At 70.4% G+C, this 55,203-nt stretch carries 55 protein-coding genes and 1 tRNA gene (2 of these 56 cut by a window edge); 29 read left to right on the top strand and 27 right to left on the bottom strand.

Annotated features, from left to right (window positions below; genetic code table 11):
• The 4 genes in view from KLK06_RS20180 to KLK06_RS20165 are tightly spaced (at most 15 nt apart) and all read left to right on the top strand, a layout consistent with a single transcriptional unit that may run on beyond the window.
• A protein-coding gene (locus KLK06_RS20180; protein ID WP_214637079.1) for an NAD-dependent succinate-semialdehyde dehydrogenase crosses the window boundary here: on the top strand, positions 1 to 756 show its 3' portion. It extends 711 nt beyond the left edge of the window; the window shows 756 of its 1,467 coding nt (coding positions 712–1,467); the start codon falls outside the window, past its left edge; the stop codon is at positions 754 to 756.
• Between the two features lie 15 nt (positions 757 to 771).
• Positions 772 to 1,641, top strand: coding sequence for a fumarylacetoacetate hydrolase family protein (locus KLK06_RS20175; protein ID WP_250905729.1), 870 nt, complete (start codon positions 772 to 774; stop codon positions 1,639 to 1,641).
• Positions 1,638 to 2,822: a CaiB/BaiF CoA-transferase family protein gene (locus tag KLK06_RS20170; protein ID WP_214637078.1), complete on the top strand. Its 1,185-nt coding sequence runs from the start codon at positions 1,638 to 1,640 to the stop codon at positions 2,820 to 2,822. Before KLK06_RS20175 ends, KLK06_RS20170 begins: the two co-directional genes overlap by 4 nt.
• A complete protein-coding gene (locus KLK06_RS20165) occupies positions 2,819 to 4,270 on the top strand; it encodes a carboxyl transferase domain-containing protein (RefSeq protein ID WP_214637077.1) in 1,452 nt (483 codons plus the stop codon). The genes KLK06_RS20170 and KLK06_RS20165 overlap by 4 nt, the downstream gene beginning before the upstream one ends.
• 4 nt (positions 4,271 to 4,274) lie before the next feature.
• Here the strand turns inward: KLK06_RS20165 and egtE are convergent, their stop codons facing one another.
• The 7 genes from egtE to KLK06_RS20130 all read right to left on the bottom strand — a co-directional run bounded on the left by egtE (position 4,275) and on the right by KLK06_RS20130 (position 10,688).
• Positions 4,275 to 5,393, bottom strand: coding sequence for an ergothioneine biosynthesis PLP-dependent enzyme EgtE (gene egtE, locus KLK06_RS20160; protein WP_214637076.1), 1,119 nt, complete (start codon positions 5,391 to 5,393; stop codon positions 4,275 to 4,277).
• Positions 5,390 to 6,358 carry an L-histidine N(alpha)-methyltransferase gene (gene egtD, locus KLK06_RS20155; RefSeq protein WP_214637075.1) on the bottom strand — a complete coding sequence of 323 codons (969 nt, stop codon included), beginning with the start codon at positions 6,356 to 6,358 and terminating at the stop codon, positions 5,390 to 5,392. The genes egtE and egtD overlap by 4 nt, the downstream gene beginning before the upstream one ends.
• A gap of 18 nt (positions 6,359 to 6,376) precedes the next feature.
• Positions 6,377 to 7,084 carry an ergothioneine biosynthesis protein EgtC gene (gene egtC, locus KLK06_RS20150; protein WP_214637074.1) on the bottom strand — a complete coding sequence of 236 codons (708 nt, stop codon included), beginning with the start codon at positions 7,082 to 7,084 and terminating at the stop codon, positions 6,377 to 6,379.
• Positions 7,084 to 8,376, bottom strand: a complete 1,293-nt coding sequence (gene egtB / locus KLK06_RS20145) for an ergothioneine biosynthesis protein EgtB (RefSeq protein ID WP_214637073.1) — start codon at positions 8,374 to 8,376, stop codon at positions 7,084 to 7,086. The genes egtC and egtB overlap by 1 nt, the downstream gene beginning before the upstream one ends.
• On the bottom strand, positions 8,373 to 9,578 hold the full coding sequence (gene egtA, locus KLK06_RS20140; RefSeq protein ID WP_214637072.1) for an ergothioneine biosynthesis glutamate--cysteine ligase EgtA: 1,206 nt from the start codon (positions 9,576 to 9,578) through the stop codon (positions 8,373 to 8,375). The genes egtB and egtA overlap by 4 nt, the downstream gene beginning before the upstream one ends.
• A 163-nt stretch (positions 9,579 to 9,741) precedes the next feature.
• On the bottom strand, positions 9,742 to 9,981 hold the full coding sequence (locus KLK06_RS20135; protein ID WP_214637071.1) for an anti-sigma factor: 240 nt from the start codon (positions 9,979 to 9,981) through the stop codon (positions 9,742 to 9,744).
• Positions 9,982 to 10,049: 68 nt separating this feature from the next.
• Positions 10,050 to 10,688, bottom strand: a complete 639-nt coding sequence (locus KLK06_RS20130; protein ID WP_308168349.1) for an RNA polymerase sigma factor — start codon at positions 10,686 to 10,688, stop codon at positions 10,050 to 10,052.
• Between the two features lie 158 nt (positions 10,689 to 10,846).
• Here KLK06_RS20130 and KLK06_RS20125 point away from each other — a divergent pair, with 158 nt between their 5' ends.
• Positions 10,847 to 11,380: an NUDIX hydrolase gene (locus KLK06_RS20125; RefSeq protein WP_214637069.1), complete on the top strand. Its 534-nt coding sequence runs from the start codon at positions 10,847 to 10,849 to the stop codon at positions 11,378 to 11,380.
• Positions 11,381 to 11,408: 28 nt separating this feature from the next.
• Here the strand turns inward: KLK06_RS20125 and KLK06_RS20120 are convergent, their stop codons facing one another.
• Entirely contained in the window at positions 11,409 to 11,993 is a 585-nt protein-coding gene (locus KLK06_RS20120) for a TetR/AcrR family transcriptional regulator (RefSeq protein WP_214637452.1), read from the bottom strand.
• Positions 11,994 to 12,099: 106 nt separating this feature from the next.
• On the opposite strand from KLK06_RS20120, the gene KLK06_RS20115 reads away from it, so the two are divergent.
• Both KLK06_RS20115 and KLK06_RS20110 read left to right on the top strand, forming a co-directional pair.
• On the top strand, positions 12,100 to 13,299 hold the full coding sequence (locus KLK06_RS20115) for a cytochrome P450 (protein WP_214637068.1): 1,200 nt from the start codon (positions 12,100 to 12,102) through the stop codon (positions 13,297 to 13,299).
• Positions 13,300 to 13,301: 2 nt separating this feature from the next.
• Positions 13,302 to 13,496, top strand: coding sequence for a ferredoxin (locus KLK06_RS20110; protein ID WP_214637067.1), 195 nt, complete (start codon positions 13,302 to 13,304; stop codon positions 13,494 to 13,496).
• 323 nt (positions 13,497 to 13,819) lie between these two features.
• Here the strand turns inward: KLK06_RS20110 and KLK06_RS20105 are convergent, their stop codons facing one another.
• Positions 13,820 to 14,458 (bottom strand): hypothetical protein, encoded by a 639-nt coding sequence (locus KLK06_RS20105; RefSeq protein ID WP_214637066.1) that lies wholly within the window; start codon positions 14,456 to 14,458, stop codon positions 13,820 to 13,822.
• A 71-nt stretch (positions 14,459 to 14,529) separates the two neighbouring features.
• Between KLK06_RS20105 and KLK06_RS20100 the strand changes: the two genes are divergently transcribed.
• Together KLK06_RS20100 and KLK06_RS20095 are read left to right on the top strand one after the other, a co-directional pair.
• Entirely contained in the window at positions 14,530 to 14,823 is a 294-nt protein-coding gene (locus KLK06_RS20100) for a hypothetical protein (RefSeq protein WP_214637065.1), read from the top strand.
• A gap of 233 nt (positions 14,824 to 15,056) precedes the next feature.
• Positions 15,057 to 15,743 carry a hypothetical protein gene (locus KLK06_RS20095; RefSeq protein WP_214637064.1) on the top strand — a complete coding sequence of 229 codons (687 nt, stop codon included), beginning with the start codon at positions 15,057 to 15,059 and terminating at the stop codon, positions 15,741 to 15,743.
• A gap of 15 nt (positions 15,744 to 15,758) precedes the next feature.
• On the opposite strand, the gene KLK06_RS20090 is transcribed toward KLK06_RS20095, so the two are convergent.
• Positions 15,759 to 15,832, bottom strand: a tRNA-Lys gene (locus tag KLK06_RS20090).
• A gap of 100 nt (positions 15,833 to 15,932) precedes the next feature.
• Here KLK06_RS20090 and KLK06_RS20085 point away from each other — a divergent pair.
• Positions 15,933 to 16,772: a MoxR family ATPase gene (locus KLK06_RS20085; protein ID WP_214637063.1), complete on the top strand. Its 840-nt coding sequence runs from the start codon at positions 15,933 to 15,935 to the stop codon at positions 16,770 to 16,772.
• Positions 16,765 to 18,117, top strand: coding sequence for a VWA domain-containing protein (locus tag KLK06_RS20080; protein ID WP_214637062.1), 1,353 nt, complete (start codon positions 16,765 to 16,767; stop codon positions 18,115 to 18,117). The genes KLK06_RS20085 and KLK06_RS20080 overlap by 8 nt, the downstream gene beginning before the upstream one ends.
• A 5-nt stretch (positions 18,118 to 18,122) precedes the next feature.
• Here KLK06_RS20080 and KLK06_RS59980 read toward each other — a convergent pair whose 3' ends face one another.
• Complete coding sequence (locus KLK06_RS59980) at positions 18,123 to 18,887, bottom strand: nuclease-related domain-containing protein (RefSeq protein ID WP_214637061.1); 765 nt, start codon at positions 18,885 to 18,887, stop codon at positions 18,123 to 18,125.
• Between the two features lie 171 nt (positions 18,888 to 19,058).
• Here KLK06_RS59980 and KLK06_RS20070 point away from each other — a divergent pair, with 171 nt between their 5' ends.
• Positions 19,059 to 19,649: a TetR/AcrR family transcriptional regulator gene (locus KLK06_RS20070; protein ID WP_214637060.1), complete on the top strand. Its 591-nt coding sequence runs from the start codon at positions 19,059 to 19,061 to the stop codon at positions 19,647 to 19,649.
• On the opposite strand, the gene KLK06_RS20065 is transcribed toward KLK06_RS20070, so the two are convergent.
• Genes KLK06_RS20065 through KLK06_RS20055 form a run of 3 tightly spaced genes read right to left on the bottom strand, consistent with a single transcriptional unit; the run spans position 19,608 to position 23,028 of the window.
• Positions 19,608 to 20,672 carry an acyl-CoA dehydrogenase family protein gene (locus KLK06_RS20065; RefSeq protein ID WP_214637059.1) on the bottom strand — a complete coding sequence of 355 codons (1,065 nt, stop codon included), beginning with the start codon at positions 20,670 to 20,672 and terminating at the stop codon, positions 19,608 to 19,610. The genes KLK06_RS20070 and KLK06_RS20065 overlap by 42 nt on opposite strands.
• A complete protein-coding gene (locus tag KLK06_RS20060; RefSeq protein ID WP_214637058.1) occupies positions 20,669 to 21,829 on the bottom strand; it encodes an acyl-CoA dehydrogenase family protein in 1,161 nt (386 codons plus the stop codon). The genes KLK06_RS20065 and KLK06_RS20060 overlap by 4 nt, the downstream gene beginning before the upstream one ends.
• The gene (locus KLK06_RS20055; RefSeq protein WP_214637057.1) at positions 21,826 to 23,028 is read right to left on the bottom strand and encodes an acyl-CoA dehydrogenase family protein; all 1,203 of its coding nucleotides are present in this window, start codon (positions 23,026 to 23,028) and stop codon (positions 21,826 to 21,828) included. The genes KLK06_RS20060 and KLK06_RS20055 overlap by 4 nt, the downstream gene beginning before the upstream one ends.
• Positions 23,029 to 23,135: 107 nt before the next feature.
• On the opposite strand from KLK06_RS20055, the gene KLK06_RS20050 reads away from it, so the two are divergent.
• Entirely contained in the window at positions 23,136 to 23,714 is a 579-nt protein-coding gene (locus KLK06_RS20050; protein WP_214637056.1) for a GNAT family N-acetyltransferase, read from the top strand.
• Between the two features lie 13 nt (positions 23,715 to 23,727).
• Complete coding sequence (locus tag KLK06_RS20045) at positions 23,728 to 26,613, top strand: hypothetical protein (RefSeq protein ID WP_214637055.1); 2,886 nt, start codon at positions 23,728 to 23,730, stop codon at positions 26,611 to 26,613.
• 178 nt (positions 26,614 to 26,791) lie between these two features.
• On the opposite strand, the gene KLK06_RS20040 is transcribed toward KLK06_RS20045, so the two are convergent.
• Positions 26,792 to 27,187, bottom strand: coding sequence for a TetR family transcriptional regulator C-terminal domain-containing protein (locus tag KLK06_RS20040; RefSeq protein WP_308168347.1), 396 nt, complete (start codon positions 27,185 to 27,187; stop codon positions 26,792 to 26,794).
• Between the two features lie 568 nt (positions 27,188 to 27,755).
• On the opposite strand from KLK06_RS20040, the gene KLK06_RS20035 reads away from it, so the two are divergent.
• Positions 27,756 to 29,255 carry an FAD-dependent monooxygenase gene (locus KLK06_RS20035; RefSeq protein WP_214637054.1) on the top strand — a complete coding sequence of 500 codons (1,500 nt, stop codon included), beginning with the start codon at positions 27,756 to 27,758 and terminating at the stop codon, positions 29,253 to 29,255.
• Here KLK06_RS20035 and KLK06_RS20030 read toward each other — a convergent pair.
• The 4 genes from KLK06_RS20030 to KLK06_RS62370 form a co-directional block, all read right to left on the bottom strand.
• Positions 29,164 to 30,048 (bottom strand): hypothetical protein, encoded by an 885-nt coding sequence (locus tag KLK06_RS20030; protein ID WP_214637053.1) that lies wholly within the window; start codon positions 30,046 to 30,048, stop codon positions 29,164 to 29,166. The genes KLK06_RS20035 and KLK06_RS20030 overlap by 92 nt on opposite strands.
• Before the next feature lie 201 nt (positions 30,049 to 30,249).
• Positions 30,250 to 30,624, bottom strand: a complete 375-nt coding sequence (locus tag KLK06_RS20025; RefSeq protein WP_214637052.1) for a VOC family protein — start codon at positions 30,622 to 30,624, stop codon at positions 30,250 to 30,252.
• Positions 30,625 to 30,669: 45 nt separating this feature from the next.
• The gene (secA2, locus tag KLK06_RS20020) at positions 30,670 to 32,850 is read right to left on the bottom strand and encodes an accessory Sec system translocase SecA2 (protein ID WP_308168345.1); all 2,181 of its coding nucleotides are present in this window, start codon (positions 32,848 to 32,850) and stop codon (positions 30,670 to 30,672) included.
• Positions 32,851 to 33,017: 167 nt separating this feature from the next.
• The gene (locus KLK06_RS62370; protein ID WP_308168344.1) at positions 33,018 to 33,695 is read right to left on the bottom strand and encodes an EamA family transporter; all 678 of its coding nucleotides are present in this window, start codon (positions 33,693 to 33,695) and stop codon (positions 33,018 to 33,020) included.
• A 238-nt stretch (positions 33,696 to 33,933) separates the two neighbouring features.
• Between KLK06_RS62370 and KLK06_RS62365 the strand changes: the two genes are divergently transcribed.
• The gene (locus tag KLK06_RS62365) at positions 33,934 to 34,146 is read left to right on the top strand and encodes a hypothetical protein (protein ID WP_214637050.1); all 213 of its coding nucleotides are present in this window, start codon (positions 33,934 to 33,936) and stop codon (positions 34,144 to 34,146) included.
• Between the two features lie 342 nt (positions 34,147 to 34,488).
• Here KLK06_RS62365 and KLK06_RS20005 read toward each other — a convergent pair whose 3' ends face one another.
• Complete coding sequence (locus KLK06_RS20005; RefSeq protein ID WP_214637049.1) at positions 34,489 to 35,301, bottom strand: SAM-dependent methyltransferase; 813 nt, start codon at positions 35,299 to 35,301, stop codon at positions 34,489 to 34,491.
• Positions 35,302 to 35,356: 55 nt separating this feature from the next.
• Complete coding sequence (locus KLK06_RS20000) at positions 35,357 to 36,406, bottom strand: acyltransferase (protein ID WP_214637048.1); 1,050 nt, start codon at positions 36,404 to 36,406, stop codon at positions 35,357 to 35,359.
• A gap of 150 nt (positions 36,407 to 36,556) precedes the next feature.
• On the opposite strand from KLK06_RS20000, the gene KLK06_RS19995 reads away from it, so the two are divergent.
• Positions 36,557 to 36,901, top strand: coding sequence for a PRC-barrel domain containing protein (locus KLK06_RS19995; RefSeq protein WP_214637047.1), 345 nt, complete (start codon positions 36,557 to 36,559; stop codon positions 36,899 to 36,901).
• A gap of 62 nt (positions 36,902 to 36,963) precedes the next feature.
• Here the strand turns inward: KLK06_RS19995 and KLK06_RS19990 are convergent, their stop codons facing one another.
• Positions 36,964 to 37,560, bottom strand: coding sequence for a nucleotidyltransferase (locus KLK06_RS19990; RefSeq protein WP_214637046.1), 597 nt, complete (start codon positions 37,558 to 37,560; stop codon positions 36,964 to 36,966).
• Positions 37,561 to 37,640: 80 nt separating this feature from the next.
• Here KLK06_RS19990 and KLK06_RS19985 point away from each other — a divergent pair, with 80 nt between their 5' ends.
• The 3 genes from KLK06_RS19985 (at position 37,641) to KLK06_RS19975 (ending at position 40,281) form a co-directional block, all read left to right on the top strand.
• Complete coding sequence (locus KLK06_RS19985; RefSeq protein WP_214637045.1) at positions 37,641 to 38,126, top strand: DUF1360 domain-containing protein; 486 nt, start codon at positions 37,641 to 37,643, stop codon at positions 38,124 to 38,126.
• A gap of 84 nt (positions 38,127 to 38,210) precedes the next feature.
• The gene (locus KLK06_RS19980; protein ID WP_214637044.1) at positions 38,211 to 38,360 is read left to right on the top strand and encodes a GPGG-motif small membrane protein; all 150 of its coding nucleotides are present in this window, start codon (positions 38,211 to 38,213) and stop codon (positions 38,358 to 38,360) included.
• Between the two features lie 136 nt (positions 38,361 to 38,496).
• Positions 38,497 to 40,281 (top strand): SpoIIE family protein phosphatase, encoded by a 1,785-nt coding sequence (locus KLK06_RS19975; protein ID WP_214637043.1) that lies wholly within the window; start codon positions 38,497 to 38,499, stop codon positions 40,279 to 40,281.
• Between the two features lie 4 nt (positions 40,282 to 40,285).
• Here the strand turns inward: KLK06_RS19975 and KLK06_RS19970 are convergent, their stop codons facing one another.
• Together KLK06_RS19970 and KLK06_RS19965 are read right to left on the bottom strand one after the other, a co-directional pair.
• Positions 40,286 to 41,011 (bottom strand): metallophosphoesterase, encoded by a 726-nt coding sequence (locus KLK06_RS19970; RefSeq protein ID WP_214637042.1) that lies wholly within the window; start codon positions 41,009 to 41,011, stop codon positions 40,286 to 40,288.
• Positions 41,004 to 41,252, bottom strand: coding sequence for a BON domain-containing protein (locus KLK06_RS19965; RefSeq protein WP_214637041.1), 249 nt, complete (start codon positions 41,250 to 41,252; stop codon positions 41,004 to 41,006). The genes KLK06_RS19970 and KLK06_RS19965 overlap by 8 nt, the downstream gene beginning before the upstream one ends.
• Before the next feature lie 72 nt (positions 41,253 to 41,324).
• On the opposite strand from KLK06_RS19965, the gene KLK06_RS19960 reads away from it, so the two are divergent.
• From KLK06_RS19960 to KLK06_RS19950, 3 genes are all read left to right on the top strand, one after another.
• Positions 41,325 to 41,585 (top strand): hypothetical protein, encoded by a 261-nt coding sequence (locus KLK06_RS19960; RefSeq protein ID WP_214637040.1) that lies wholly within the window; start codon positions 41,325 to 41,327, stop codon positions 41,583 to 41,585.
• 32 nt (positions 41,586 to 41,617) lie between these two features.
• A complete protein-coding gene (locus tag KLK06_RS19955) occupies positions 41,618 to 42,646 on the top strand; it encodes an SDR family oxidoreductase (RefSeq protein ID WP_214637039.1) in 1,029 nt (342 codons plus the stop codon).
• A gap of 72 nt (positions 42,647 to 42,718) precedes the next feature.
• On the top strand, positions 42,719 to 44,545 hold the full coding sequence (locus KLK06_RS19950) for a transketolase (protein ID WP_214637038.1): 1,827 nt from the start codon (positions 42,719 to 42,721) through the stop codon (positions 44,543 to 44,545).
• Between the two features lie 10 nt (positions 44,546 to 44,555).
• Here the strand turns inward: KLK06_RS19950 and KLK06_RS19945 are convergent, their stop codons facing one another.
• Positions 44,556 to 44,942 carry a ChaB family protein gene (locus KLK06_RS19945; RefSeq protein ID WP_214637037.1) on the bottom strand — a complete coding sequence of 129 codons (387 nt, stop codon included), beginning with the start codon at positions 44,940 to 44,942 and terminating at the stop codon, positions 44,556 to 44,558.
• A 77-nt stretch (positions 44,943 to 45,019) separates the two neighbouring features.
• The gene (locus KLK06_RS19940; protein ID WP_214637036.1) at positions 45,020 to 45,304 is read right to left on the bottom strand and encodes a hypothetical protein; all 285 of its coding nucleotides are present in this window, start codon (positions 45,302 to 45,304) and stop codon (positions 45,020 to 45,022) included.
• Positions 45,305 to 45,468: 164 nt separating this feature from the next.
• Here KLK06_RS19940 and KLK06_RS19935 point away from each other — a divergent pair, with 164 nt between their 5' ends.
• Both KLK06_RS19935 and KLK06_RS19930 read left to right on the top strand, forming a co-directional pair.
• Positions 45,469 to 46,023 carry a GNAT family N-acetyltransferase gene (locus tag KLK06_RS19935; RefSeq protein WP_214637035.1) on the top strand — a complete coding sequence of 185 codons (555 nt, stop codon included), beginning with the start codon at positions 45,469 to 45,471 and terminating at the stop codon, positions 46,021 to 46,023.
• Positions 46,024 to 46,115: 92 nt separating this feature from the next.
• Positions 46,116 to 47,927 carry a hemerythrin domain-containing protein gene (locus KLK06_RS19930; protein WP_250905781.1) on the top strand — a complete coding sequence of 604 codons (1,812 nt, stop codon included), beginning with the start codon at positions 46,116 to 46,118 and terminating at the stop codon, positions 47,925 to 47,927.
• A gap of 7 nt (positions 47,928 to 47,934) precedes the next feature.
• Here KLK06_RS19930 and KLK06_RS19925 read toward each other — a convergent pair whose 3' ends face one another.
• A complete protein-coding gene (locus KLK06_RS19925; RefSeq protein WP_214637033.1) occupies positions 47,935 to 50,676 on the bottom strand; it encodes a LuxR family transcriptional regulator in 2,742 nt (913 codons plus the stop codon).
• 194 nt (positions 50,677 to 50,870) lie between these two features.
• On the opposite strand from KLK06_RS19925, the gene KLK06_RS19920 reads away from it, so the two are divergent.
• The 4 genes from KLK06_RS19920 to KLK06_RS19905 all read left to right on the top strand — a co-directional run.
• The gene (locus tag KLK06_RS19920; RefSeq protein ID WP_214637032.1) at positions 50,871 to 51,872 is read left to right on the top strand and encodes a hypothetical protein; all 1,002 of its coding nucleotides are present in this window, start codon (positions 50,871 to 50,873) and stop codon (positions 51,870 to 51,872) included.
• Positions 51,872 to 53,440 carry a clostripain-related cysteine peptidase gene (locus KLK06_RS19915; RefSeq protein ID WP_214637031.1) on the top strand — a complete coding sequence of 523 codons (1,569 nt, stop codon included), beginning with the start codon at positions 51,872 to 51,874 and terminating at the stop codon, positions 53,438 to 53,440. Before KLK06_RS19920 ends, KLK06_RS19915 begins: the two co-directional genes overlap by 1 nt.
• Positions 53,441 to 53,514: 74 nt before the next feature.
• Complete coding sequence (locus KLK06_RS19910; protein ID WP_214637030.1) at positions 53,515 to 54,615, top strand: winged helix DNA-binding domain-containing protein; 1,101 nt, start codon at positions 53,515 to 53,517, stop codon at positions 54,613 to 54,615.
• A 57-nt stretch (positions 54,616 to 54,672) separates the two neighbouring features.
• Positions 54,673 to 55,203 carry the 5' portion of a sugar kinase gene (locus tag KLK06_RS19905; RefSeq protein WP_214637029.1) on the top strand. 414 nt of this gene lie beyond the right edge of the window, so 531 of the gene's 945 nt are visible here — the first part of the coding sequence; its start codon is at positions 54,673 to 54,675; its stop codon lies beyond the right edge, outside the window.

Here is a 55,203-nt window from a genome sequence, read left to right as displayed (position 1 = left end):
TCCTTCACCGGGTCGACCGAGGTGGGCAAGCTCCTGCTGGCCCAATGCTCGGCCCACGTCATGAGGACCTCGATGGAACTGGGCGGAAACGCTCCTTTCATCGTGTGCGCGGACGCCGATCTCGACGCCGCGGTCGAGGGTGCGTTGCTGGCCAAGATGCGCAACATCGGCCAGGCCTGTACGGCGGCCAACCGCTTCATCATCGCGGAGTCGCTCGCCCCCGAGTTCACCAGCAGGCTCGCGGACCGCATGGGAGCGATGACGGTCGCCGCCGGCTGGCAGGACGGCGCCGAGGTCGGGCCGCTCATCGATGACGCGGCGGTCGCGAAGTTCGAGCGGCTGGTGGCCGACGCTCTCGACCGTGGCGCCACGATCGAGGTGGGCGGCGGACCGGCGAAGGGCCGGTTCGTGGAGCCCACCGTCCTGAGCGATGTCGCGCCGGGGACGGCGCTGCTCGACGAGGAGATCTTCGGACCGCTCGCCCCGATCACCACCTTCCGCGAGGAGGCGGCGGCGGTGGCCGCGGCCAATGGCACGCCCTACGGACTGGTGAGCTACGTCTACACGCGTGACCTGGAGCGTGCGCTGCGCATGGTCGGAGACCTGGCCAGCGGCATGGTCGGGGTCAACCTCGGCGTCGTGTCGAACGCGGCCGCGCCCTTCGGCGGCGTCAAGCAGTCCGGGCTCGGTCGCGAGGGCGGCCTCGAAGGCATCACGGAATACCTCGACACCACCTACGCGGCGCTGCCGGTCTGACGAAGGAGACAACACATGTCCATGCGCATCGTGGGACTGCACCACACCGATGGATCGGTCCTCGTGGGGACCCTGGCGGACAACGGTCTCGAGGTCGGCGTCCTCGCGCCTCTGGAGGAGTTCTGGGCCGATCCCCGGCGCTGGTTGACCGGCTCGGCGGAAGTGGTGGCCACGCTGCCGCTGGACGATGTCGAGCTCGTACCTCCGGTGCTGCCGGGCGCGCGGGTCATCTGTATCGGGCTGAACTACCTCAAGCACGTCGCGGAGGGTTCCTACGCGAGCGAGGGTGTGCCGCAGTACCCCACTCTGTTCGCGCGGTGGCCGAGCTCGCTCACCGTCGGCGGGGCGGGCATCCCGGTGCCGTCCGACGAGGACGGGGTGGACTGGGAGGGTGAGGTGGTGGCCTGGGTCGGTGAGACCCTGGTCGACGCCACCCCCGAGGACGCCTTGGCGGCCGTGGTCGGCTACTCCGCGTTCAACGACGTGACCTCGCGCCGGGCGCAGAAGTTCACCTCCCAGTGGACGCTGGGCAAGAACGGGGATCGTTCCGGTCCGCTCGGGCCGCTCGTACCGGCTGCCGACGTGGGCGACCTGCGTGACGGGCTCAAGGTGGAGACGCGGGTCAACGGCACCGTGGTGCAGCAGGGCAGTACCGACGAGATGGTCTACACGGTCGGCGACACGCTCTCGCTCATCAGCCGGACCTTCACCCTTCACCCGGGCGACCTGCTCGCCACCGGAACCCCGTCGGGGGTCGGCTACTCCCGGACGCCGCCGTGGCTCCTGCGAGCCGGCGACGAGGTGGAGGTCGAGGTCGAGCGGCTCGGCGTGCTGCGGAACCCGATCGTGGCCAACCAGGAGCGCCACGATGCGCTGAACGCATGAGCGCCGCCCTCGGGCCCCTCGACGGTGTGCTCGTGGTCGACCTGTCGCGTGCCCTGGCGGGGCCGCACGCGACGATGATGCTGGGCGATCTCGGTGCCCGGGTGGTCAAGGTCGAGGCACCGGGCCACGGAGACGACACCCGAGGCTGGGGGCCACCCTTCGTCGGGGACGAGGGGGAACGAGAGTCGACGTACTTCCTGTCGGCCAACCGGAACAAGGAGTCCGTCTGCCTGGACCTCAAGGACGACGCCGACCGCGAGGTCCTGCTCGCCCTGGTACGACGGGCGGACGTGCTGGTGGAGAACTTCCGGACCGGAGTCATGGAACGGCTCGGGCTGGGCGCCGACGTGCTACGGGAGCTCAACCCGCGGCTCGTGCAGCTGTCGATCACCGGCTTCGGCCACGACGGTCCCGAAGGCGGCCGGCCGGGTTATGACCAGATCGCCCAGGGTGAGGGTGGCCTGATGTCCCTGACCGGATCGGCGCCGGATGACCCGCAGCGGTTCGGGACGCCGATCTGCGATCTGCTCGCCGGCATGTACGGCGCCTACGGTGTCCTGGCGGCGCTGCGCCAGCGGGAGTCGACCGGCCGCGGCCAGGTCGTCCGCACCTCGCTGCTGGCCGCGGCTGTCGGCGTCCACGCCTTTCAGGGGACCCGCTGGACGGTCGCCGGCGAGGTCGGCCGGGCGTCGGGCAATCACCACGCCTCCATCTCCCCCTACGGGCTCTTCCGGTGCGCCGACGGAGCGGTGCAGATCGCCGTGGGGAGTGAGGGGCTGTGGCGGAAGTTCTGCGCGGGCTTCGGCCTCGACCCCGCGGAGCCGGGCATGGCCACGAACGCCCAACGCGTCGCGTCACGTGATCAGGTCATCGAGCTGGTCGAACGGGCCTTCGCGAACTGGAGCGCCGGTGACCTGCTCGACCGGCTGCACGAGCTGGCCATCCCGGCGGGCAAGGTGCGCGCCCTGGACGAGGTCTACACCTGGGATCAGACCCTGAGCCAGGGCCTGGCCATCGACGTCACGCACGAGACCCTGGGGCCGCTCACGCTGCCCGGGCCGCCGCTGCGCTTCTTCGAACTGTCCGGGCAGGAGCGCACCCGGACCTCGCACCGGCCGCCGCCCGTCCTCGACCAGCACGGGGAGTCGGTGCGGCGCTGGGTCGGCGACGTGGTCCGGTGACGCATCGGCCGGGTGCCCTCGAGGTGATCGAGGCGAACGTCGACCCGGGCTCCTGGCAGTCGTGGGACGTGCCCGTCGTACCCGTCGACCGGGATCCCGAGTACGAGAAGGCACTGTTCAAGGCCCGGGAACGTTCCGGAACGGACGAGGCCGTCGTCACCGGCCGAGCCAGGATCGGGGGTCACGACGTGGCACTCGTCGTGAGCGAGTTCCGCTTCCTCGGCGGGTCGATCGGTCGTGACGCGGCCGAGCGCATCGTGACGGCCGTGCGCCGCGCGACGGCCGAGCGGTTGCCCCTCATCGCCGCGCCCTCCTCCGGCGGCACCCGGATGCAGGAAGGCACCCCGGCCTTCGTCACGATGGTGGACATCTCCCGGGCCGTCGTCGAGCACAAGGCGGCCGGCCTGCCGTACCTGGTGTATCTGCGACACCCCACCACCGGAGGGGTGTTCGCGTCGTGGGGGTCGCTCGGGCACGTCACCGTGGCGGAGCCGGGCGCCTTGGTCGGCTTCCTGGGGCCCTCGGTCTACGAGGCACTCAACGGGCGGCCGTTTCCCGACGGTGTCCAAGTGGCCGAGAATCTGGTCGCCAAGGGCGTCATCGACGCGGTCGTGACCGCCGACCAGCTCGCCGACGTCGCCCCGAGGGCACTCACCCTGCTGGCCGGGCCACTGGTCAGAGCTACGGACGTCACCCTCGACACCGCCGTGGTGGCGCTGGCGAGGGATCCCTGGGACTCCATTCGGCTCAGCCGGCACCCTGACCGGCCAGGAGTCCGTGAGCTGTTGCGCGTCGGGGCCGGCGATGTCGTCGCCTTGTCGGGGACGGGCGCGGGTGAGCCCGGCCAGGGCATGGTGTGTGCCCTGGCGTCCTTCCAGGGGGTCGCGTGCGTCGTGATCGGTCAGGACCGGCGCGCTCAGGCTCGCGAAGGCCCGCTCGGCCCCGGTGACCTGCGTGCCGCGCGCCGCGGCATGCGTCTCGCCCAGCAGTTGGGGCGCCCGCTGGTCTGCGTCGTCGACACCCCCGGAGCCGAGCTCTCGGCAGAGGCGGAGGAGCGGGCTCTCGCCGGCGAGATCGCCCGCTGCCTGGCCGACCTCGTCCAGCTCACCGTGCCATCCGTGTCGGTACTCCTGGGAGAGGGCTGCGGTGGCGGCGCCCTCGCCCTTCTCCCCAGCCGAGCGCGCATCGCCGCCGAGCACGCGTGGCTCGCGCCCCTGCCACCAGAGGGCGCGAGCGTGATCCTGCACGGCAGCACCCGGCTGGCGGCCGACATGGCACGCAGGCAGCGTGTCGGCTCCCACGAGCTGCTGACGGACGGGGTGGTGCAGGCAGTCGTGCCCGAACCCGTTCCCGCGCACGAGAACCCCGAGGACTTCTGCCGGAGAGTGTCCGCGGCGATCGGGGCGCAGCTGCTCCAGCAGCTCACCGCACACCGTCAGCGGAGCTGAGGCGTCAGCGGGCGAGGACGCGGGCCAGGGTGTGCAAGGTCTCCATAGATGTGCCGAGCGGTGGGGAGACGCGAAGCACGGGCTCGCGCAGGTCCAACGGTGCCCGGCTGGTCGGCACGACGCTGACCAGCAGGGATGCCTCCGCCGCCCGGGCGGCGGCGTGCTCGGCCGTGTCGCTCGGCGGGGGCCTGAGCGTGACGAGGGCGGACGGCTCGTCGAGCGGTTCGGCCACGCGCCAGCCCCCGGCCCCGTCGAGCAGGCCGCGTGCCGTACGACCGAGGTCGGCCAGAGCCGCTTGCACCGTGGACGGGCCGAGCGCGTGCTGCTCGAGTACGGCCACGCCGAGCCCGACCCGGGCCGCGATCGCTCCCTCCGAGCTCTCATACCGCACCGCGCCGGGCAGTGGCAGCGGTAACGGTTCGTTCCAGAGGTGCCCCCCGAGGGTGGGGGCCGCGGCGTCCATGGCGGGGGTGAGGTCGGGCACGATCAGGAAGCCGACGCCGCGCGGCCCGGCCAGCCACTTGCGCGAGGTCCCCACGTACGCGCTCGCGCCCGCCCCGCGCACCTCCACGTGCCCGAGCGACTGGCAGACGTCCAGCACGAGAGGGATCCCCGCCGCGCGGCACCGCGCCCCGATCTCCGCCGCCGGTTGCACGACGCCGCGGTGGGAGCCGATGTGGGAGAGGATCATCAGGGCCAGCCCGGCCCGCAGGCCGTCCAGCTCGAGGCGGCCGTCGTCGTCCACGGGCAGTTCGAGGAGCTTCCAGTCCCGCTGTTCGGCGAGGCGGCGCAGCAGCATCAGCGTGCTGCCGTACTCGGTGCGTGTGTAGCCGACGCTGCTGCCCGGTGCGAGCCGCCAGCCGCCCAGCAGCGCCGCCATCGCCGCTGTCCCGCTCTCCAGGAAGGCCACGTCCGCCGGACCGGCGCCGACCAGCTCGGCCAGAGCCGACTTCGCCGCGGTCAGGTCCGGGACGGCCGCGTAGCCGCCGCGCTGCCGTTCCAGCCGTAGCTGCGCCACGACCGCGTCGAGCACCCGGTCGCTGGGCACGTTGCACCCGGCCGCGTCGAGATGCCCGGGCGGCACCTCGCTGCGCCCAGCCCGCCACAGGGTGCCAACGCTCACGCCTCGGCCAGGATCAGGGTGAAGTCCCCAGCCGGGTCCGTATAGCGACGACGCACCTCGAACCCCGCGTCCGCGAGCTCCGCCCGCAGTCCCTCCGGCCGGAACTTGGCGCTGATCTCGGTCCGCACCTCCTCCCCCGCCACGAAGTCGGCGACCAGCCCCAGCCCGCCGATCCGCACCCGCATGTCCCGGCTTGCCCGCAGCCGCATCTCGATCCACTCGTGCCGCTCGTCGTACAGCGCCACGTGCTCGAACGCCTCCGGGTCGAAGTCCGCGTCCAGCTCCCGGTTGATCACCCGCAGCACGTTCCTGTTGAAGGCGGCCGTCACCCCGGCCGCATCGTCGTAGGCCGCGACCAGCCGCCTGGTGTCCTTCACCAGGTCCGCCCCGAGCAGGAACGTGTCCCCGGGCCGGAGCGTGGCCCGCAGGTCTTTCAAGAACACCGCGCGGGCGGCAGGTTCGAGGTTCCCGATCGTGCCGCCGAGGAAGGCCACCATCCGCCGCCCGGTACGCGGCAGCAACGCCAGATGGCGCTCGAAGTCGGCGCACACCGCCCGCACCCGCAGCCCGGGGAAGCGCCCGGCCAGCCGGTGCGCCGCCGCCGACAGGGTGACCGCGTCGACGTCCACCGGCGTGTAGACGCGCGCGGCGAGCGCCTCGAGCAGCAGGACGGTCTTCTCGCTGGTACCCGAGCCCAGCTCGACCAGCGTGTCCGCACCGCTGGCGGCGGCCAGGTCCGCGGCCCGCGCGCGCAGGATGGCGAGCTCGCGCCGGGTCGGGTAGTACTCGGGCAACCGGGTGATGCGGGAGAACAACTCGCTGCCCGCCGCGTCGTAGAACCACTTGGGCGGCAGCCACTTGGGGACAGCCGTCAACCCGGTCCTGACGTCGTGTTCGAGTGCCTGGCGTAGATAGCCGCGGTCAAGATGGTTGATCACATGCACGGTGGACTGGCTGACGGGCATGAGGCCTCCCCGAGTGGATTACAACGGCTGGACGTGTACGTCGTCGCGGGTGACGGTCAGCAGGCTGCGCTCGGGTACCGCCTGCCATCCGGGCAGGTCGTCGAGCGGCTCGCTGGCCACGAGCACGCCGTCGTGAAGTCGGTGATGGAAGAGGGTGTCGCCCCAGACGGTGGCGGCGATCGACGCGCCGTCGCAGGCGAGCAGGTTCAGGCGGGCGCCGGGGTCCTTCTCCCCGGCGTGGACGACCACCTCGGCGAGCGCCTCGCCCAGGCCGAGCCCGGAGTGCCCGCGCTGGAACACGGCGGCGGCGACCCAGGCGGCGTCACACGCGCTCTCGGCGTCGTCGGCCAGGTCCCTGACCGCGTCCCGCGCGACGCGGCCGTTGTGGCTGAGCAGCCACCGCCCGTCGGTGAACGGCGGGGTGGCGCTCTCCTCGATCGGCATGCCGACGGTGGCCGAGCGCACGGCCGCCAGCAGGCAGGTCGAGCGGGCGATCCGCGCAAGCCCGGGCAGGTTGGCGTCGGTCCAGATGGGCACGGAACGGCGATAACGCACCGGGTCCGCACGACTCTGTTCGTACCAGCCCATGCCGTACCCGTCGGCGTTGATCATGCCGTGGCGCTGCCGCCGCGGCGCGTACGACTGTTTCAACAGGCCATGTTCCGGCTCGTGAATGAGCCGGGTGAGCGAGCGGGCGGCGCCCAGCCAGGCCGCGTGCCTGCACATCAGGCCGGCTCCGAACGGGCACAGCGGAAGCCGGTGAAGATCTGCCGGCGGATCGGGTAGTCCCAGTTCCTGAACGTGGTCCGCACCGCCGCCGGATCGGCCGCCCAGGAGCCGCCGCGCAGCACCCGGTACTCCTGGCCGAAGAACACCTCGCTGTACTCCTTGTACGGAAAAGTGCGGAAACCGGGATAGGGCTGGAACCAGGAGGCCGTCCACTCCCAGACGTCACCCACCATCTGCTCGGCCCCGTAGGCGCCGGCCCCGGCCGGGTAGGCGCCCAGCGGCGCGGGATGGGCGGCGCGGTGCCCGAGGTTCGCCCGGTCGGGGCCTGGGGCGTCCTCACCCCATGGGTACCTGTGCGCTTTCTCGGCCCGAGGGTCCCAGCCGCAGGCCTTCTCCCATTCGGCCTCGGTAGGGAGCCGTTTGCCCGCCCAGCGGGCGTAGGCGTCGGCCTCGTACCAGCTCACGTGCTGGACCGGCTCGTCCATCGGGACCGGCTCGGTACGGCCGAAGCGGGTACGCCACCAGGCGCCGCCGTCCCTGGCCCAGAACAGCGGGGCGAAGACCCCGCTCCGCTGCCTCCACTGCCAGCCCTCCGCCGACCACCAGCGCGCGTCCTCATAGCCGCCGTCCTCGATGAACGCCTGGTAGGCGCGGTTGCCCACGGGCAGCCGGTCGATCCAGTACGCGGGCAGGTCCACCCGGTGGGCCGGCCGTTCGTTGTCGTAAGCCCAGGGCAGGGTGTCGGTGCCCATGAGGAAGGAGCCCGCGGGCACGAAGACCTCTTCCGGCCCCTCGCTCCGGCCCCGTGGAAGATCGCCGTCGCGCACCAGCCCGGGTTGCCCGGACAGTTGCAGGGTGGCGAGCATGGTCTCGTCGTGCTGATGCTCGTGCTGGATCACCAGGCCGAACACGAAGCCGTCGCGGTGCAGCGGGGCCGGTCCGTCCAGGTCGATCGCGTCGAGGACGTCGAGCACCCGCCCGCGTACGCCCTCGATGTAGCGGCGGGCCTCGGCCGGACCCAGGAAGGGCAGGCTGGGGCGGTCCTTGCGCGGTGTCTTGAACGCGTCGTAGATGTCGTCGATCTCGGGCCGGAGCGGGTCGATGCCGCCGGCCTCGCGCAGCACCCAGAGCTCCTCGTAGTTGCCCACGTGCGCCAGGTCCCACACCAGTGGCGACATCAGCTGGGAGTGCTGGCGTACCAGCAGGTCGTCCTCCGCCGCCGTGTAGGTGAGTGACCGGTCGCGCACCGCGATGAGCTCGGCCGCGATGCGTTCCTTGAAGTCGTTCATTCCCATCCCTCATCGCTCGGCCAGTTCGGGATATCCAGCAGGTCGGACGCCGGTGAGCGGCCCGTGCTCACGTGCCGGTCGGCGAACGCGGCCACCTCGCCGACCAGGCCGGGACCCGCGCCGCAACGCGGCAGCGCCTCCAGCGCGGCGCGGAAGCACACCTCGGCGACCCGGCGCAGGTGCGGGTCGGCCAGTCCGCATCGCGCCGCCACCCCCCACAGCCCGCGGTACGGCTCCGCCGCGGCCATCGCGGCGTCGGCGGCGCGATCGTCCATGACGAGGGCATGGGTCACGGCCACACAGACCGGCCAGATCGCCGGGTGCTGGGCGTCGAGATAGCGGATCTCCAGCCAACCCCGGGGCCGCACCGGTGGAAACAGTGTCGTGGCGTGGTAGGCCAGGTCCTCGGCGGTGGGCCGTCGCCCGCCGTCGGCCGTCAGCCAGTCGCGGAACGTGGAGCCGTCACGGACCGGGCGATAGCTCTGCTCCCCCTCTCGCACCAGCATGAGCCGGGCATCCATCAGGTATTCGGCCCAGTCCGCGGCCGGATCGCCCGAGGCGGGCACGGGTGAGGTTCTGGTGGGGTCGAGGTGATCCCAGACGGCCTGGCGGCCCGACATCCAGCCGCACGGCCGACCATCGCTCAGCGGCGAGTTGGCGAAGGCGGCCATCAGCACGGGGCCGAGCGCGTGCGCCCGATCCCAGCGCGCCGCCGGCCGCTCGCCCAGGTCCAGGTTGACCTGGATCGACGCGGTCGAGCACATCATGAGTTGTCCGTACGGCACGCCGAGGAACTCGGCCATCGCGTCGTATCGGGGCAGACGTAGCTGGCGGCGGGCCGGGCGTACCGGATCGAGGCCGACTCCGCCCAGCACCAGCCCTGACGCTCGCAGGGCGGCGCGTACGGCGGCCACGTCGCCTTCCAGGCGGGCCAGCGCCTCCGCCAGCGGGCCCGCCGGGCCGGAGAGTTCGAGCTGTCCGCCCGGTTCGAAGGTCACCTGGCTGCCGCCGGGCAGTTCGGGCAGGGCCCGCTCGATCCTGGCCAGCGGGACCTGCCGGGCCGCCGCCGTACGGTCGAAGATCAGGAATTCCAGCTCCACGCCCACCCGGTCCGCGGCGGCGGGACGGAAGCAGCGACGCGCGAAGTCCGCCACCGCTGAGGCGTCCCGCAGCGGCGTACTCTCGGCTGTAAGCCCGATCATCGGCCCCCCTCGCATGGCGCATGGGTCTTGATGGTCCGCGTCCAGCGATCCGCCGCAGGCAACGGCGTCCCCATCTACAGACCCGCGAAGGGCGCAAGCGTTACAGACGGATTTTTCGGATATCGGATGCGGCGTGACCGGCCGCTACGTCACCTGGAGGGCCTTATGACGGCCGCCGCTCGCGAAACGCGGACATGAGCCGGTCGCGCACGTCGATGGGGAGTTTCTCCGGGGGCGGGTCGCCTAAGGCGACGATGGTCGCGCGGAACTGTTCGAAGTAGCGGCTACACCCCTGGCAACAGGCCAGGTGCGCGCGCACGCCCTCGCGCTCGGTCGGATCGAGCGCGTCGTCAAGGTAGGCGGTGATGAGATCCACCAGCTCGTCGCATGTGAAGCGCTTCACGACGCCGACCGCCTTGTCTCCTGGATGAACCGTTTCACCTATTGTGCCGCTGCGCGGAGCGGAAGGAGCTAGTCCGGCTGTCCCACGGACTCGAAATAGTCCGCGAGCCAGCCGCGCACCGCGACGCGGGCGCGATGCAACAGGACCCGCTGGTTGGCCGCGGAGATCTTCAGGATCTCGCACACCTCGTCGGAGGTGCATCCCTCCACGTCCCGCAGGGTGATCACGATGCGCTGCCGGGGCGGCAGCCTGGCCAGAATCTCGCCGATCATGCCACGCACCTCCGAGGCCAGCGCCTCCCCCTCAGGCGTCGGCCATGCCGCGGGCGGATCCGTCCAGCCGCCCGGCGGCACCGGGTCGAAGTGCGGGCCCGCGGAGTTGCCGCCGTCTTCCTCGAAGGCGCTCCACGGCAGCGTGCGCCGCTCACGGACACCGCGCTTCTTCGCCATGTTGACCACGATGCGGAATATCCACGTCTTGACCGAGGAACGGCCCTCGAAGCCGTCGATCCCGCCGATCACCGCCAGCCAGGTGTCCTGGACGACCTCTTCCGCGGAGTGGTCGGTGGACACGTAGGACCTGGCCACTCGCAACATGCCCCGGGACCAGGTGTCGAGCAGCGCCGCGAACATCGCCTCATCACCCGCGCGGAGGGCCCGGACAATGACGTCATCCGAGGGCAACCCTCCGCCCGCGAAAGACCTCACGATCGCTTCCCTCCGGTCAGACGTCGGGACATCCATGACATCCGGGCCGATCCGTGCCCCGCATCTACCCAGGCTAATCCGCCCATCACCGCGCCTCGGCGGCTGGGCGGCCTATCCTCGAAGGAGCAAGTCCCCGGCGAATCGGTGAGGAGCATCCCATGCGTCGGTCGGAAAGGCTGCTCTACGCGGCGAACGGCGTCGATCTCCGCGTCGTGGACCTCGAACTGACCGACGGAGAGCATGTGGAGCAGCCCTTCATCCGCACGCCGCAAGCCGCCGGAGCGGTGGTCTTCCGTGACGGGCGCGCGCTGTTGCTGTGGCGGCACCGCCCCATCACCGACACGTGGGGCTGGGAGATCCCACTCGGCGAGATCGGCCCGGACGAAAACCCCGAGCAGGCCGCGGCCCGTCTGGTGGAGGAGCAGACCGGCTGGCGACCCGGGCCCCTGCTGCCACTGATCCGGGTCCGCACAGCCGAGGACGTCGCCGACAGCGACCACGTGATCTTCGTCGCCTACCAGGCCACCTTCATCGCCGCGCCGACCGGCGACCAGGCTCACGAACGGGCCGAATGGCTGCCGGTGCTGGGCATCCAGCGGCTGATCAGCGAGCAGGCCATCACGTCCGCGACCACGGCGGCGGCCCTGCTGCACCTCCTGGCCGACCTCCTGCAGGCCCGCGCGTCACACTGAAGTAGGACCCCAGCCATGGCCGTGGCCCTCAGTCGTCACCGGACTCCAGGCGATAGAGCGCGTTCAGCAGGGGCCAGGTGGCGGCGGCCATCTCGGCCGGGGTTCGCGGACATCCGCGCTGGAGCCAGTCGACCGACACCCCGATGAGCGCCCCGGCGGTGAACGCCGCCGTGACATCGGGCGGAACGGGCGAAAAATCGTCGAGCAGATGATCGCTGGTCGCCTCGGTGATCCGAGCGCGAATGTGGTCGATGACGCGCGCGCTGCCCTGCGGCCCCAGCAGCGCGCGGAAGAGCCCGGCGTGCTCGGCCAGGCTGGCGAAGAAGGCGGTCAGCGACGCGGTCGTGTCCTGGGCCAGGTCGCCGGAGTCGAGCGAGGGCTTCGGCACCGCCTCGAGCAGGTCGTCGATCATCGCCGTACAGGCGTCCTCGGCCAGTTCGTGCACGTCGCGGTAGTGGTCGTAGAAGGACGAGCGGCTCACTTCGGCGAGTTCGGCGACGTCCGAGACGCTGATTCTGGCCAGCTCCTGCTCCGCGACGAGCTGGATCAGCGCGCGGGCCAAGGCCGCTCGGGTGCGGCGGACGCGCCGGTCGCTCGATTGGGTCTTGATCATGGCCACGACATCAGCCTATCGTATTCCGACATATGTCGGTTTTCCTACAGATGTAGGCTAACAATGAGCCCTCTGGCGACCACCGCCTCTTCCAAGGAGTAGCCGCATGACCCTGGCCTATCCGATCCCCAACGACACCGCGCTGGAACCGCCCGCCGAATGGGCGAAGCTGCGCGGCGAGTGCCCGGTGGCGCACGTGCAGCTGCCCAGCGGCGACCAGGCGACGCTGCTGACCCGCTACGAGGACGTCAAGCAGGTGCTCGCCGACCCGCGCCTCAGCCGCCTGCTCAACGCCCCGGACGCGGCCCGGCTGTCGGACACCGACGATGGCGGCCTGTTCAGCAGCGAGATGGCGGCGATCATCCCGGACGGCGGCGAGGAGCACCAGCGCTGGAGGCGCCTGGTCGGCAAGTGGTTCACCGCCAAGCGCATGTCCGCCCTGCGCCCCCAGATGGCGCGGATCGCCGAGCAATTGATCGACGAGATGGTCGAGCGCGGCCGGCCCGCCGACCTCAAGGCGTCGCTGGGCTTCCCGCTGCCGGTCTACGTCATCTGCGACATGCTCGGCGTACCCGCCGCCGACCGCGAGCGGTTCTCCTACTGGTCCGACACCCTGCTCAACCTGACCAAGTACGAGAAGTCCGAGATCGACGCCGCGCAGGCCGAGTTCTTTCAGTACATGTCGGACCACCTCGCCGCCAAGCGCGCCGAACCTGGTGACGACCTGCTCAGCGAGCTGATCGCGGCAGGCGGGCCGGAGGACGGCGGGCTGACGGAGCTGCAGGTGCTGGTCACCGGGATGGCGCTGCTGGTCGCCGGGCACGAGACCACCGCCAACATGATCGGCAAGATGGTGGCGATGCTGCTGGCCGACCGCACACGCTGGGAGCGGCTGCTGGCCGACCCGTCGCTGATCCGCACCGCGGTGGAGGAGTCTCTGCGCTTCGACGCCAACTCCGGCTTCGGCCTGCCCCGCTATCTGCCCGAGGAGACCGAGGTCGGCGGCACGGTGTTGCCGAAGGGCACCACGGTGATCTGCAGCATGGCCGCCGCCAACCGCGACGAGGGCGCCTTCGATGCCGCCGACCGGTTGGACTTGACCCGCAGCCCCAACCCGCACCTGGCCTTCGGCTCCGGCGCCCACTCCTGCCTCGGCCAGGCGCTGGCCCGCACCGAGCTGCAGGTCGTGCTGGAGGTCCTGCTGCGCAAGCTCCCGACGCTGGTCCTGGCGGTGCCGGTGGAGGAGCTGGAGCGGTTGGACGGTCTCGCCGTCGGCGGCCTGCTCAAGCTTCCGGTGAGGTGGTAACAATGAAGATCACTGTTGACGAGGAGAAGTGCTGCGGCGCCGGCCAGTGCGTGCTGATCGCCCCAGCGGTCTTCGACCAGCGCGACGATGACGGCATCGTCATCCTGCTGGATGCTGAGCCCGGCGAGGACCAGCACGCGGCGGTCCGCGAGACCGCCGCGGTCTGCCCCGCTGGGGCCATCGTCCTGGACGAATAGACACCCGGGCCGGAGCCGAGCCTGCCCTGCTCGCGTTCGGCGCGCAGGACGGGCTCAGGGAACCCGCCGACCTGTGAATCCCCGGATCCATCTCGGGAACCTTCACGATCGCCGTACGGGAGTTCGCAGCCGATCAGCCCTCGCGCGAGGCCAACGGGCCGCTCGTCACCCTGCCGCACATGAAGATCTCCACGTCCCCGCCGGCCTGCGGCACGTGGGCCATCTGCGAATACGGCAGGGCGTACCGGACCCGACGGCAGGGCGTACCGGACCCGTGGGTCGGCGTCGCCTGGTCTGACCCCAGGATGTCAGCGTGTGAGCCTTCATGCCCGGACGAGGGTGACGGCGTGACCGCGCGGGCTGGTGACCTGTTCGATGGCGGTGCGCTCCAGGAGGTGTGGGGCAGTGGGCCGGCGGTCGAAGACGATGAGGATGCCGTGGCTCAGGTCGAGATGATCGAGGTATCCGTCGAGCTGGTGCAGGCCGTCTTCGACGGGGTCGGGCTGTCTGGGGTGATGGACCTTGAGTTCGATGGCCTCCCACTGCCAGCCGCGCTTGCCGTCGGCGTCTGTGTAGGGCCATTGGATGCAGATGTCCATGCGACCACGGCCCAGGGCGTACTCACGGTCGATCACACCGCCGCCGTTGACCACCCGGTGCAGCCAAGCCATGAAGATCAGGTGGCAGGCGGCCTCGTGATAGGTCTCACGGCTCTGCAGGATCTCGCCGTTGCGCCGCCAGAAGGTGAGGAACCCCTGCAGGATCCCCGGCATGTCGAGCCGCCCGTCCGAGGTGAAGAAGGCTGAGCGGTCGAGCAGGATCTCGGCCTCGACGTCCTGGCTGAGGACCCGCACGATGACTTCCTGATAAATCGGGTTGGCGACCTGGACCGGCGGTTTCTGGGTGATGAGGCCGAGATCGCGGACGTAGGCGAGGTCATCGTCATAGACGTTCTCCCGCACTTCGCCGGTGAGGAGTGGCTCGATGATGCGCTGGACGCGTCCTCACGCAGCTTGGCGGCCATGGAGTCCAGGTGAACGGCGCGGGCGACGATGAGCCGCTCGACCGCCTGGTTCATGTGCTCTTCGGTGATCGACTGACTTTCCGGGATGCGCGTCTCGCGGATGATCTCGCGGGCGAGGGCGTTGACCAGCCACGGCTGCCCTTGGCTGGCGTGGAAGGCGCGCTGTATCGCGTGCGCGGTGAACTCCTGGCCGGTGGCGTCGGTGTGCTGGCCGTACAGCTCGGCCACCTGCTCGAAGGTAAAGTCCGCCGGCCGCATCGACTCGGCAAGGATGTTGAACGGCGAGGGGCCGACCAGCCTTGACGGGTCGCCGCCCGAGGCTGTCTTGTAGTCGCGCACGTCACGCATCCCGCACAGCGCCACACTGTGCGGGAACGGCACCGGGAAGCTGTTGTATCCCTGGCGGAGCTGCCGGAGAACGCTGATCAACTCATCGCCATGGATCGAGTCGATCTCGTCCACGAGCAGCACGATGGGGCGCGGGCAGCGGCGAGCCCATGCGGAGAGCCCGGCTGTCCCGCCCTGACCTCGATGCCATGCTCGGCTCGCTCCTCCCCCTCGCAAGCGAGGTGGTCACCCTGCTGACCGCGCCAACGGATGCCCTCGGCGTGCCTGTTGATGCGTTCCCCGCCGATTTTCCGCGCCTCGGCGACCACCTGTACGCTCCGGCCCTGCGTGAGCTGCTTTCCTCACCACCTGCCTGGTTCCTGCACGCCCGAGCCGATGAGGAGCTACGCCGAGCCGCCCAAGCGGCGGCAAGCCGTGCCGTGGCGGACGCGTCCCGGCGCCACCGCGCCGAGCAGGCAGCCGTCGACGCGGCCATCCGGGCAGCCACCCGGCTCTCCGACGCATCGGTGGCCGAGCTGTTCAGCCTGCCGGTCGATGTGATCCGACAGCTGCGTCCCGGCAGCGGCCGCTGGTCGGCCCAGCATGTGGCAGGCCTGCTGCGAAATCCGCCGCCCTGGCTCCGGTCGGAGAGCGCGGCCCGCACCGAAGTCGAGCGCCGCCGCCTCAAGGCTCAAACCCGCGTGGAACGCGAAGCCCAACGACGACTCTCCTGGCGTCGGCATTGGGCGGAGGCGCTGGGAATACCGCTCGAAAGGGTTCCGCAGTCTGCTGGACGGCCCACCCCGAAAGCGATCTCGGCCGCGCGGGACCGGCCACCTCCCTGGGCACAGCCAGGCCGGTCGGTAGACAAAGAAACCCCGGCTCAAGATAGATGAGCCGGGGTTTCGCTGTGCGCCGTCAGGGACTCGAACCCCGGACCCGCTGATTAAGAGTCAGCTGCTCTAACCAACTGAGCTAACGGCGCTTGCAGAGAGGAATATACCGGCACTCCGCATCCTGGTCGAATCGGTATCACCTGCCTGCCTGCCGCTAGAATAAAGTTCGGCATTCAGACAGGAGCATCGATGTTCGACTCGCCCGCCGCCGTGACCGAGCGGCTCGCCGCCGTTGACTATCTCTCCGACGACGCCATCTCCACCTCGGTGTTCCTCGCCGCCGCCCTCGGCAAGCCGCTGCTGGTCGAAGGCCCAGCGGGGGTGGGCAAGACGCAGCTGGCCAAGGCCGTGGCGCTGGCCACCGGCTCCGAGCTGATCAGGTTGCAGTGCTACGAGGGGCTCGACGAGGCCAGGGCCCTGTACGAGTGGAACTACAAGAAGCAGCTCCTGCGCATCCAGGCCACCAGTGCCGATGACGACATCTTCAGCGAGGAGTTCCTGCTGGAGCGGCCGCTGCTCAAGGCGATCAGGGCCGGGGTGCCGACCGTGCTGCTCATCGACGAGACGGACAAGGCGGATGTGGAGGTCGAGGGGCTGCTGCTGGAGCTCCTGTCGGACTTTCAGGTGACGATCCCGGAGCTGGGCACCATCAGCGCGGTGCGCAAACCGTACGTCGTGCTGACCTCCAACGCGACCCGCGAGCTGTCCGAGGCGCTCAAGCGGCGCTGTCTCTATCTGCACATCGAGTACCCGACGCCGGAACGCGAGCGCGACATCGTGCTCAGCCAGGTGCCGACGATCCGCGCGGACCTGGCCGAGCAGTTGGCCAGGACCGTCGCCACGCTGCGGTCCCTGGAGCTGAAGAAGGCGCCGTCGGTGGCCGAGACGGTCGACTGGGCGAACACGCTGCTCGCCCTGGGGCGCGACGAACTGGACGCGGCGACCGTGGCGGGCACGCTGGGCGTGGTGCTCAAGCACGCCTCCGACCACGTTCGCGCGGCCAAGGAGCTCGGGCTGCCTCATGAGTGACACGTCGCTGGTCGACAGGCATGTCGGGTTCGTGCATGCGCTGCGGGAGGCGGGGCTGCCCGTGTCGCTGGCCGAAGGGCTCGACGCGGTGCGGGCGCTGCGGGTGATCGACCTGACCGAGCGCGAGTCGCTGCGCGCCGCCTACGCTGCGACGCTGGTCAAGAAGCCGGGGTACCGCCCCGGGTTCGACATGCTGTTCGACCTGTGGTTTCCGTCCTCCACGACCGGCCTGTACGGCGAAGGCCCCAAAGGCGAAGACCTCAGCGAGCTACGCGACCACCTGGCCCGGCTGCTCACCGATGGCGGCGAGGCCGAGATGCGGGAGTTCGCCAGGGCCATGGTCGGGCGGTTCGGCCGGCAGCCGGCGGGTCCCGGCCGCCAGAACTGGTTCTCCTACAGCGTCCTGCGCGCGCTGTCCCCCGAGACGCTGATGGCGCGGATCCTCCAAGAGGTCCTGGCCGGTCAGGAGCGCGGTGGGCTGGCCGAGAAGACCGCGCGGCAGCGGGTGAACGCCGGCATCAAGCGCTTCGAGGACGCGGTCGCCACCGACGTGCGCCGCCGCATCGCCGAGGACTCCGGCGTCGAACGCATCGCCCGCTCGGCCGTCCGCCCCCCGCTCGACCAGCTCGACTTCCTCCGCATCACCAAGGCGGACCTGGCCCGACTGCGACGCGAGGTCTACCCGCTGGCCCGGCGCCTGGCGGCCAGGCTGACGATCAAGCATCGGAAGGGCAAACGCGGCCGTCTCGACTTCCGCCGCACCATGCGGGCCTCACTGCAGAGCGGCGGCGTCCCACTGACCACGCATTTCAAGCCGCCCCGGCCGCACAAGCCCGAGCTGGTGATCCTCTGCGACACCAGCGACTCGGTCTCGTCGTTCGCGCACTTCACGCTGCTGCTCACGTACGCGCTGAGGGAGCAGTTCACCAAGGTACGGGCGTTCGGGTTCGTGGACACGGTCGACGAGATCACCCGCTTCTTCGTCCCCGGCGCGGACGTGGTGGAGGCGATGACCCGGCTGGCCAACGAGGCGGACATGGTGCGCTTCGGGCGGACGAACTACGGCCATTCCTTCGAGCGGTTCGCCGAGCGCTACGGCGACGCGATCGGCTCCAAGACGTCGCTGCTGATCCTCGGCGACGCCCGTTCCAACTACCAGCCGGCCGCCGTCGACACCCTGCGCGCCCTGGCCGCCAAGGCCCGGCACGCGTACTGGCTGAACCCGGAGCCGCGGCAGCAGTGGGACACGGGCGACTCCATCGCCACCGACTACGACGCGGTCGTGCCGATGTACGAGTGCCGCAACGTCGCGCAGCTCACCGCGTTCATCGAAGACCTCGCCTGAGCGAGTCAGGCACGCTGGAGCTCCCGAGCGGCGGTGCGGGTGAGCAGCTCGATCTGCTGCTCGTCGAGCACCTCTCCGGCGATCGCCTTGATGCGCTTGGCCGCCAGGCTCGGCTTGAGCAGCGTGAGGCCCTCGGCGGTGACCTGGCCGCCGCGCGGCAGCAGGCCGCAGTGCACGGCGAGCAGCGGGGTGATCGTCACCGGGATCCCGGTCTCGCGGGTCAGCAACTCGGCGAAGGCGTTGGAGGTCTCGACCAGGGACTTGGCCACCTTGCTGCCGTACTTCTCGCCGAAGAAGAGCCGGTCGCAGTAGGTGGCGATCTCGGTGTCGGGGCTCCACGACTCGTTGTCGATGACCCACACGCCGCCGGGGCCGATCACGAGGTGGTCGATGGACGCCTGCTCCCTGATAGCCCGGCCGTCGAGGACGCTGTAGCCGTGCTTGCCGAGCGAGCGGCGGAGCATCCGGCCGGTGATCACCTCGCCGCGCCGCCGGCCCCGCCAGACCGCGGTCAGGCGGAAGGAGCGCCAGGCGACATACCAGTCGATGCCGGCCACGAGGCCCGCGAACGCGAGGCCGTAGAGGGCGGTGAGCCCCAGGTCGAAGCGGAGCGCCAGGCCGATGCCCGCCGCGAAGCCAACGGCCGCCTTGATCATCCTTGATCGCTTGCGGTTGTTGGCGTCCTCGCGCCAGAACTTCTCGTAGTACCACTGAGGGGATGCCCCAGTGAACTTCTCGTCCTGCTGCACGTAGATAGAGCCACCAGGCACGGCAAACTCCCCCAATGAGTCGCTGCAACCATCGGGATCTGCCACGCCGAAGATCCCTCGCCGAGTTAATTAATACCCCACCTGACTCCAACGGAAGCAAGGGGACCCTAAGGTTACGGAAATAGCACCTGCTGGGATGGCATCAACCGACCAGTCGGTATGCTGTGACACGTGAAGGACGAACCGGTACGCAGGAGGCTGCTGGGCGAAGCGACCCGGCTTTTCGCGGAGCGGGGCTTTGAGGGCGCCTCCGTGCAGGAGATCGTACTGGCCGCCGGCGTCACCAAAGGCGCCATGTACCACTATTTCGACTCCAAGGATGATCTGCTGCATGAGATCTACGGCCGGGTGCTGCGCATGCAGATGGAGCGCCTGACCGAGATCGCCGACGGCCCCGGCACGGTCGCCGAGCGGCTGCACGCGGCGGCGGCCGATGTCATCGAGACCACCACCGCGAACCTCGACGACTCCAAGATCTTCTTCCGGTCGATGCACCTGCTCGCGCCCGAGACGCGCAAGACCGTACGAGCCGAGCGCCGCCGCTACCACGAGCGCTTCCGCGACCTGGTGATCGAGGGCCAGCGCGAGGGGGTGTTCAGCGAACGCGTCCCGGCCGAGCTCGTCGTCGACTACTTCTTCGGCTCGGTGCACCACCTGGGCACCTGGTACCACACGGACGGACCGCTGACCGGCGCCCAGGTGGGCAAGCACTTCGCCGACCTACTGCTGACCTCCCTCGGGGCCGGGCACGTCGGCGAGTGAGGCCAGCGCCTCCCGGTGGTCTCCGGGTGTGCCGAGCGCCGTCTCGCAGGCTTTGGCGCGCTTGAGGTAGAGATGCAGGGGGTGCTCCCACGTCATCCCGATCCCGCCGTGCAACTGCAGGGCCTCCTCGGCCGCGTGTACGGCGACACCCGCGTTCCACGCCTGGGCCACGGCGACCGTCACGGCCGAGTCGTCACCGGCGGCGGCACGGGCGGCGGCCCTCGCCCTGACCACGTCGAGCCAGAGATCGGCCAGCCGGTGCTTGATGGCCTGGAACGAGCCGATCGGGCGGGCGAACTGGTGGCGTTCCTTCACGTACGCGAGCGTGGTGTCCAGACACCACTCCGCCACCCCGAGCTGCTCGGAGGCGAGCAGACCCGCACCGAACCGCAGCACCTCGGCCAGATCGCACGGCCCCAGCAACCGCGCGGGCGCCCCTACGATGCGGACCGTGGCGACCGGACGGGTCAGATCCAGCGACGGTATGACCTCGACGGCGGCGTCCGCGGCCTCGACCGCGTACAGCTCCCCGCCGACCGGCACCAGCAGCACGTCGGCCACCTCCGCCCCCGCGACCGCGGACACGGTCCCGGACAGCGTCCCGCCGTCCAGATTCACCGACGAACCCCGCCACGGCCGGTACGGCGAGGCGGCGAACGACACCACCAGGGCCGCGGTCGTCCGGCCCTCGGCCAGCTCGCCCAGCAGGTCCGCCGAGCCCGTCGCCAGCAGCGCGTGGGTGGCCAGGACGGCACTGGTGAAGAACGGGACCGGTGTGACGCCCCGGCCGAGCTCCTCCAGCACGACAGCGGCCTCGCGGGCCGAAGCGCCCGCGCCTCCGTACTGCTCGGGAATGAGCAGGCCCGCCACGCCGATCTCCCCGGCGAGCGTCTTCCACAGGTCGAGGTCGTAGGGGTCGGACTCCACCCGCTTGAGCACCGCGGCGGGCGGGCAGCGGTCGGCGAGCAGGCCGCGCACGGCGGCGCGCAGTTCCTCCTCGACCTCCGAGTACAGCAGGGTCATCGGGGCAGGTCCTTCCAAGGGACGTCCTTGTCGACGCGGGGTTCGGAGGGTAGGCCGAGCACCCGTTCGGAGATGATGTTGCGCAGGATCTCCGAGGTGCCGCCCTCGATCGAGTTGCCCTTGGCGCGCAGGTAGCGGTAGCCGGCGCCACGCCCGTAGAAGTCGACGTCCTCCGAGCGGCGGAAGGTCCAGTCGTCGTAGCCGAGGTCGCGCTTGAGCTCGACGTCGAGGCCCGACAGCGCCTGGTTCAGCTTGGCGAACGACAGCTTCATGCCCGACCCCTCCGGACCGGGTTGCCCCGCGACGAGCTGCTCGCGCAGCCGTACCCCGGACAGGCGGGTCACCTCCGACTCCACCCACAGCGACAGCAGCCGCTGGTGCAGGTCGTGCGTGCGCAGCTCGGGGTGCTCGTGCCAGGTGTCGAGCACGGGGCCGATCATGCCGCCGCCGCGCCGTACGGGGGCGCCGCCGATCGCGACGCGCTCGTTCATCAGCGTGGTCTGGGCGACCCGCCAGCCGTCGCCGACCTCACCGAGCCGCAGGTCGTCGGAGAGCCGCACGCCGGTGAGGAACACCTCGTTGAACTCGGCCTCCCCGGTGATCTGCCGCAGCGGGCGCACCTCGACGCCCGGCGCGTGCATGTCGCAGATGAAGTACGTCATGCCGCGGTGCTTGGGCACGTCCGGGTCGGTACGAGTCACGAGGATCGCCCACCGGGAGTGGTGCGCGCCGGACGTCCATACCTTCTGGCCGTCGACGACCCATTCGTCGCCGTCCCTGACCGCCTTGGTGGCCAGCGTCGCCAGGTCGGACCCCGCGCCAGGCTCGCTGAAGAGCTGGCACCAGATCTCCTCGCCCGTCCACAGCGGCCGGAGGAAGCGGCGCCGCTGCTCGTCCGTGCCGAACGCCAGGATCGTCGGCGCCGCCATGCCCAGGCCGATGCCCTGCACGCCGGTGTTGAGCTGGGGCGTGTCGGCGAGCTCCCGCTCGACGACCTGCTGCAGCTCCCGCGACACGCCCAGCCCGCCGAGCCCCTCGGGGAACCAGACCCACGCCAGCCCGGCGTCGAACCTGGCCCGCAGGAACTCCAGCCGGTTTTCTGGGTCGTTCGCGCCTCGAAAGGCGTCTATGCGGTGCTTGATGTCCGCCTCGTTCACATGTACCTCTTCAGTTCGCGGTAGGCGAGTGAGCGCTTGTGCACCTCGTCGGGACCGTCGGCCAGGCGCAGCGACCTGGCCCCCGCCCAGAGCGCCGCCAGGGGGAAGTCCTGCGAGACCCCGCCCGCGCCGTGTACCTGGATGGCCTTGTCCAGGATCCATTCCACGGTGATCGGGGTGGAGATCTTGATGGCCTGGATCTCGGTGTGGGCGCCCTGGTTGCCGACGGTGTCCATGAGCCAGGCCGTCTTGAGGACGAGCAGCCGCAGCTGCTCGATCCGGATGCGGGACTCGGCGATCCACTCCTGGATGACGCCCTGCTGCGCGATGGGCTTGCCGAACGTCGTACGCTCCAGCGCGCGGCGGCACATCAGCTCGACGGCGCGCTCGGCCATGCCGATCAGCCGCATGCAGTGGTGGATGCGGCCCGGCCCGAGCCTGGCCTGGGCGATCGCGAAGCCGCCGCCCTCCTCGCCGATCAGGTTGTCGACCGGCACCCGTACGTCCTCGAACACGATCTCGGCGTGGCCGCCGTGGTCGGCGTCGCTGTAGCCGAACACGTGCATGCCGCGCTTGATGTGCATGCCGGGTGTGTCGCGCGGCACCAGCACCATGCTCTGCTGGCGGTGCTTCGGCGCGTCGGGGTTGGTCTTGCCCATGAGGATGAAGATCTTGCAGTCGGGGTTCATCGCGCCGGAGATGAACCACTTGCGGCCGTTGATGACGTACTCGTTGCCGTCGCGGGCGATGGAGGTGGCGATGTTCGTGGCGTCGGAGGAGGCCACGTCGGGCTCGGTCATCGCGAACGCCGAGCGGATCTCACCGTCGAGCAGCGGCTGCAGCCACTCCTTGCGCTGCCACTCGTTGCCGAACATGGAGAGGACCTCCATGTTGCCGGTGTCCGGCGCGGCGCAGTTGGTGGCCACGGGCGCGAGACTCGGGCTGCGGCCCATGATCTCCGCCAGCGGCGCGTACTGCAGGTTCGTCAGCCCCGCGCCGTGCTCTCCCGGCAGGAACAGGTTCCACAGGCCGCGCTTTCTCGCCTCGTCCTTCAGGTCGGCGACCAGGGGCGGCGAGCCCCATCCGCTGGTCGCCGCCTGCTCCTCGAAGGCGGCCTCGGCCGGGTAGACGCATTCGTCCATGAAGCGCAGCAGGCGCTCGCGCAGGTCCTCGGTGACGGTGTCGAAGGCGAAGTCCATACCCGTGACCCTACCGACCGGCCGGTATGAGTGTCGACAGGTGGTCACCGGTAAAACCGGGCAGGTGGCCATAAGGGTGATCTGGATCTTGTTTTAGGGTGACCGCCATGACCGCGAACCTGCCCTCTCCTGTGGTGCTCGAGAACGACGTCGTCCGCCTTGAGCCGCTCACCATGGAGCACATCCCCGACCTGTTCCTCGCCGGAGGCGGGGACGAGGAGGTCTGGCGCTGGATGCCGGTCCCGCCGCCACGTGCCGAGCCGGAGCTGGCGGAGATCGCCCGCGGCCTCCTCACGGACGGCAAGCACGTCCCTTTCGCGGTCGTGCACAAGTCGTCGGGGCGGGCTGTCGGCTGGACGACGTACAGCAACGTGCCCGGGTTCGAGAAGAGTGTCGAGATCGGCTGGACCTGGTACGGCCGGGCGGTCTGGCGTACGGCGGTCAACACCTCCTGCAAGCTGTTGCTTATCGACCACGCCTTCGACAAGCTGGGCTACAACCGCGTCATGCTCAAGACGGACGTGCTGAACGAGCGGTCGCAGAACGCCATCAAGCGCATCGGTGGGGTGCATGAGGGGACACTGCGGCGCCAGCGCATGAGGCCGGACGGCACCTGGCGCGACACGGTCTATTTCGGCATCCTCGAAGAGGAGTGGCCACACCACCGAGCTCGCCTGAACCGTTAGCCGAAAGGGCCGCATGACTGACCGGCTGGGGGGCTACTGGTTAGGCTCCCGGCTCGGCGCCGCCGTCCATGACGCTTACGACGAGTCGGGCACTCGGTATGCGCTCACCCTTCTCCCTTCTCGGCCCTCGTTCCAGGTCAAGGCGGCCATGCAGGTGCGGGCGCGGTCTGTCGCGCGGGTGGTGGACGCCTGTCTCGATGGGGATGTGCCGTATCTGGTCAGCGAGTACATCCCCGGGCCGACGCTGGGGGAGGTGGTCGGGCGGCGCGGGCCGTACGAAGGGGACGACCTGTACCTGCTGGCGGCGGCCACGGCCACCGCGCTGGCGGCGATCCATGAGGCTGGGGCGGTGCACGGGGGGCTCACGCCGGACCGGGTCGTGCTGGGGGCTGAGGGGCCGCGGCTGGTCGGGCTCGGCCTCGGGGGTGATGGGAGTGGGGCGCCGGGGGATGTGCGGGGATGGGGCAGGCTGCTGGTGTTCGCGGCCTATGGCCCCTCCGGCGCATTCCCGCCGCCCGACGGGCAGGACCGATTACCTGACCAGGCGCCCGTATCAGGCCGGTCGCGTGACCAGGTGCCCGTGGCGGACCGGTCGCGTGACCAGGCGCCCGTGGCGGGCCGGTCGCGTGACGAGCCGTCTCGGGCACCTGTTCGGGGCCGGCCGGTTGATCAGTCCGATCGGCTGCTCGATCGGCTTGATCGGCCGCTTCGGGAGCTCGTGCTGGCGGCGCTCCGGCGGGACCCGGATCGGCGGCCGAGTGCGCATCAGCTGCTGCTGTCGCTGCTCGATGTGCCGCAGTCCCAGCAAGGGCGCCTGCTGCCGCCGGAGCCTGTGGACGACCCGCCGCTGGGCGCGCGGGCGGAGAGCCTCTATCTCCAGCTCAGCCGGGCGGACCAGGACCTGGTGCCGGAGGTGTTCCTGCGCCTGGTGGGGATGGCCCCCGACGGCACCGACACCCGCCGTCGCGCCACCCGTACCGAACTGGTCACCGGCCGCCCTCCGGAACAGGCCGCCATGGACCGCGTCCTCACGACGTACACCGAAGCGGGCCTGATCACCCAGACCCACGACCCGAGCTCCCCCGCCGCACCCAACCACAGCCCCAGCGCACCCACCGCGCCGAACCACAACCCCAGCGCACCCGCCCTCCACCCGACCCTGTCCACGCCTGCCCCCAACCCGAGCCTGGCCGCACCCACACCGCACCCAAGCCTGGCCGCGCAGAACTCATCTGACCTCGCGCAGAGCCACGCCCCGAACTCCACCAGCCCTCGCCAGACCCCCGCCGTGCAGAACCACGGCCCGAACTCCCCCAGCCCTAGCCACACCCCCGCCGCACAGAACCCCGAGCCGGAGCTGGCCGACCAGAGCCGCGCTCCCGGCGGGGACGGCGTGATCATCGCTCATGCGGCACTCCTGCGGGCCTGGCCGCGCCTGCACGAGTGGCTCGACGCCGAACGCGACGGCCTCGCCGTACACCGGGACCTGACCAGGGCGGCACGGCGGTGGGAGGCGGGCGGGCGGCGGGAGACCGACCTGTTCCAGGAGGACGAGCTGGACAGGGCGCTGGTGTGGGCGGCGAGCGGGCGGCGGCGGGTGACGTTGAGCGCCGCGGAGCAGGCGTTCCTGGACGGGGGACGCGCGCTGGTGCGCGGCCGGGCCCGCGGCCGGCGCCGGGCCATGGCGGTCCTGGCCTCGGTGACACTCGTCGCGGTCTTGGCGGCGATCGTCGTCGCCATCTGGCAGAACGGCTCGGCCGACGGGCGGCTCGACCAGGCCATGGCCAGGGTGGCGGCGTCCAGGGCGCGGGCGCTGCGGGCGGCCGACCCCGTGACGGCGCGCAGGCTGAGCCTGGCCGCGTGGCGCCTGGCCCCGGTCGCGGAGGCCCGTGCCGCGCTGGCGGACTCGGCGGCCGATCCGGCGGTGGACGTGTTCGCCGCCCCGTTCGGGGGCGCCCGCTCGCTCGACGCCCTCAGCGACGACGGCACCCGGCTGGCCGCGCTGACCGACGGGACACTCCGGGTGTACGACACCCTTTCCGGCAGGCAACTGGCCACGACCGCCGGTCCCGCCCAGAGCGTACGGGCGATGGCCTGGTCCCCCGACGGCCAGACGCTGGCGCTCGTCGGCGTCGACCGGTCGTACCTGTGGAACACGACCTCGGGCGCAGGCGTGGGACCGCCCTTCGGCCGGGGGCTGGGCGCGCCGGGGCAGCAGTCGGCCTGGTTCAGTCCGGGGGGCGGGCTGCTGTTCGCCGCGGCCCGCCAGTCTGGCGAGCGCTGGGCCTGGAACCTGCGGACCGGCCGGGCCACGTTCGTCGGCCAATATGTGGTGGTGGGGCCGCGTGACAGGGTGGCGCTGGTGTTCGCGGGGACGCGTTCGGAGGTCGTACGCCTGTCCACGGGCGCCCGCACCCCGGCGCCGTGGCTGGACAGGATGCCGTGGGAGTACGCGGTGTTCAGCCCCGAGGGTGAGCGGGTGGCGATCGCCGAGGAGACCGGGGTGCAGATCTACGCGCTGAACGGCGTACCCGTGCTCCCCGCGCGACTCCGGCCGTCACCCGGTCACCTCCGCTTCAGCACCGACGGTCAACTGCTGGCCAGCACGGACAGCGACCGCGTCCGGGTCTGGCGCGTCGCAGACGGCACCCGCCTCACGGACCGCCAGGTGCCGGCCACCGGCACCGACCACCCCGCCCAGGCCGCCCTCGCCCCGGACGGACGCTGGCTCCGCGTACTGGCCGACCACGGCACGGTCCTCACCATCGACCTCGCCCACGCGACACCACCACCCGACCCAGCCCGCTCAGCGGCGTCGATCTGCTTCCGGTACGGCGGCCTCTCACAGCCGGACTGGAACGAGTACCTGTCCGAGGTGCCGTATCGACCGGTGTGCTGAGCACGCGGGTCCCGCGAAGCGCGCGGACGGGCCCGCCACCTCACAAGCTCCGTGAAGCGCGGACAGACCCGCCACCTCACAAGCCCCGCGAAACGCAGACAGACCCGCCGCCTCGCGAGCTCCGTGAAGCGCAGACAGGCCCGCAGGCGCCCTGCCACAACCGCCCTCTGGCGCCACCTCAGACGCCCGACCCCAGCATCCCTCGCAGGAGTTCCCGCACGGCCTCCCGCAGATCGTCGAGGGAGGGCGCATCACCTGCCCCCGCGATGGAATCGAACATGATGCCCTCGCCGAACGCCACCAACTGCCGCCCATGCCGCACCGGATCCGGCGACCCGAGCGCGGCCAGCAACCCGACGACGGGATCACGGAAGCGCCGCCCTGCCTCGTCGTAAATCTTGCGCAACTCGGGCCGCCTGGTCGCCTCCAGCGCCAGCTCGTACCGGGCCAGAGTGCGCCTACGATCGGCGAGCTGCACGTACAGCGCCTCAGCCACCAACCCCGGCAAATCGGACTCCAGAATCGCTTCAGCCATCTGACCCGACAGCCCGGTCTCGTAGGACGACTCGGTCACCCGGCCTGGCAGCTCCGACGCCCGGACCAGCTCGAACGCCTGCGACAGCTCAGACCCCTGAGATGACTCATGCCCCCCGGACGCTTGGACCGTCCGACCTGACGGGTCAGCCCCCCGGACCGAACCAGCTGTCCCACCCGTCGAGTCAGACTTCCGGAGCGAGTCAGCTGTCCCACCCGACGAACCAGACTCCGCCGACGAACCAGCCGTGCCGCCCCTCGGATTAGTCCCCCGGAACGCGTCGGCTGGCCAGGCCGGGGCGGTCGAGCTCTGGAATCGGTAGATCGAGGCCAAAGCCTGTTCTTCCAGATCCGTGAGGCGGGAAAGCGTCAGTTCCAGGAGTGCCGCGCGGGTGCGGGCCAGGTTGGAGGTTGATCCGGGTGGGAGGCCGGCGGCCTCGTCGACGGCTCGGTGGGTGAGCCCGCGCATGCCACGCTCCGCCAGCAGGGTGATTGCCGCGTCCGCGACGGTCTCAGAGCGCTTCACGATCACTAAGACTACACCGGTAGTGGGAGCGAACTACAGGCGTAGTATGGTGAAAACTACAGACGTAGTTGGGGAGGCAGGAATGGCCAGAGCTGTGGTGATCGGTGGCGGCATCGGCGGGCTGACGGCGGGGATCGCGTTACGTCGCAAGGGCTGGGACGTGATCGTGCTCGAACGCACGCCCAAGCTGGAGCCTGTCGGGTCCGGCGTGGCCATCGCCGCCAACGCGTTGAAGGCACTCGACGTGATCGGCCTGGGCGACCGCGTGCGCAAGCTGTCCAGGATCCAGGGTCAGGTGGGGGTACGGCATCAGAACGGGCGCTGGCTGACGCACACCACCGAGGACAAGGCTCAGAAGCTGTACGGCGACTCGATCGTCGTCCTGCTCCGCGCCGACCTCGTGGATGTGCTCGTGGAGGGTCTGGGCCACGAGCACCTGCGCTTGAACACCACCGTCTCCGGCGTGGACGCCGACAGGGGCGTCGTCCGTACTGGCGATGGTGACATGGAGGCCGATCTGATCGTGGCGGCTGACGGCATCCATTCGGCGACGCGCACCGCGCTGTTCCCCGAGCATCCCGGTCCCGTGTACTCGGGGGTCACCGCCTGGCGGGGGCTGGTGCCCGCGCTCGACCGCGAGATCCAGAGCACGGAGACGTGGGGCAAGGGTCTCTTGTTCGGGGCTCATCAGTTGACCGACGAACTCGTCTACTACTACGCGACCGACCTGTCACCCACCGGAGCCGTACACGCGGACGAGCGCGAGGAGCTGTTGCGCAGGTTCGACGGCTGGCACGATCCGATCCCCGCGTTGATCCGCGCGTCGGACAACGCGCGGATCCTCCGCAACGACCTCTACTACTTCGACACTCCGCTGCCCGCCATGCACCGAGGCCGGGTGGCGCTCATCGGGGACGCGGCCCACCCCATGACCCCGAACCTCGGCCAGGGCGCCTGCCAGGCCATCGAGGACGCCATCATCCTCGCCCTTGCCGCCAGCGGGGAGCTCGCGGTCGGGGGCGAACTCCGGGCCAGAGGTGATCTCAACGCCGGTGTCGCTTCTCCAGGTGGCCGTCCTCTGGGTGGGGATCTCGCAGGCCGGGACCGGTCAGGTGATGGCCTCCCAGACAGGGACAACCGCGATCGGCGCGTCGATGCGGAGCCTCGCCTCCAAGGCGAGGGCCTACCCGGTGGAGCTCTGCCCGGCAGGACTCTGGCAGCCGGGGGTCCGGCAGGTGAAGACCCGGTAGCCGGAGGCCCGGCAGACGGAGGCCCGGCAGACGCGGGTCCGGTAATCGGGGGTCCGGCGGGTGCGGGGCTGGCAGGTGGGTGCGTCGATGTGGGAGACGGGCTTGCTGCCTATACGGCTGCGCGGCTGGAGCGGACCGCCAGCATCGTGCGCATGGCGATGACCATCTGCAAGATGACCAAGCTGCGCAACCCGGTGGCCGTTGGGCTTCGGAATGTGGGGGTGGCGGTGGCTTCGCGGGTCATACCAGATCTGATGTTGCGGTCAATGAACGAGATCCTCGGGTGGCGTCCACCGGCACAGGATGGGAGTGATCAGGGGACAACCGACTGAGTGTGATGGTTCCGCCGATGGTGAGCGCGGCCGCCAGCACAGCGGGGATCGCGGTGGAGGGGTTGGTCGGGAGGGGTTCGCCGAGGAGGATCGCGCCGGCGAGCACTGAGGTGATCGGGTCCACGACCTGCACGCCCGCGTACGCGACGCCGAAGTAGCCCACCGCGTACGACCGTTGCAGCAGCACGACCGCGCAGACCAGCAACACGGGCACGGCGAGTGTGAACCAGTGCAACAGCCTGCCCCAGTCCCCCTGCATGCCACCCCCGACCGCCCGGACGAACGTCGACACGCTCGCGGTCACGGCGCCGGCTCCCACGGACAGGACGAGGGCCTTGCCGGGTCCACGCAGTCTGTTGGCGATCAGTTCGGCGGCGAGGACGATCACGCCGATCACGGCGATGAACCCGATCGCGGCCCCGTCGCCGAGTTTCGGCGTCACGTTGTGCGCCGGGAGGAGCACCATGAGCCAGAGCAACCCGACGGCCACCGCGATGGAGCCAAATATTTCCGCTTTGTACGGGCGACGGCCGTACATCAGCGCCGCCAGCGGCACGGCGAACACCAGAGTGGCCACGCTGATCGGCTGCACGGCGACCAGTGGCGCAAGGCTCAGCGCCACGGCGTGCAGGCACGCGCCGGTGAAGCCGATGACGCCGCCGATCCACCAGCGAGGGCGCCTCACCAGTCTGAGGGAGGCGCCCTCCGCTACGGCTTCGAACTGTTGCAGCGCCGCACCGAACGCGTATCCGAGCGCCCCCGCCAGCGCGATCACGAGGCCGACCCAGGTCATCGTCGCCCACGCAGGGACATGGATCCTTCCAAGAGCATTGCACCAGCTTATGAGGGAAGCTAAGTGCTGCAATCATCCTTTAGGCCAAACATCCCTCTCATCACGGACGTACCTGCCGTACCGGCACGGTCTTCCGCATGACGGAACATCCAGCTCCGCCCGCCCTTTCCACGCCAGGGCGGGCACCTGACTGGGGACGAGTCAGGACTGCTCAGGACAGACGCAGAACACGTGCCCCTCCGGATCCTGCAGCACGATCCACCCGACCTTCTCCTCCGTCACCCCAGGCTGGAACGCGGGCTTCGTGGCCCCCAGCGCAATGTACTGCTCCACAGCCCGCTCCACATCCGGCACCCGAAAGTCGAGGTGGAACTGCTTGTCCGAACTGGGCCACTCCACCGGCTTGCGGTCGGGGACGCGGCCGAAGTAGATGTTCGTCGTACCGTCGCCCACGGCGGCGTACTCGTCCTCCGAATACTGGATGTCCAGCCCGGTCACCTGGTGCCAGAACTCGGCCATCTTCTTGGGCTCCGCGCAGTCGATGGTGACGGCCAGGAGCTTCGCTTTCGTTGTCATGGTTCGAGGGTGGCAGGCATACCTGCCACCCTCTGTCAGGTACGGCTAGCCGCGACGTGTGGCGGATGTCACCCGCTTGAGGATCCTGTCCCACTCCGTGCCGAACGGGTTGTCCTGCACCAGATAAGTCCAGGTCGCGGTGGGGCGCTTGAGGTCGGGCTCCGGCGCCTCGAACGACTCCATCGAGCGGCGTTCGACCTCCGTCAGCAGCGCCTTGTACTCCGCCACGGCCTCCCGGTGGAACTCGTCGATCGGGCTCATCCGACCGAGCGCCCGCAGGTGGATGCCTTCGCGCAGGTCGGTCAGGAACGCCAGGTGCTCGGTCCAGCAGCGGTCGATCGCGTGCAGCACGATCTGCCTGGCCGTCTCGTCGCGGGTGTCCTCCGGCAGCGCCTCCCAGCGTTCGGGGTCGGCCTCGGCCAGCGCCTTGGCCGCCGAGTCGCTGTGCAGGACCTTGTCGCGCCACTCCAGAATGAGCTCGCGCTGGTGCTCCAGCAGGCGGGTGTAGCGCCAGGTGTTGCGGTGGATCTCCAGGTTGACGCCCTCGGCGACCCGTTGGGCGTGGCCCACGAGGTAGACGCCGCGGCGGTGGCGTACCAGGCCGTCGGCGTCGGCCGCGGGCGGCCGCTCGTCGGGGACGAACTGGGTGATGAGGTCATCCTTCATGCTGACGAAGAACACCGAACCGCCGGGATCGCCCTGACGGCCCGCGCGCCCGCGCAACTGGTCGTCGAGGCGGCTGCTCGCGTGGCGGCCCGAGCCGATCACGTAGAGGCCGCCCAGTTCGGCGACGCCCTCGCCGAGGCGGATGTCGGTGCCGCGGCCCGCCATCTGTGTGGAGACGGTGATGGCGTCGCGCTCGCCGGCCTTGGCGATGATCGCGGCCTCTTCAGCGTCGTTCTTGGCGTTGAGTACGACGGGCTCCATGCCGCGCCGCTGCAGGAGCTTGGCCAGGTTCTCCGACTCGGCCACGTCGAGCGTGCCGATGAGGATGGGCCGACCGGTGGCGTGCGCCTCCTGGATCTCCTCGACCAGCGCCGCGTCCTTGTCCGGAACGGTCGGATAGATACGGTCCGGCTCGTCCTGCCGGACGCACGGCCGGTTGGGCGGGATCACCGCGACCTTGAGGCCGTAGAACTCGCCGAGTTGCTCGCTGACCGCGACCGCCGTGCCGGTCATGCCGGAAATCTGCGGATAACGCTTGATCAGGCCCTGGACGGTGATCGAGTCGAGGATCTCGCCCTTCTCGCTGGGCGGCAGCGTCTCCTTGGCCTCCACGGCCGCCTGCAGGCCGTCGGGCCAGCGCTGGAGTACGGCCACCCGGCCGCGCGACGGGTTGATGAGCTGGACCTTGCCGTCGCGCACGATGTAGTCGACGTCGCGGGTGAGCAGGGCGTGGGCGTGCAGGGCCAGGTTCAGCTCGATCAGCGTGCCGGGCTCGTTCTCGTCGTACAGCTCGACGTCGAGCATGCCCTCGACGCTGTCGGCGCCCTTGGTCGTCAGGTAGACGTTGCGCGCCTGGTCGTCGATCTCGTAGTGGTAGCCCCGGATCAGCTGCCTGACCAGCGCCGCCATCTCGGGCACCGCGCTGCCCTCGTCGGCCGCCCCCGCCATGACCAGCGGCACCCGCGCCTCGTCCACGAGCACCGAGTCGGCCTCGTCGACCAGCGCCACCTCGGGCGCGGGCACGATGATCTCGGCCGCGTCGGTACGCAGCCGGTCGCGCAGCACGTCGAAGCCCATCTCGCTGACGGGTCCGTATGTGACGTCCTTCGCATAGGCCGCGCGCCGCTCGTCGGGTGTGGAGTTCTGGTCGATCCAGCCCACCGTGACACCCATCGCCTCATAGAACGGCGCCATCCACTCGGCGTCTCGCCGGGCCAGGTAGTCGTTGACGGACATCACGTGCACCCGCTTGCCCTGCAGCGCGTACCCGGCCGCGGCCATCGCCCCCGACAGCGTCTTGCCCTCACCGGTCGCCATCTCGGCGATCTGCCCGTCGAGAAGGGCGAGCGTGCCCAAAAGCTGCACGTCGTACGGCCTGAGCCCGAGCGTCCTGTCGGCGGCCTCCCGCGCTACAGCACAGAACTCGGCCAGATCACCCATTCTCGGCTGGGGCAGCTCCTCAAGCGCGCCAATGCGTTCGGCTCGTTCGGCCGCCGCCTTGACGATCTTTTTGTACGGGCTGAGGTTCACCCCGCCCGGACGATCCAGGAGGTTTCTCACTATTCCGGAAATCGACGCCACAATCCCTCCAACGCATGCTTTGTCAGCGCCGTTCCCATTTAGTGTCAAGTGTGCTCAATCGGGGAGCGGAGCGACGGTACGGCAAGCATCGCCGTACGGACCCTAACTCATAGGACGGCCGCAATCGCCACCCCGCTCCGCGACCGCTAATCCTTATCGGTCGTATGGCCTGCTTGTACGGCCTGCACCACCACGGCCGCCAGCAACAACGCGCACCCGCACCATGCCAGGGGCGCGAGACGCTCGCCGAACAGCACCACCCCGAGCACCGCCGCGCCGACGGCTTCGCCGAGCGAGATGATCGAGACGGTTGTGGCGTTGAGCGCGGTCAGGGCTCGGAAGAACAGCGCGTAGGCGAGTGCGGTCGGCACCGCGCCGAGATAGAGCAGCAAGGCGACAGGGGTCACTCCGGCCTCCGGCAGCACCCCGCCGGCCAAGGCGAACGGAGCGAGGCAGGCGGCCGCGACGGCGAACCCGCCCATAGCCGTGCGCTGGGGGTCGTCGTGGTGGCGGCGCGAGTAGAGGGTGACAGCGGCGTACCCGGCCGCGGACACCAGAGCCAGCGCGATCCCGGCCGGCCGGCCGCCACCGACGTCCCCAGCGGCACTCTCCCCGGTGAGGAGGAACAGGCCGCCCAGCGCCGTCGCCAGCGCGGCGAGGGCGGCGCGGCCCAGGTGCTCCCTCAGGAGGAACCGGCTCCCCAGCGCGGTGAACACCGGCGTGGCGCCCATCGTGACCACCGTGGCGACGGCCACACCGGACTGCGCGATGGCGCCGAAGTAGGCGGTCTGATAGACGGCCATCCCGACACCGACGACCAGCACCCGCCGGTTGACCCGACCCGGCAGAAAACCTCGACCCCACCCCCCGCCGACCTGACCCGGCACAGAACCACGACGCCGCCCGCCCCCGCCCCCATCGCTCGGCAGAGAACGCCGACGCCGTCCCCCGCCGACACCACCCAGGAGAGAACTCCGACGCCACCACCCGCCAACATCACCCGGCCGGACGACGTCCGACGTGACGCCGTTGGTGGTTGCCGTGGGTCGGATGGTGGTGGACGTGAGGTGGGCAGCGGACGACCTCAGGCTGGTGGTGACCGACCTCAGGCGGGTAACTGCCCCCGCCCAGCGGGTGGTGACCAACGTCGGGCGGGTGGCGGCCGACGTCGGGCGGGTGGCGGCCGACGTCGGGCGGACAGTAGCCGACGTCGGGCGGGTGAAGGCCGACCTCAGGCAGGCGGCCCCGTACAGGAAGGCGGCGCCCAGAAGGTAGCGCCAGAACGAGACGTCGACGGGGCCGAGCCCGCCTGACTGGAAGAGCAGGGACCCGGCGGCACCGCCGGTGCCCCAGGCGGTCGCGGCGACGGACACGTAGAAGGTGCCCCGCCGCGCGGAGACGTGCGACATGACTGATCTCTCCGGATGGAGTGGTGGAAAAGGGCCCGGTAGGCGGGCAGCAGCCACTCCCAGACCTGGTCAGATCCGGAAAAATCGGGAAAAGCCGCCCGCTACTCGGCGGGCGGAGGGGAACAGATCAGTCGATGCGGCACGACGACCACCCTAGCGCCGACGAACCATCCGATTCACCTACAAATCTCAGCACAAAGACACGCGTTCAGGCGGGTTTGCGCGCCACACCACCCAGCAGCAGCTCTTCCCACGTGGCCAACGGCCCCGGCAACCGCTCGTCAGGCCGCCACTCCGGAAAGTGCACCACCCCGGGCTCCTCCAGCACCAGCCCGTCGAAGAAGCGCTCGATCTCCGCCCGCGGCCGGAAGTACCCGGTCCCCATCGTCACGTGCAGCATGGCCTCCAGCGCCTGGGCCTGCGGGCTGATCGAGGCCAGCATGTTGGACGCCGCCAGGTAGCTCCCGGACGGTAGCGCGGCCATGTAGCGCTTGACCAGCCCATGCGGGTCGTCCCGGTCGGGGAACAGGTGCAGCAGCCCGATCGCCAACAGCCCGACGGGCTGCGAGAAGTCGATGAGCCGCGTCACCCTCGGATGCCGCAGCACCGCCTCCGCGTCCCTGGCGTCCTCGGTGATCGCCAGCGCGAGCTCGTTCCCGTCCAGGATCGCCCGCGCGTGCGGCTCGACCATGGGATCGCAGTCGACGTACACGACCCGTACGTTGGGGTCGGCGAACTGGGCGACCTCGTGGGTGTTCTCGATCGTCGGCAGCCCGGCGCCCAGGTCGATGATCTGCCGGATCCCGGCCTCGCGGACCAGGAAGTCGACGACCCGGCCGATGAAGGCCCGGTTGCACCAGACGAGGTTCACCACTTCGGGCACGGCCTCTTTCAGGCGGCGGGCGATGGCCCGGTCCACGGCGAAGTTCTCGGTGCCGCCCAGGAGCGCGTCGTGCACGCGGGCGACACTCGCCGTGGTGCTGTCCACGCCGGGAGGCGCCCACTCGGACCCGAGACTCACCTGTCCCCCTTCTCTGTGACGCGGATGTTATCCGCTACCTGGCCATTCCGAAACCTCAGACCAGCACCGCCGGCTGCCGCCGGGGAGCCATCAGGCGCTTGAGCGCGGGCGCCAGCGGACGTTCGACGAAGCGGTGCACCGCGTACGCCGCCGCGCACATCACCGCGATGAGCCCGAAGAGCAGAACGTACTTGTCGACCGCCCCGCCGATCCGGTCGAACACGATGAAACCGACGTGCGCGTGCAGCAGATACAGCGGGTACGTGAGCGCGCCCGCGGTCGCCAACCACGGCAGGGCCAGCGGCGCCGTCACCCGGAGCGCGACCAGCGTCATGACCGCGAAGAGCGCCATGACCACCAGGGCGATGACCACGGGGCTGTAGTCGACCGAATAGCGCTCCCCCACCGCCGCCGCGTAGCCGATGGCGCGGTAGACGGCGTTCCCCAGGCAGAGCGGCACCAGCACCAGCACCTGCTTACTGGGCCCGAACTTGTAGAGCATGAACAGCGCCATCCCCGCGATGAAGTAGTGCGCGAACTCCGACTGCACCACCAGGTCGATCACCGGCGGCAGCACCCCCGCCTCGACCGCGAGCGTCAGCCCCAGCCACGCCCACAGCCCCGCCAGCACCCGCCCCCGGGTCATCCCGATCCAGGCGAACACCAGGATGAGCAGGTAGAACCGCATCTCCGCCCACAGCGTCCAGTAGACGACGTCGACGTTCGCCACGTCCGGCACCGCCTGGAACATCGTGAGGTTGGCCAGCACCTGCCCGAAGGAGACGGAGAAGACCCCGGCCCCCAGCGTCACCGTGACCAGCGTGGTGACGGCGATGCCCACCCAGTAGGCCGGGTAGAGCCGGATCGCCCTCGACACCGCGAACTCGCGCGGGCTCCTGCCCCACGCGCTCATCAGCACCACGAATCCGCTGATCATGAAGAACAGGTCCACACCCAGATAGCCGTACTTGGACCAGACGCTTTCGGCCTGGAAGACGACCGGGCTGTGACCACCGGCCCACCCCGAGAACGTGTAGTGGAAGAACACCACACAGAGCGCCGCCAGCAACCGGAGCCCGTCGAGTTCATACAGCCTGCTCCGCATGGATCTGTCCCCCTCCGTTATGAGGAGGGTCACCCAGACGGCTTGACGCTCCATTGAAGGCCGCTATACGAGAGCGCGGTGTTTAGCGGAGATAGGTGGGGTAGCGGAAGGCCTGCCCGAGAAAGACGAAAGACAGAGAGAGGATGAGCAATGGAGCTCTGGGACTATCAGCCTGACGTCTACGACCGCGGCCAGAGTCTGGACATCGTGGGTTACCACGTCCAGGCGACGGACGGGAAGATCGGGTCCGTCGATGAGGCCACGTACGAGGTCGGCGAGAGCTACATCATCGTCGACACCGGACCGTGGATCTTCGGCAAGAAGGTCATGCTCCCCGCGAAGGTCGTCACGCGTATCGACCCGCAGGAGCGCAACGTCTACGTCTCGCGCACCAAGGCCGAGATCAAGGACGCGCCCGAGTTCGACGAGGGCAAGTTCAAGGAGCCCGAGTACAGGACGCAGCTGGGTGACTACTACAGCCGCTTCCCGCACTAAGCTCCCTGCATGAACCGAGAGCCGCACCCCGACCGGGGCGCGGCTCTCGTCTTATCAAGGAATCAGGGCCAGTGCGGGTCGCCGTCGGCCAGCACCGGTGCTTCCAGTACGGCCAGGCGTTCGAGCAGCGTGAGGAACGTGGTGGCGTACGGCGATCCCACCACCACGGCGGCCACCCGGGGCCAGTTGACCTGCTCGCGCAGGGCCCGCACCTGGGGCAGCAGCGCTCCATAGTCGCAGGCGTGCTCCGACAGCGGCAGCAGCCAGGAGATCACCAGGTCGGTCGCCTCCAGCACCGGCACGATGACCGCCGACGCCGTCATCGGCTCGGCCCGGTCGAGCAGTTCGTCAGTGATCGACTGGTCGGACACCCGGAAGATCAGATCGACCAGCCGGTCCTCGTCGTACGCCTTGACCAGCCAGTCCTCGGGCGGTTTGGCGGTCGTGAAGCCGATCCCCCGCAGGGCCTCCAGCGCGGCCGGCACATCGTGCTCGGTCAACACGAAGTCGACGTCGTGCAACGAGGGGGCCGCGCCTCTCGCGTAAGCGGCGCACCCGCCCGCCAGGGCGAACTTCACCCCGGCGTCCTTCAATCCGGAACTCGCCCGCTTGAGCGTGTCGAGGATGGCATCGGTGACCGCGTGACCATGGCTGCTCATGTGCTCCGGCTACCCGCACGATCGCCGAGTAGGCCCTGGGGCAGAGAGTAGAGCCGGAGGCGGAGGGCAGCGAGCCACCCATGACCAACTTCCTGGAGAAGACCGAACGCGATTACGAGGGCGAGCACGACCGGCCACTCGGCACCTACATCCGGATCCTGACCGTGTACGGCGGCGCGGTGGCGACGGCGGTCGCGGCCGCGGCGCTCACCGGGCGGCGGCCCCCCGAACGCATCGGATTCATGGACGTGGCGCTGATGGCCGCGTGCACGCACAAGGTCGCGCGGCTGATCGCCAAGGACCCGGTGACCAGCCCGCTGCGCGCCCCCTTCACCCGCTACGAGGGCGTGAGCGGGCCCGCCGAGCTGGATGAGACCCCCCGCAACACGATCGGCGAGCTGCTCGGCTGCCCGTTCTGCATCGCCCAGTGGGCGGCGACGGGGTACGCCGCCGGGATGGTGTTCGCGCCACGGTTCACCCGGCTGGCGGGTGCGACGATGGCCGCGGTGGCCGTCTCCGACTGGCTCCAGCTCGCCTACGCCAAGCTCATCAAGGCGACCGACTAGCGGAATTAGCTTATAGACCGCCTTCTACCTGGCGGTTCACTGGAAAGCATGTTAAAGGCCGATCGCTGAGGGCAGAGGCGGCTCATGGCTACTTTGCTCTGGATCATCGCCGTAATACTCGTCATCTCTGGGATCTACGTGATCCTGGCCCGCCGCGACCTCCTCTGGGGAATCGTCCTCATCGTTCTCGGTTTCCTGGTGGGTCCCGGCGGGGTCAGCATCTTCCATGTGTAAGGGGCCACACGCCCCTAATCACCGTCCCCTCCACTGGGCCGGTCCTCGAGTCCGGCCCAGTGGACCGTCTACTTTTTGCTGAAATATCGCTACGTATGCACCTCTTTCCCGTCCTCTGGTAGGGAATGGGAAGGATGTGAGCAATTACCCGCCGTTCGGCGGCCGCTACGACTGTGGCGCGGCGGCCGCCGGGATCCGCGAGCTGCTGACGCGGCTGCGTCACCGAATGCGCAATGAGGCGATCGTCGACGAGGCCACGTCCCGGCTGGCGACGCGGCTGAACATCAGGCCCACGGAAGCGGCCGACCAGCTCTCCCGCATGGCCCAGGACAGCGGGCTCGCGCTGGTCGAGATCGCCAGGGGGATCGACAAGCCGCCCGATCATCCGGTCGAGCCACCGGTACTGCCCAGCTGGGTCGCCGGGGTTCTCGAAACCGTGCACGTCTCGGCGTGTTTCCTCACCCCCGTCCGCGACGCCACGGGCCGCGTCGTGGACTTCCTGATCGCGGCGGCCAACCAGCACGCCGGCGACGTGGCCGGGTGGACGTCCGGGGAACTACGCGGACGCCGCCTCATCGAGACCAGCCCCGGCGCGGCCGGCTCAGGGCTGTTCGACGACTTCCTGAACGTCTTCGAGACCGGTGACACGCTGTACCGGGGCCCGCTCGAGTTCGTCGAGGTGCGGCACCACCTGCTCTGGCCGGCCACGATGAGCGTCCGCGCGGTGCGCATGGAGGGCGGGCTGCTGGTCAGCTGGCGCGCGCTCGACGACGAGGAAGTGCTGGTCGCCGGCTGGGAGCGGGCGCAGCGGCTGGCCGAACTGGGCTGGGGCGAGTGGAACCTGGCCACCCAGCAGACGCTGTGGACGCCGCAGATGTACGAGATGTTCGGCAGGGAGCGCGGCGAGGGCCCGATGCCCCTTGAAGACCTGCCTCTCGTGGTGGTGCCCGACGACCTGCCCATCGTGGACGACCAGTTGCGCACGCTCCTGGAGCACAGCGAAGCGGTCGAGACCGAGTTCCGCATCCAGCACCGACACGGGCTGCGGCATCTCAGCGTGGTCAGCGAGCCGGTGCTCGACACCGAGGGGCTGCCCGTCAAGGTGCGCTTCCTCGTCCAGGACGTGACCAAGAACCGCCGCAGGGAGCGGGCCCTGGCCGTGGCCCACGCGCAGGCCTCCCTGCAGCGGGAGCGGGCCGAGGAGGAGCACCGCATCGCCGTGCAGCTCCAGAACACGATCCTGCCGGTACGCCGGGGACTGATGCAGCTGCCCGGCCTGTCCATCGGGGTGCGCTACCTGCCCGGCGAGGAACTGACCCGGCTGGGCGGCGACTGGTTCAAGGCCCGTCCCATCCCCAACGGCAGGGTGCTGCTGGGCATCGGCGACGCCATGGGCCACGGGCTGGCCGCGGCGAGCCTCATGCTGCAGATGCGCTCGGCACTGGCCGGCCTGGCCTATACCCAGGCGCCCGCCAACCAGCTCACCACCTGGCTGAACGACCTGCTCGTCCACTCCAACGACGGCGTGACCGTGACCGGCACCGCGATCGTCGGCCACTTCGACCCCGCGGACCGCACGCTGTCCTGGACGAACGCCGGCCATCCGCCGCCGCTCCTGATCAGGCACGGCCGGGCCGAGCTGCTCGAAGGCGTACCCGGCACCATGCTGGGCGCCTTCGAGAAAGCCGAGTACGGCCTGGCCACGACGCAACTGGAAGCCGACGACATCCTGGTGCTCTACACCGACGGCGTCATCGAACGGCGTGGCCAGGACCTCGACGCCGGGATCGCCGTCCTGACCAAGGCCGCGAGCCAGTGCGGCTGCGCCGACCCGGAGAAGGTGATCGACTGCGTGCTGTCGCACCTGGACGGCCGGGGCACCGACGACGACGTCTGCATCGTCGCCGCCCGGGTCCTGTAGCCGATCAGTCGCAGTCGTCGATGCAGTAGACCCCGTAGGCTCTGCCGAGCACCGGCAGGGCCACGTTGCGCACCCTGATCCCGCCCGGCGTCATGCCCTTCTCGGTGCCCTTGTGCGCGTGCCCGTGCAGGAACAGGTCGGCCCCGGCGGTGTCGACCGCCTCGGCCAGCAGGTAGCTGCCGAGAAACGGGTAGATCTCGTGCGGCTCACCCTCCAGCGTCTCCTTGACCGGCGAGTAGTGCGACAGCACCACGCGGTGGTCGGCCTGGACCTCCTTCAGCGCCACCTTCCACGCCTCGGCGATGTGCCGGGTGTGCGCCACGAAGTTCTTGATCTCCCGCTCGCCGAACTCGCTCGCGCTCTTGCCCGCGAACCCGCCGCCGAAGCCCTTGCCGCCGACCACGCCCAGCTTCGTCTCGCCGCACTGGAGCACGACGCCGTCGTCGTCGAGCACGGTGACCCCGGCGTCGCGTAGCTCCCCGGCGATCTCGTACTGCAGGTCGGAGTGGTAGTCATGGTTGCCGAGCACGGCCACGACGGTCACGGGCAGGTCGCGGAACTCGTCGGCGACCACCCGGCCCTCCTCCAGCGTGCCGTGCCGGGTCAGGTCGCCCGCCAGCATCAGCACGTCGGCGCGGTCCTCGATGCCCTCCAGATGTTTTCGGTATCGACCCCTGACGTCCTCGCCCAGGTGGATGTCGCCCACGGCCGCTATGCGGAGGTCAGTCAAGGTGCTCATCCTCTCCGGGCTCGGTGATGTCGACGATCCTGATCTCGTTGTGCAGGTGGAGGGCCGGCGCGGTCTCGTGCGCCACCGCCCCGAGCCGCTCACGCTGTTCGGCCCCGTCCACCTGGCCGCGCAGGAACAGCTGATCGCCTCTGATGTCGACGCGGATGCCGAGCTCGTGCGTGCGCGCGTCCTCCGCCAGCGCTCGCTGGACCCTGGCCGCGACGTACTGCGGAGCTTCCATCGCAGATTCCTCCTTCTTCGGACGCCGCTACCCGCGACGTTAAGCGGCAAACGGCGAGGGCAGGTGAGCCGCATGTCTGAGAACAACGACGATTGGGAAGAGAGTCGCGACGAGCGATCCCATGCGATGGTTCCCGCGACACCGCGCGACGTGGCGCACATCAGGGTGGGCTCCTTCCTCCTGATGTTCCTGTTCGCGTTCGCCGTGCTCGGCCTCATCGCCAGGGCCCCGGTGATGACCGGCATCGCGGTCGTGGTGGCGATCGTCGTGGTCATTGACATGGTGCTGGCCGTCCGACGGCAGCATCGCGGTAGATCAGGAGAGGCGGGTTGACCTTCATGGCGCCACAGAGTGCCGAGAATCTCATGACCAAGACGGAGCTCACGGACGACCTGCGCGGACGCGTGGTCGTGGTGACGGGCGCGAGCGGCGGGGTGGGCCGTGCGGTGGTACGCGAGCTCGGCGCGAAGGGCGCCAAGGTCGCGCTGATCGCCCGCGGGACGACCGGCCTGGGCGCCGCGGCCGTGGACGTCGCCGCCGCCGGCGGGAGCGGGCAGGTCTATGAGGCGGACGTGGCCGACTATGACCAGGTACGGCAGGCGGCCGAACGCGTCGAGGCGGAGATCGGCCCGATCGACGTGTGGATCAACGTGGCGTTCTCCTCGGTGTTCGCCCGGTTCACCGACATCTCCCCTGAGGAGTTCGAACGGACGACCCAGGTCACCTACCTCGGCTACGTCTGGGGGACCAAAGTGGCCCTTGACCTGATGCGTCCCCGCAACAGGGGCGTCATCGTACAGACCGGCTCGGCCCTGTCGTATCGGGCGATCCCTTTGCAGTCCGCGTACTGCGGGGCCAAGCACGCGGTCAAGGGCTTCTCCGAGTCGGTGCGCGTCGAGCTCATGGCGGACCACAGCAACATCAAGATCACCCTGGTGCAGCTGCCCGCGGTGAACACGCCCCAGTTCGACTGGGTGCTCAGCAAGCTGCGCCGCCACCCGCAGCCGGTGCCGCCGATCTACCAGCCCGAGGTGGCGGCCCGCGGCATCGTGTACGCCGCCGAGCACCCGGAACGCAAGGAGTACTGGGTCGGCGTCACGACCGCGGCCACCCTGCTCGCGCAGCGGATCGCGCCCGCGCTGGTGGACCGCTATCTGGCGCGGACCGGCGTGGACTCCCAGCAGACGGACGAGAAGCCGCGCAGCGGTGTGGCCAACCTCTGGGAGCCCGCGGACGACGACCGCGACTACGGCGCGCACGGCGGCTTCGACGACCGCTCGAAGGCCCGCAGCCCGCAGCTCTGGATGTCGCAGCACCGGCGCATGGTGCTGTTCGGCCTGGCCGCCGCCGCGACGGCGACCGGTCTCGCGGCCTTCCGCCGGGCCAGAACCTGAGGAAGCCTCAGGCCGGGCAGCGTTAAGCACCCCATAAGGGGTAGGCGGCGGGGCAACTACGAGGAGGACCTGATGCCCGAACGCGATCTGCGTTTCCTGTCCGAACTCGCCGCCCAGCTACGTGTGGACTCCGTACGCAGCTCGGCCGCCGCCGGGTCCGGCCATCCGACCTCATCGATGTCGGCGGCCGACCTGATGGCCGTCCTGTTCGCCTGCCATCTGCGTTACGACTTCCAGAATCCGGACAACCCCGCCAACGACCACCTGATCTTCTCCAAGGGTCACGCCTCGCCGCTGCTCTACTCGCTGTACAAGGCCGCGGGCGCGATCAGCGACGAGGAGCTGCTGACGTTCAGGAAACGGGGCAGCCGGCTGCAGGGCCATCCGACGCCCGGATTGCCGTGGGTGGACGTGGCCACGGGCTCGCTCGGCCAAGGGCTGCCCGTCGGGGTGGGGGTGGCGACGGCCGGTCGGATGGAGCGCCTGCCGTACCAGGTGTGGGTGCTCTGCGGTGACAGCGAGCTGGCCGAGGGGTCCATTTGGGAAGCCGCCGAGCAGGCGGGGGTCGAGGGGCTGGCGAACCTGACGTTGATCGTGGACATCAACCGGCTGGGCCAGCACGGCCCGACCCGGCACGGCTGGGACACCGGCGCGTACGCCCGCAGGTTCGGCGCGTTCGGCTGGCACACGATCGAGATCGACGGCCACGATCCAGGGCAGATCGACTTCGCCCTGAACGACGCCTGCAACACGCGCAGGCGGCCGACCGCGATCCTGGCCAAGACGCGCAAGGGCGAGGGCGTCCTGGAGGTGGAGAACCGCGAGGGCGCCCACGGCAAGGCGCTCAAGGACCCGGACAAGGCCGTCAGCGAGCTGGGCGGCGTGCGGGACCTGCGGGTCGAGGTGGCCCCGCCCGAGCCCGCCGGAGAGCCGTACCGCTTCCACGGCGGCGACCTGACGCTGCCCACGTACAAGGTCGGCGACCAGGTGGCCACCCGGACCGGGTTCGGCGCGGCGCTGGTCGCCGTGGGCGCGGCCCGCGGCGAGGTGGTCGTGGTCGACGGCGAGGTGGCCGACTCCACCAAGGCCGAGGAGTTCGCCAAGGAGTTCCCCGAGCGCTTCATCGAGTGCTACATCGCCGAGCAGCAGCTGGTCGCGATGGCGGTCGGCCTGCAGGTGCGGGGCTGGATCCCCTACGCCGCCACTTTCGCGGCCTTCCTCACCAGGGCGTACGACTTCATCAGGATGGCCGGGGTGAGCCAGGCGTCGATCAGGCTGGTCGGCTCGCACGCCGGCGTGTCGATCGGCGAGGACGGCCCCTCACAGATGGGGCTGGAGGACATCGCCATGATGCGCACGGTGTACGGCAGCACCGTGCTCTATCCCTGCGACGCCAACCAGGCCGCCGCCCTGACCGCCGCGATGGCCGACATCTCCGGGGTGTCGTACCTGCGCACCACCCGTGGCGATACGCCGGTGATCTACCAGCCGGGCGAGCGCTTCCCCGTGGGCGGATCGTGTGTGCTGCGGCAGTCGGCGGAGGACCGGGCCACGATCGTGGCGGCCGGAATCACCGTGCACGAGGCACTGGCCGCGGCCGACGACCTGGGCCGGGAGGGCATCCGGGTGGGCGTGCTCGACATGTACTCGATCAAGCCGATCGACACGGCCGCGCTGACCGAGGCGGCCACCACCACGGGCACCCTCATCACGGTGGAGGACCACCGGCCGGAGGGCGGGCTGGGCGACGCCGTGCTCGACGCCGTCGGCGAGCTCGGGCCGCGCGTGGTGAAGCTGGCCGTTCGGGATCTGCCCGGGTCGGCGACACCGGCGGAACAGTTGGCAGACGCCCGCATAGACCGCCACGCGATAGCCGAGGCGGTCAAGCGGGTGCTGTGAGAGGTTGAGGTCAGCCGCGGGCCTTGGCGGTGGCCCGGCGGTTGGCCTTCTTGATGGCGTCCACGAGCTCCTGCTTGGTCATCCTGGACCGGCCGCGCACCTCGAGCTTGGCGGCCACGCCCATCAGGTGCTCCTTGGTCGCTTTGGCGTTGACGCCCTCGGCCGTCCGGCCGGACCGGTCCGTGGCGCCCTGGTCGGACGGCCCCTTCTTCGGTTTCGGCTCCCAGTGGTCGCCGACCTTCTCGAAGGAGTGCTTCAACGCGGAGAAGGCCGTCATGTGAGCACGACGGCCCTCCCCGTACGTCTGAACGGCGGAGTCATGCGCCTTCATCCACGTGTCCCGCGCCTTCTTCGGCGAGCGGCGGATGGTCGACGGCAGCTCCTCGCTGGCTGGCATGTCGAACACCTCCTACGACTGTGTCGTTACGGGGGTCTGCTACGGGGGTCTGTTACGGGGGTTCATCGGGGGTGCGTCTACAGGGGCGGCTCGTCGTAGCGGCGGCTGCGCTCCTCGTACACCGTGGTCCGGCGAGCCTCAGGCTCCTCGTAGACCTCGTGACGGTGAACCGGCTCGTCGATCGGGGCCACGGCCCTGCGGGTCATGCTGATCCGGTAGATCCCGAACAGCAGCCCCGCCACACCCCCGAGCATGAGGATGACGCCGACCACGTTGATGTCGAGTCCGGCGAGATCGAATTCGACGGCCCAGGTCAGGATCGCGCCGAGCATGATGAGGATGATGCTTCCGGCGATGGTCATAATTACCTCCTTGACAAGATGAACCTCTATCCCCAGGTCGGAAAACAAACCAGTCCTCTCGGCCAGGCTGATGGACCCCGCCGGGATGGCCATGAGTCGCCTGCTCAGCGTCACGCCGCCGAATTGAGTTTGCCGTGGCTGATCAGGGTTGATAGTCAGGGGGAATGTTCGCTGACAAGCCCACCCTCCAGGGTGACCGAGTGACGCTGCGCCCGGTCGGCCCCGAATACGCCGACGACCTGTTCGAGCTGGTCACCGACCCCGAAGTGCGGCGGCTGACCGGCTCGCACGGTGAGTTCGACCGGGAGGCCAGCCGCCACTGGTACGCGACGAGGAGTCAGCACGCCGACCGCCTCGATCTGGCGATCCTGGCGAACGGCGGGTTCGTGGGCGAGATCGTGCTCAACGAGCTCGACGAGGGCAACCTCGCGTGCAGCCTGCGCATCGCGCTGGTCGGCGCGCGCGCGTTCGGCAAGGGCTACGGCACCGAGGCCATCGACCTGCTGCTCCGCCACGCCTTCACCACGACGCGGCTGCACCGGATCAGCCTGGAGGTCTTCGCCTTCAACGACCGCGCCAGGCACGTCTACAAGAAGGCCGGATTCGTCGAGGAGGGCGTGCAGCGTGACGCGCTGCTCTGGGACGGCGAGTGGCACGACGCCATCACCATGTCGGTGCTGCGACCGGAGTGGCGGCCGCGACATGGAAGCCTGACATAATGATCATGACGCACGGGTCCTCCGTGGCGCGCGGGGGACCTGTGACGTCTTGCAACCAAATCACGATTTCGTGCATCTAAGCAGCAGTGACGATGCGCTTGGTGCCCGGTGACCCCGAGAGACTTGGCAGCTACTGGCTGGCCGGGCGGCTCGGCGCGGGCGGCCGCGGCGTGGTCTACGACGCCTACAACGACGAAGGCCGCCGGTTCGCGATCAAGGTGCCGCGCGGCGAGGTCACCAGGCAGCTCGCCGAGGCCGTCGGCCTGGTGAAGCCGCGCTACCTGGCCCGGGTGGTCGGCGTCGGGCTCGACAGCGAGAGCCCGTACATCGTCAGCGAGTTCGCCGACGGGCCCGATCTGCGGCAGGCGGTGGCCGTCCACGGGCCGTACGCGGGCGACGAGCTGCTCGCGCTGGCGAGCGCGCTGGCGACCGCGCTCAGCACGCTGCACGAGGCGGGCATCGCGCACCGCGACCTGAAGCCCGAGAACGTCCTGCTGGCCCCGGACGGTCCGCGGGTGATCGACTACGGCATGGCGGCCGGCGACCCGGTCGGCGGGCGGCGCACGTACCTGGCGCCCGAGGTGCTCACCGGGCAGCGGGCCGGGGCGGCGGCCGACGTGTTCGCCTGGGGCGCGGTCGTGCTCTACGCGGCCACCGGCCGCGACCCGTTCCAGGGCGAGAGCGTCGGCGGGATCATGCACCGGCTGCTGACCGTCGACCCGGACCTGGGCGACCTGCCGCCGCCGCTGCGCGACCTGGCGGGACGCGCCCTGGCGAAGAACCCGGCGGACCGCCCCTCCGCCGCGGAGCTGCTGGTCGGCGGCCCCACCGAGCTGCGCCCGCCCCGCGGGATGACCGGGCCGCGCTCGCTGGGCGAAGTGGCCGAGGAGGCGTACGCCGCCCTCACCCCGTCACAGCAGGGCGAGCTGCCCGGCCTGTTGCTGCGCCTGCTCGACGGCGAGGAGGTCAAGGACAACGGCGACGAAGGGGGCGTGCTGACCCGCCTGGTGGCCGCCGGCCTCCTGGTACGGCTCAGCGTCCGGGTCGAGCCCACCACGACCGAGGTGGGCAAGCTGGTGGCGATCAGCGACGACCGGGTCGCCCCGGCCAGCGCCGCGCTCTTCCGCGCCTGGCCACGACTACGCGGCTGGGCGGCCCAGGACTCGGCGGCCCGGCAGCACTCAGGCGACTCCCCCGCCCGGCGACCAGACGGCTCCCCTGCCCGGCGACCGGACCGTGCGCCGGACCGCGCCGTACAGAAGACCCCGGCTGTCGCCTCCCGCGAAGACGGCGAGCCCAGCCCCGACCTCACCTCGATGTACATCATCCACCGCGCCATGCTGACCGACCTGCGGCGGCTCACCGAGCTGCTGGCCCGGCCCGCCGAGCTCGGCGCGGCCAGGAGCAGGGCGGTGCGCGGCTACGCGGCCTCGCTGCTGACCGAGATCGACCACCACCACGCCGACGAGGCCGAGCTGCTGTGGCCGGTCATCGAGCGCGCCACGGGCCAGGCCGTCGACCTGGCCCCCTACACCGACGGCCACCAGGCGCTCGGTCCGCTGCTGGACCGCTGCCGCGCCGCGCTGACCGGCGACCTGGGCACGCTCGGCCGGGAGCTGGGCGAGCTGCTGGGACTGCTCGACGAGCACATCGCCGAGGAGGAGTCCGAACTGTTCCCGATCATCTTGCGGTTCGTACCGTTCGACGCTTTTGTGCGGGTGGAGAAGCAGGTCGCCAAGCGGGCCACGCTGCGCGAGCTGACCTTCATCGCGCCATGGCTGCTCCGCCATGCCACGCCCGAGGAGGCCACGCGGCTGCTCAAGGGGGCGGGCCGGCCGCTGCGCATGCTGGCGGGCGCCACCAGGCGGGGCTACACCCGGCGCGAGCGCCAGATCTTCGGTTAGCCACCCCCTACTCTCGAAGATCGCTGAGCCGACCGATCAGCGCGGTACGCGAGGTGATGCCGAGCTTGGTGTAGATGTGGCTCAGGTGATACTCGACGGTCTTGACGCTGAGCACCAGCTTCCGCGCGGCCTGCCGGTTCGTCAGCCCGCGGCTGATCAGCACCGCCACGGTGTGCTCCTGCGGGGTCAGCCCGAGCCGCGCCGTGTCCCGCGGGCGCGGCGCCGACCGGCCGCTCGCGGCCAGCTCCAGACCGCACTGCTCCAGGTACGGCAGCGCGCCCAGCCTCGAGAGCGTGACCTGGGCCGCCTCCAGTTGCTCGGCCGCGGCGGCCCGGCGCCCCCTGCGCCGCAGGAACGTGCCGTAGGCGAGCTGGATCCTGGCCTCCTCGAACGGCATGTCGAGCTTGGCCGAGTGTTCGAGCGCGGTCTGGAACGCGGACTCGGCCTCGACCGAGGCGTGCCTGGCGGCCTGCAGCGCGGCCCTGGCACGGGCGGTGGCGGCCAGCGCGCTGCGCCGCTCCTGGTCCATCGCCTGCCGTTCCCACTGCTCGAGCACGTTCTCGGCCTTGTCCGGGTCGCCGGCGTTGACCAGGGCGTCGGCCAGGAGCCCCGGCCAGAACGCCATCGCCGGTTCGCAGGGCAGGGGCGTCCTGGTCAGCGGGGTGAGCGCGGCGATCACCGCTTCGTGGTCGCCGCGGGCCGTGGCGGCCAGGCCGTCGGCGCTGGCCGTACTGACCTGGGCGATGAGGTTGTCCGGGTGGCCCGCGGCGCGGGCGGCGCGTACGTGGGCGGTGGCGCGGTCCCACTCGCCGCGGGCGGCGGGCACCAGCGCGGCCACGGCATGCGCGTAGGCGGACAGCCAGAGCTGACCGAAGTCGTCGGCGGCCAGCGCGCCGGACTCGGCGTGCATGACGGCCTCGTCCCACCGCCCGAGCCGGTAGTCCACCTGGGCCAGCGCGGTCTCCACCAGCAGTTGGAAGGCCGCGGAGCGTCCGTTGCCCACGGCCAGCACGCCGGCCAGGTCCTCGTGCGCACCGGAGAGGTCGTCGCTCCACAGGCGCAGCATGCCCCGGCCCAGCCGCGCGTCGAGCTCGCCGGAGTCGCTCTGCGAGGCGGCGGGCAGATTGCCGGAGCGCGCCAGCCCCTCCTCCATACGGCCGGCCAGTCCCAGCCCGACGAGTTCGGCGAACCGCGCCAGGTCGCCGTCGGCCTGCTCGGCCCAGCGCACCGCGTCGGCGCCGCGCCCGCCCGCGAGCGCGGCCATGGCCTGCCGGCCGGCGATCCCGGCCGCCAGTCCGCACTGCCGCTTGGCGTGCGGCCAGGCGGTGTCGAGGCGCCTGCCTGCCTCGTCGAGCCGCCCGTTGACCAGCGCCACGGACCCGAGCGCGTAGTCGCGCACCCCGGGATCGGCCGCGGGCGCCACCTGCGCGGCCAGCGCGGCCGCCTCCCCCGGCCGGCCGGCCGCGACCAGCGCCTCCACGGCCTCCGCGATGAGCCGGTCCCGCTCGGTCCCCTCCTGGGTGAGCTGTACGGCCCGCGCCAGGCAGCCGCAGGCGTTCGACCAGAGCCCGGCCGCGGCCTGGCTGCGCCCGATCTCGGCCACTTCGCCGACCAAGGCGTCGTCCACCCGGTCGGCGGCCGAGAGCCGGTGGTGCAGCCGGTGCACCACGTCGGCGACGAGGTCGGCGGCGAGCAGGTGCAGGCGGCGCCGGGTGGCCGGGCCGAGATCGTCGTAGATGGCGGCCCTGACCAGCGGATTGGGGAAACCGAGCGACACCCCGGCGCCGGTGCGCCACTCGACGAGCAGACCGACGGCCACGGCCTGCTCGAGGGCGGGGAGCGGCTCGTCCAGCTCGGCCATCCGGCCCACCAGGTGCAGCGGGGCCGAGGTGCCGAGCACGGCGGCCGCGGTGACCAGCCGCTGGGCCGGCTTGCCGCACGTGGCCAGCCGGCCGCGTACCAGGGTGGTGTAGGAACGGGGTGCGGGCAGCGGGGCGTCCACGTCGGCCAGGGTCTCCGGGCGTACCTGCTGGAGCAGCGCGCGGACGTGCAGCGGCACGCCCTTGGTATGCCGGTGCAGCCGCTCGGCCGCCTGGGGCGTCAGGCGGACCGGGCCGAGCCGCCCGCTCAGTGTCTGCAGCTCACGCACGCTCAGCCCGCCGAGCGGCAGGCGGAGCGCGGAGCTGCCGCGCAGCAGCCGGCGCAGGCCGTCGGGCAGCCGGGGATGGTCGCTCTCCCTGGCGATGACGATGGTGAGCACCCGGTCGTTGCGCAGCCTGCGCAGCGCGAACGTCAGCGCCTGCAGCGACAGCAGGTCCGCCCAGCCGCCGCCGTCGATCACCATGACCACCGGGGCCACGCGCTGGAGCTGGCGGAGCAGGTCGAGCAGCGCCGCGCCGACCACCAGCGGGTCGGGGTGCTCGGGCTCGCCCATCGACGGCAACTGGGCCAGCGGCTCCGGTACGGGCTGCGCCTGGGCGCCGAGCTGGCCCAGCACCCCGTACGGCAGTTCGGCCTCGCTTTCCTCTCCGCTCACATCCAGCACCAGCGCTCTTTCGACGTTGGCGAGGAACTCGTGCACCAGCGCGGTCTTGCCGATCCCCGCAGGTCCCTCCACCACCACCAGGCCGGACCGGCTCTCGAAGGCGCGGCCGAGCTGAGCGTGAAGGACCGCCAGCTCTCGGCCTCGGCCGACGAACTGCTCGTCGCGGGAGCGCTCTGGTCCGGTGAGTACGGCGCGGGCTGTCATGGACTCACCCCCAGACCAACTCATGGTGAGCCTTAGGCCGCCAAGCGTCTAGTCCATGTTTGGCCTGAGTCACCCGATTCGATCCCTAGGGACGAGCCCCGGGGTTATCCCCAGGGCGTTCCCGGATGCTCGAAGTGACCACCGTTCATAGCGTCCAACGAGGACGAACACCGCCAAAGACGCCGGGAGATGACATGCCGTCCTACATCGCTGAGGAGCAGCGGGGAACGGAAGCACGGATGCTCAACGTGCTCCTTCCCACCATTCTTCAGAACCTCCAACTGATCCATCCGGCCGCCAACCAGTTCGGCGCGCCCCCGATGACCACCATGCCGATGCCGATGCCGGCCGGACCCGTCATCGAGCAGCGCAACCTCACGCCGCAGGGCCCCTCGTTCGCCATCCCGTCGCAGCTGGCCATGGACCGGTCGTTCATGGACCTCATCTCCGTGGCCGTGCCGACCGTACAGGCGCTCATGCCGCCGCTCGTGGAGCAACTGCTCTCGTTCGGCCCGCCCAAGCCGGAGATCGACCAGAACGAGGAGGACCGCTTCCTCCAGTTCGCGCCGCAGCTCGTCGGCACGCTCGCGCCGATCGTCGTACAGCTCCTGCCGGGCCTGCTGCAGAACATGGCCGCCGGCCGCGGCGAGCAGCCGGTGCGCGTCACCGACCGGGAGCTCAACCAGCGCTTCTTCGGGCCGATCACGCAGGCCGTGCTGCCCGCCGTCGTGTCCGCGCTGCCCGAGCTGCTCGCCATCGTGCACGGCGACCAGCGCTCGCCCGTCCGCTACGAGCGGATGCCCGGCCACGGCCTCTTCCAGCTCATCCGCATCAGCAGGAACGACCTGCTCAACGGCCACCGGATGCGCGACGGCGACGTGATCTACCTGACCGAGACGCCGGCGCCGGCCGGCACCACCGAGGTCCGCGTCAGCACCGCCCCCCACGGCCTGTGGTGGAAGGGCGTGCAGGTCACCGACGACAGCGATCGGCAGATCTGCTTCGTCGAGACCGGCGGCGCGGAAGCGTTGGCGGCGAACCACGCCGGGTTCGACTCCAGGTCCGTCCAGACGGGCGGCTGCATCGTGCTGTGGAAGGCCAAGATGTTCGGCGTCCACACCCCGATGTACGTCATCCCGATCGGCGATCTGTCGCCCGACGCCAAGTGCTTCACCTTCCACTGGGCAGCCGGCTGATGGCCGAGACCCCGCTGCGGCTCGGCAGCAGAGGAGAAGAGGTCCGGCGGCTCCAGGAACTGCTGCGCAGCCGCGGCTACCGCATCCAGGCCGACGGCTACTTCGGCGGCTCGACCTACGGCGCGGTGCTCGGCTTCCAGCAGCGCCATCGGATCCCCGCCGACGGCATCGCGGGTGCCGCCACCTGGCGGGCGCTCGGGGAGACCCGGAGCGACCCCGCCGAGCGGGAGAGCACACCGCGGGGCCCGGCCCCGTGGACGTTCATGGTCTACATGGCGGGCAACAACAGCCTGTCCGACGCGGCCGGCCGGGATCTTGAGGAGCTGCGCGCCCTCTCGTCGTACAACGGCGTGCGGGTCACCGCCTTCGTCAAGCGCCATGGCATCCAGGGCCGGGCCCAGCACATCGAGCTCAGCCCGGGAGGCACGCAGGACCTGGTCGAGGAGCTCGCTCCCCCGGTCGACTCCGGCCATCCCCAGACGCTCGTCGACTTCGCCCGCTGGACCGCCAGGCGCGCACCCGCCGAGCGCTACGCGCTGGTGATCTGGAACCACGGCGGCGGCTGGGGCCCGGACGACCTGAACCAGCTCTACACACAGGTCAGGGGACGGGCCGTGCGGCGAGACGTCGAGCAGGGCTACATCCGGCGGGTGCCCCGCGCCGCGCCGGCCGAAGGCGAGCCGTCGTTCTCCGAGCTGACCCGGCTGACCGAGACGCCCGAGATCAGCAAGTGCGTGTTCTCCACGTCCCTCCGCCGGCTCCTGACCCTGCCCACCAGCCATGCCCGGGCCATCGCCAGTGACGACGGCACGTTGCACTCGATGGACACCATCGAGCTGTACAACGTGCTGCGGCAACTGCACACCGACCTGGGCCGGCCCATCGATCTGCTGGGCATGGACGCCTGCCTGATGAGCTGTCTGGAGGTGTGCTACCAGATCCGCGAGCACGTCGGCGTCGTGGTGGGCTCGGAGGAGATGGAGCCCAACGAGGGCTGGCCGTACACGGAGATCCTGACCACGCTCGCGGGCAACCCCCGGATGGACGCCAGGGACCTCGGCCGGACCGTCGTCGAGGAGTACCTGCGGTCCTACCGGGCCGGCCCGTCGACCGTCACGCAGTGCGCGGTGGACGCGACGCGGATCGAGGAGTTCATGCGGGAGTTCGAGACCCTCGCCGAGTCCCTGCGCGGGCAGGTGCACGCCAACCGGTCGGTCGTGGACAGCGTGCAGTCGGTCGCCACCCGGTTCCACACCGACCGGTCGCTGATCGACCTGCGTACGCTCTGCCTGGCGCTGATCGCCGACACCCGGACGGACCCCACGCTGGCCTCCGTCGCGGACAAGATGATCGCCCTGCACAACCCGGGCGGTTTCATCATCCACGAGGACCGGCAGGGCGCCAAGGTGGAGGACTGCGGCGGCCTCAGCGCGTACTTCCCCATGGAGCGGACGATCTCCCCGTACTACGCGGACCTGCAGATCGCCAGGGACACCGAATGGAACAGGTTCCTCAAGGAGTACGCAGACGCGCGAGGCATCGGCGGGAGGAGACCGCACCGACCATAATCCGGCGACGGCGCCGGTGACATCGGGGCTATCGCGGCCAGGGACCGGCCGCGATAGCCCCTACCGTGTGCCGCATGGAACCCCTTCTCAGCCGTCGGGCCCTCAACCGGGCCACCCTCGACCGGCAGCTGCTGCTCCGCCGTACGGACCTGCCCGTGCTCGACGTCGTCGAGCGCCTCGGCGGGCTCCAAGCGCAGACTCCGCACACCTGGTACACCGGCCTGTGGAACCGCGTCGAGGGCTTCCAGGCCATGGCCGCCTCCCATCTCCTGGCCTCGCGGGCGCTCGTCCGCATCGCGTTGCAGCGCTCGACCATCCACCTGGTGAGCGCGCGTGACTGCCTGGCGATGCGGCCGCTGGTGCAGATCGTCACCGAGCGGATGACCAGGAGCACGTTCGGCGGACGCCTGCGGGGGGTGGACCTCGACGAGCTCGCCACGGTCGGCCGGGCGCTGCTCGAAGCCAAGCCGATGACGTTCGCCCAGCTCGGGAAGGCCCTGGCCGAGCGGTGGCCGGGCAACGACCCGCACGCGCTGGGGCAGGGGGTGCGGTGGCTGGTGCCGCTGGTACAGGTGCCGCCCCGCGGCCTGTGGGGCCAGGCCGGGCCCGTCGCGCACACCAGCGCCGAATCGTGGCTCGGACTGTCGGTGCCCCCGATGACGGCGGCCGAGCTGGTGGCGCGCTACCTCACGGCGTTCGGGCCGGCCTCGGTCATGGACGTGCAGACCTGGTCGGGGCTGACCCGGCTGGGCGAGGTGGTGGAGTCCATGGACCTGGTCCGCTTCCGCGACGAGTCGGGCCGGCTCCTGTACGACCTGCCGGACGCGGTCCGGCCCGACGCGGACACGCCGGCGCCGGTGCGGCTGATGTACGACTTCGACAACCTCTTCCTGTCGCACGCCGACCGGTCGAGGGTCATCACCGAGGCGGCGACCTCCGGGCTGAGCGGCTTCACCGGCACCAACGTGGTGCCGCGCATCATCCTGGTCGACGGGTTCCCGATGGGCGACTGGACGGTGAGCCGGGCCAAGGGCACCTCGACGCTCGGCATCCACCAGTGGCGGCCGATCTCCGGTCTCGACGCGGTGATCGAGGAGGGGACCCGGCTGCTGGCGTTCCTGGCGCCGGACGACCGGCACGACCTCGCCGTGTTCGACCACCCGTCCAGGACCTGAGAAGCCGTGAGGTACGCTGCGCCGATCCGCCCGCACTGTCCGGAAGGCTGAGTTTCAATGACCGACCTGGTGACCTTCGGTGAGACGATGGCGCTGTTCTCGGCCCGCCGCACCGGTCCGCTGCGTTTCGCCCGCGACTTCGACCTGGGTCTCGGCGGCGCCGAGTCGAACGTCGCCATCGGCGTCACCCGCCTGGGCCACAGCGCCACCTGGATCAGCCGGGTCGGGGCCGACGAGTTCGGCGAGCTGATCCGCTTCACGCTCCAGGGCGAGGGCGTCGACGTCCGGGCCGTCACCGACCCGGACGCGCCGACCGGGCTGATGATCAAGGGCCGGCGGACGGCCGACCTCGTCGACGTCCGCTACTACCGGGCCAAGAGCGCCGCCTCCCGGATCACGCCCGGCGACCTCGACCCCACGCTCATCGAGACCGCCCGGGTGCTGCACGTCTCCGCGATCACTCCGGCTCTGTCGGCGTCCGCCCGCGAGGCCGTACGGCACGCGATCGCCGTGGCCCGTGCGGCCGGGGTGTTCGTGTCGCTGGACATCAACTACCGCCGGGCGCTGTGGACGCCCGAGGAGGCCGGC

It is taken from the genome of Nonomuraea sp. NEAU-A123, from assembly GCF_018603905.1.
GTDB lineage: Bacteria > Actinomycetota > Actinomycetes > Streptosporangiales > Streptosporangiaceae > Nonomuraea.
The sequence above is the reverse complement of the archived record's forward strand: the minus strand, read 5'-3'. Positions and strand labels throughout refer to the sequence as shown.

Excerpts from the sequence above, each read along its gene's own strand:
- KLK06_RS20080 (WP_214637062.1), top strand. The coding sequence starts at position 16,765 with ATGAGTGACACGTCGCTGGTCGACAGGCATGTCGGGTTCGTGCATGCG.
- KLK06_RS20115 (WP_214637068.1), top strand. The coding sequence starts at position 12,100 with ATGACCCTGGCCTATCCGATCCCCAACGACACCGCGCTGGAACCGCCC.
- KLK06_RS19925 (WP_214637033.1), bottom strand. The coding sequence starts at position 50,676 with ATGACAGCCCGCGCCGTACTCACCGGACCAGAGCGCTCCCGCGACGAG.
- KLK06_RS20025 (WP_214637052.1), bottom strand. The coding sequence starts at position 30,624 with ATGACAACGAAAGCGAAGCTCCTGGCCGTCACCATCGACTGCGCGGAG.
- KLK06_RS20125 (WP_214637069.1), top strand. The coding sequence starts at position 10,847 with ATGCGTCGGTCGGAAAGGCTGCTCTACGCGGCGAACGGCGTCGATCTC.
- KLK06_RS19980 (WP_214637044.1), top strand. The coding sequence starts at position 38,211 with ATGGCTACTTTGCTCTGGATCATCGCCGTAATACTCGTCATCTCTGGG.
- KLK06_RS19960 (WP_214637040.1), top strand. The coding sequence starts at position 41,325 with ATGTCTGAGAACAACGACGATTGGGAAGAGAGTCGCGACGAGCGATCC.
- KLK06_RS19955 (WP_214637039.1), top strand. The coding sequence starts at position 41,618 with ATGACCAAGACGGAGCTCACGGACGACCTGCGCGGACGCGTGGTCGTG.
- KLK06_RS19945 (WP_214637037.1), bottom strand. The coding sequence starts at position 44,942 with ATGCCAGCCAGCGAGGAGCTGCCGTCGACCATCCGCCGCTCGCCGAAG.
- KLK06_RS19910 (WP_214637030.1), top strand. The coding sequence starts at position 53,515 with ATGGAACCCCTTCTCAGCCGTCGGGCCCTCAACCGGGCCACCCTCGAC.
- KLK06_RS20030 (WP_214637053.1), bottom strand. The coding sequence starts at position 30,048 with ATGACCTGGGTCGGCCTCGTGATCGCGCTGGCGGGGGCGCTCGGATAC.
- KLK06_RS20055 (WP_214637057.1), bottom strand. The coding sequence starts at position 23,028 with ATGGACTTCGCCTTCGACACCGTCACCGAGGACCTGCGCGAGCGCCTG.
- egtB (WP_214637073.1), bottom strand. The coding sequence starts at position 8,376 with ATGAACGACTTCAAGGAACGCATCGCGGCCGAGCTCATCGCGGTGCGC.
- egtC (WP_214637074.1), bottom strand. The coding sequence starts at position 7,084 with ATGTGCAGGCACGCGGCCTGGCTGGGCGCCGCCCGCTCGCTCACCCGG.
- KLK06_RS19920 (WP_214637032.1), top strand. The coding sequence starts at position 50,871 with ATGCCGTCCTACATCGCTGAGGAGCAGCGGGGAACGGAAGCACGGATG.
- KLK06_RS19915 (WP_214637031.1), top strand. The coding sequence starts at position 51,872 with ATGGCCGAGACCCCGCTGCGGCTCGGCAGCAGAGGAGAAGAGGTCCGG.
- KLK06_RS20065 (WP_214637059.1), bottom strand. The coding sequence starts at position 20,672 with ATGACCCTGCTGTACTCGGAGGTCGAGGAGGAACTGCGCGCCGCCGTG.
- KLK06_RS19990 (WP_214637046.1), bottom strand. The coding sequence starts at position 37,560 with ATGAGCAGCCATGGTCACGCGGTCACCGATGCCATCCTCGACACGCTC.
- KLK06_RS20050 (WP_214637056.1), top strand. The coding sequence starts at position 23,136 with ATGACCGCGAACCTGCCCTCTCCTGTGGTGCTCGAGAACGACGTCGTC.
- KLK06_RS19985 (WP_214637045.1), top strand. The coding sequence starts at position 37,641 with ATGACCAACTTCCTGGAGAAGACCGAACGCGATTACGAGGGCGAGCAC.
- KLK06_RS19940 (WP_214637036.1), bottom strand. The coding sequence starts at position 45,304 with ATGACCATCGCCGGAAGCATCATCCTCATCATGCTCGGCGCGATCCTG.
- egtA (WP_214637072.1), bottom strand. The coding sequence starts at position 9,578 with ATGATCGGGCTTACAGCCGAGAGTACGCCGCTGCGGGACGCCTCAGCG.
- KLK06_RS20175 (WP_250905729.1), top strand. The coding sequence starts at position 772 with ATGTCCATGCGCATCGTGGGACTGCACCACACCGATGGATCGGTCCTC.
- KLK06_RS19995 (WP_214637047.1), top strand. The coding sequence starts at position 36,557 with ATGGAGCTCTGGGACTATCAGCCTGACGTCTACGACCGCGGCCAGAGT.
- KLK06_RS20095 (WP_214637064.1), top strand. The coding sequence starts at position 15,057 with ATGCTCGGCTCGCTCCTCCCCCTCGCAAGCGAGGTGGTCACCCTGCTG.
- KLK06_RS20045 (WP_214637055.1), top strand. The coding sequence starts at position 23,728 with ATGACTGACCGGCTGGGGGGCTACTGGTTAGGCTCCCGGCTCGGCGCC.
- KLK06_RS20035 (WP_214637054.1), top strand. The coding sequence starts at position 27,756 with ATGGCCAGAGCTGTGGTGATCGGTGGCGGCATCGGCGGGCTGACGGCG.
- KLK06_RS19935 (WP_214637035.1), top strand. The coding sequence starts at position 45,469 with ATGTTCGCTGACAAGCCCACCCTCCAGGGTGACCGAGTGACGCTGCGC.
- KLK06_RS20085 (WP_214637063.1), top strand. The coding sequence starts at position 15,933 with ATGTTCGACTCGCCCGCCGCCGTGACCGAGCGGCTCGCCGCCGTTGAC.
- KLK06_RS20170 (WP_214637078.1), top strand. The coding sequence starts at position 1,638 with ATGAGCGCCGCCCTCGGGCCCCTCGACGGTGTGCTCGTGGTCGACCTG.
- KLK06_RS20120 (WP_214637452.1), bottom strand. The coding sequence starts at position 11,993 with ATGATCAAGACCCAATCGAGCGACCGGCGCGTCCGCCGCACCCGAGCG.
- KLK06_RS20000 (WP_214637048.1), bottom strand. The coding sequence starts at position 36,406 with ATGCGGAGCAGGCTGTATGAACTCGACGGGCTCCGGTTGCTGGCGGCG.
- KLK06_RS20110 (WP_214637067.1), top strand. The coding sequence starts at position 13,302 with ATGAAGATCACTGTTGACGAGGAGAAGTGCTGCGGCGCCGGCCAGTGC.
- KLK06_RS19930 (WP_250905781.1), top strand. The coding sequence starts at position 46,116 with ATGCGCTTGGTGCCCGGTGACCCCGAGAGACTTGGCAGCTACTGGCTG.
- egtD (WP_214637075.1), bottom strand. The coding sequence starts at position 6,358 with ATGCCCGTCAGCCAGTCCACCGTGCATGTGATCAACCATCTTGACCGC.
- KLK06_RS19950 (WP_214637038.1), top strand. The coding sequence starts at position 42,719 with ATGCCCGAACGCGATCTGCGTTTCCTGTCCGAACTCGCCGCCCAGCTA.
- KLK06_RS19965 (WP_214637041.1), bottom strand. The coding sequence starts at position 41,252 with ATGGAAGCTCCGCAGTACGTCGCGGCCAGGGTCCAGCGAGCGCTGGCG.